Consider the following 57,671-nt stretch of genomic DNA (forward strand, 5'->3'; position numbering starts at 1 on the left):
AGCGTTTATTGTAATGAGCCGCGCACGTGCGCAAATCCGCCAACCGCTAGACAGCCGCGCTCAAGTGTCCATTTCTTTGGTGGATACGCACGGCGAAATATTGGGCATTGTCCGTTCTCCTGATGCACCGATTTTCGGCACGGATGTCTCCTTGCAAAAAGCCCGCACAGCATCATTTTTCTCCAATAGTGTGGCAGCCGCTGATCTCGCGGGCAATCCTGACGGCGACGTCGCAGCCTTTGTCGGCCGAGTGAGAAGTTTTTTAAATGACCCCAATGCGCTGACCGGAACAGTTGCGTTTGCTGACCGGTCTGGCGGCAATTTGGCGCGCCCGTTTTTTCCAGACGGTGAACTGGGTCGCCCTCATGGACCATTGTCACGGCCTATTGATCAATTTAATCCGTTCGCAACAGGGCTACAGGTGGCTCTTACAATTGGGAATATTGCCGGTCATTTGAACTTTGTATCAGGTGTCTCCGCTACCGACACGCCGATGCGATGCACCAATAGTCCAGATGCAGCCCCAGGTCAGAATCGTCTTGAAAATGGCATTCAGATTTTTCCTGGCAGCGTCCCGGTATATCGAGGCGATCAGCTTATTGGCGGCCTGGGCGTATCAGGAGACGGCATTGATCAGGATGATATGATCAGTTTTCTCGGACTTCACAATGCCGGTTTAAGAGTGGGTGGTATTGGCAATGCACCGCAGGCCATCCGGGCTGATAATGTGGTTGTCGATCTGGGAGATGCGCAAGTGCGTTTGCGTTACATAAACTGCCCCTTTGCTCCGTTCCTTGATACCGACGAGCAAAATGTTTGCGAGGGGCTATAGCCTAGTGTCCGGCGTCACTTCCTCCTTTTTGCCCTTCATGGCGGTCATGTCTGGTCAAGCAGAACAGCTTGAAACCCAGCGTGCGTCGGTTGAAGAAATGGAAGCTTCGCTCAATGCATTGTTAGCCAGCGATCAATTTGACTGGATGCGGGTTGAGAACTCAGAATTTGATCTCGCCCGCGATATTGTGCCCTCCACATTGGGAGATCTGGCGCCGGATCAGAATATGCTGGCCATTAGCGCGCCTTCTGGCGATGCGGATACGACATCCGTAGGCAGTGCAGATCCGGTTGAAGCAGAAGAACCCATTGAAACCATCGCAGCTGAACCGCAGCAATTGGAAATGGATTTTGATGGATTGGAGGCTGATGAAGCCTTGATCGATGGCCGGCGGCGCCCCGGCGTACCCAAAGAATTGCCCGATCGCATCATCCAGAACAATCCTGGAGCCATCAGCGCGCCTCCCCCGGAAGCCTTTCCTACGGATGAATTTCCGGTGCCCGATCGCTGGCGTATCCTGCAAACTTTATGCCCGCAAAAAGGCGGTGATCAGTCGATTTTCAAGGTATTTGGTGCGTTAAAAAACAATTGTAGCAATACGTCCAACCCTTACGCGCAAAACGTACTCAAAGGTGACAAGCCGATACCGGAAGATAAGAAACCGTCTTTCCTGAAAGGCGACGATTGGTTTTTTGTCGTCAACGCGATCTCGGACACTGTCATCGAACCGCGCAGTTTCCCGATACCTGTTGGCGTACAGACAACCGAACGCTCAAACAGCATCGACGTGTTTGGACGGTCTGGTTCGGAAGTTTATGCCCAAACCTTCATTACCGGCTTTGCGCTCATCAAAGGATCTACCGCCTATAAGCCGCCTGATGTCGAATATCGGCTGACGCTGGCAACGCAGATTAACCACGTGAATGTTCCCGAACGCCGCGTCTTGTTTGTAGAGCCATCAAAAACATCCAATCGGACCGATTATTTTGTTGGCGTTCAAGAAGCCTTTTTTGACTATCATATCCGCAATACATCAGCGCGTTATGACTTTGACAGTTTCCGCATCGGTATCCAGCCGATGCAGGCTGATTTCCGTGGTTTTCTTTTCCAGGACAACCAATTGGGATTTCGTCTGTTTGGAACGCGTGACAATAACCGCGTGCAATATAATCTGGGTGCCTTTCTTCAGCTTGAAAAAGACACCAATAGCGGCCTCAATGATATTTTTCAGACGCCGCGGGAGAGCTATATTTTCTTCGCTAATCTCTATCGGCAGGATTTGCCCTTTGTCGGTCTGACTAGCCAGTTCAGCGTGACCTATAATATGAATCGCGAAAAGAGCGATATCGAGATTGATGATAATGGTTTTCCGGTCCGACCCGCCTTGATTGGCGATTTGCGTGGGCGGGCTTATGATGTGGTCTATCCTGGTTATGCGGTGGATGGTCGGATTGGCCGGATCAATGTCACCGGACAACTTTATGGGGCCTTTGGCGAAGATCGCAACAGCATATTCACGAGTGAACCAGCAAAAATAGCCGCCTATTTTGCAGCTGCTGAGGCCAGCTATGATGTTGATTTCCTAAGGTTTCGAGCCTCGGGCCTGTTCGCCAGTGGCGACGGAAATCCATATAATAACACTGAAGCGGGCTTTGACTCTATTTTTGAAAATCCCATTTTTGCTGGCGCGGATACCAGCTATTGGATCCGGCAAACCATCCCCTTTGCTGGCGGTGGTCGCGCGATCAGCATCAACGGCCGCAATGGTATTCTCAATTCGCTCCGGTCATCAAAGGAACAAGGTCAAAGCAACTTCAACAATCCCGGTACGATATTAGCCGGTGTCGGAGTTGATGCGGATTTGACTCCCGATTTTCGCTTGTCGGCCAATGCCAATCATTTGTGGTTTCACAAAACCGAGAGTCTCGAAGCCTTAAGGGTGGAAGGCTCGATCCCCAAAGATATTGGTTGGGACTTGTCAGCCGCCGCTATTTACCGTCCTCGGGCAACCCAAAATCTCGTTTTCCGTCTGTCGGGAGCAGCGTTGCTCCCCGGCGATGGTTTTGAAGATTTGTTCGACCAAACGGACAAACGTGATTTCCATTATTCCATTCTTTTCAACGCAATATTGGCCTTCTGATATGCAAGTTCCTCACGCTTCTTCATCATCCATATCACATGCCATGCATATGATACGAGCGATGATCGCGCTTATTTTCGCGATAATGCTGCTGACCATGGGAATGTCCCCGGCTTTGGCCGCGGGCAAAGAGAAGCCGCAAAAAATTGACTATCGATTCACACCGCCCGCGCCGCAAAACCAGACATGGGACGCCGCCAATTCCAAAAGCAGCGGTTGCGTTTCTTGCCACACCGATAGCGATCAAAAGACCATGCACGAAACCCCCGCAGTCGTGCTTGGCTGCGTAGATTGCCACGGCGGCGATGCGAGCATTACCGGGGACAACACATGGGGTAAGAAAAGCCCGCAATATATGCACGCGCTCAAAAAAGCGCATGTTTTGCCTAAATATCCCGAAAGCTGGCATTGGCCATCTTCTGCCAATCCCAAGCGCAGCTACACATTACTGAACAAAGAATCTCCGGAATTTGTTCGCTTCGTTAATCCTTCTGACTATCGCGTCGCTCGCGAGGCCTGTGGCGCCTGTCATATGGAGATTATCGAAGCATCGGAGCGCTCGCTCATGGCCACAGGCGCCATGCTGTGGGGCGGAGCCGCTTATAATAACGGCATTGTTCCGTTTAAAAATTACATCTTCGGTGAAGCCTATACCCGCAAGGGATTGCCTGCGACGATCAAATCACCAGGCAATCCGCACGGCACGGTTACTGAAGAGCAAAAGGCCCGGGGCGCCTTGCCGATATTATATCCATTGCCCACATGGCATACCATTCCGCCAGGCGATGTTTTCCGCGTCTTTGAACGCGGCGGCAGAAATGTTAACACCCAATTTCCGGAGATCGGCTTGCCGAATATTGGCGGTATTATTCAGCGTCTGGAAGAGCCGGGCCGCCCTGACCTTAAACAATCCAATCGCGGTCCAGGCACAGGCTTGCGCGTCGCCATTCCCGCGCTCAATATTCACAAAACCCGGCTCAATGATCCGTTTACCTGGTTCATGGGAACCAATGACCAACCAGGCGATTATCGGCAATCAGGTTGTGCCAGTTGTCACGTTGTCTATGCTAATGACCGGGAACCGCGACACAGTTTGATCTGGGCCAAATATGGTCGTGATGGTCAAACCCAAACTAACGACCCTACCATTCGCAATCTGAAAGAAGGCGAACATCGCACCGGCAGCTATGGTACCTATGATGCCGCTCTGAGTAAAAAGGGCAAATATAAAAAGAAAACGGCGGATTATCATAAATCGGCCAGCGATGACAAAGAACATGACGGCAAGTATGATGGCGATATTGATCCTGCGCTAAGGGAAAAAGGCCATCCGATTCAACACGCCTTCACCCGAGCCATTCCAACCGCACAGTGCATGAACTGCCACATGCACCAGCCCAATATCTTCCTCAACAGCTTCTTGGGCTATACCATGTGGGACTATGAATCCGATGCGCCGCTGATGTGGCCGGGCCCCGACAACACCACGCCCAAGCCTGAGGGAATGAGCGAAGAAGAATATATTAAAACTTACAAGCAGCAGAAATTCCCTGATGCGGAAGAAGTCCGCAAAATCCTCGATCGCAATCCCGAAGCCGCATCTCCCAAAGGCCTGTGGGGAGACTTGGACTTCTTGCGCAATGTCTATGACCTCAACAGTGAAGCCAAAGACACGCAATTTGCGGACTATCATGGCCATGGCTGGAACTTCCGGGCCATTCTCAAACGCGATCGTGCGGGCAATTTGCTCGATGAAAAAGGCGATATTGTCGACAATGACGATCCGGAAAAATTCCGCCGAAAAGAAGAAGAAAAATTTGTCGAACCTGGCATTAATCCAGGAAAATCCGTCCATATGATGAGTATTCACGCCGAAGTGGGCATGCAATGCGCTGATTGTCATTTTGCCCAGGACAGTCACGGCAATGGTTTAATCTACGGCGAAGTGGCCAATGCCGTAGAGATTAATTGCAAAGACTGTCACGGCACAGCTGATGCCTATCCCACTTTGATGACCTCTAATCTGGCCGCGCGTCCCAAAGGCAAAAATCTCGCATTGTTGCGCAACGCTGATGGACAGCGCCGGTTTGAATGGATGCAAGATGAAAAGGGCAACCGAGTCCTGATTCAGCGCTCGATTGTCGATCCTAAAATTAGCTGGCGCGTCAGTCTGGTCAAAGATAGCGTCGATCGCGGCCATCCGGATTTCAATCAAAAATCCGCGCGCGCAAAACTCATGTCCAAGGCCGGAGCAGAGACCGGGAAATTTACCTTTGGTAGCGGCGTTCCAGCAGCAGATCGGGCTCATAAAGATGAGAATATGGTCTGCTTCACCTGCCATCTCAGTTGGACAACAAGCTGCGGCGGTTGCCATTTACCGATTGAAGCAAACTGGCAAGCTGAAAGCCATAAATATGAAGGCGGCACGACCCGCAACTATGCCACGTATAATCCTCAGGTTGCCCGCGATCAGATGTTCCAGCTCGGTCGTCACCAGACAACCAAAGGCAGCATCATTGCTCCGGTTCGGTCTACATCGGCCTTGATCTTGTCTTCGACAAATATCAACCGCGAGCGGATCTATGTCCAACAACCGCCAATCTCAGCCATTGGTTTTTCCAGCCAAGCCTTTGCGCCCCATTTTCCGCATACGGTCAGGAAAACAGAAACCAAACAATGTTCAGACTGCCACCTCAGCCAAGCCAACGACAATAATGCAATCATGTCCCAACTGCTCTTGCAAGGCACGAATTTTGTGAACTTTGTTGGTTTGCATGCCTGGGTGGGATTGGAAAAAGGTTTTGAAGCCGTACGCGTAACCGAGTGGGATGAGCCCCAAGCGGTTATCGGTTCATATCTGCAAAAATATGCCTATCCCGATTATTGGCGCATGCATGTCGAAGATAATGGACGCGAATTGATCAATTGGGTTCGCGGTGAACGGCTCGATGACAATTTCTCCGGTGAAACAAAAGCCCTCGAAGAATTTGCTAATGTTGTTCAAGGCACTGGAGACAGCGTGCGCTGCTTACAACTGCGCGGCGAATATATGTTTGTCGCGGAAGGCAAAGGCGGATTCCGCGCCTATGACGTCGCCTCCATCGGCAATAAGGGCTTTTCCGAACGCATAGTCAAAGCGCCTTTCTCTTCGATTGGCCATGACACGCATGTCGATACCAAAAACGCAACCTGTATGGCGCTGTCCACCAATCAGCCCATTGCTCCAGAACGCAACACAGCCGAATTGAGAGAAATTAACGAGGAACAGTCTTTCCATCCCATCTATAATTATGCGGTTATTACCGACAGCGAAGAAGGATTGATCCTTGTCGATGTCAACACCTTGGCCGATGGTGAGTTTCGCAATAACTTTTTCAAACGGGCGGTGACCTGGAATGCAGATGGCGTGCTTGATGGCGCCAGACATATTACGCTGGCGGGTCACTATGCTTATATTACGGCCGATAGCGGCTTGGTTGTTATCGATCTCAATGATCCGTTGAAACCCAAGCATATTGTCACGAAGCCGCTTACCGATGCCCGCGCATCAGCTCTCCAATTCCGCTATATCTGGGTGACCGATGCTGAAGGCGTGAAGCTGTTCAACATTACCGATATGGAAAACCCAATAGCGGTAGAATCTGGGAATATACCACTTAACAACGCCCGGCGCCTCTATCTCGCGCGGACCTTTGCTTATATCGCAGCCAAAGACGAAGGACTGGTCATTGCCGATATCACCAAGCCTGAAACACCGGTCATCTATCGGAAAGAGACATTTGACGGTCAGATGAACGATGCAGAAGATGTTATTGTCGGCTCAACCAATGCGACATTATTTGCTTATGTTGCGGATGGCAGAAACGGACTGAAAGTCATCCAACTGACTTCACCGGACAGCCAGCCCAATTATTACGGTTTTTCGCCCCCGCCCAAACCAGAGCTTATCGCCTTTGCGCGCACACCGAAACCGGCTTTGGCCTTATCTAAGGGATTGGATCGCGACCGGGCGGTTGATGAAACTGGCGGACAAATGGCTGTTTTCGGCCGGCTAGGCTCGCGGCCATTTAGCCGCAGTGAAATGCAGCGCTTCTATCTCAACAGCAAAGGCAATCCCTATTTCGTCTCAGATGATGTCGACCTGTCCGACTGGGTAGGCGAGGTACCACCTTTGTTGGCGCGGCGTTAGCGCAGATCTCAGATAAAAAACGGGGACCGAAGCTTGCCGCCACGGTCCCCTTTCCTCTTTACCTTACACGAGGAATGTTTGGCCCTTATGCTGCATCCATCAAGATAAGGGCGTATCATATACTGTCTTCCGGCTTGGCCTAGCAATTACCGTCAATTGCCCGACCAGCCAAAGCACCGACAGCGCCGCCAATAATCGTGCCTTCGGTCTTATTGCCGCGGCGGGAAACTTCATTGCCTAATAGACCGCCTGCGATTGCACCGATAATGGTTCCGCCGGTCCCGCGATCACATCCCCGATAACGCCGACGGTCGTTCCGATAACGGCGCTTCTCCCGATAATAACGGCGATCACGGCGATCATAATAGCGATCATCCCTGTAGTAATCACCGCGGCGATACCTGCGACGATCGTCACCAATTTTTTGATAATAGCCATCGCTATAACCTTGATGATATCCACCGCGCGCTTCAGCTGGAGTGGCGAATGCCATCGCTGAAACAGCGGCAGCGGTGACGGCGAATGTTCCTAAAACCTTGTTAATCATTTTCTCTACTCCAAATGGGATCATCTTGATCCGACTCATTTCATGCCCGACAAAAATGGTTCTAGGCGCCGGCAATTGACCAATGGCTGAATGTTGATTTTATCTGAGGTTCATGTTTATGGCCTTTTATATGAACAATCAGAGTATTTTCTATATTTTTCAGACGATTAACCGCTAATTGCTTTATCCCTAGTCTTTTGAATGATTGATCCCATGGCCGACGATCGATAGCGGTGAACGCAAGACAATTCGGGAGAGTAACATGCAACTCAAAGGTAAAACTGCAGCCATCACGGGCGGCACAGCCGGTATCGGCCGCGGAATAGCAGAGGCCTTTTTGGCAGAAGGCGCCAATGTCGCGCTAATGGCGCGCAATCCTAAAAAAGGTGCTCAGTTGCTCAAAGAATGGGATGTCGGTGAGCGCGCTACATTTTTTGCAGGTGATGTTATGAGCCAAGAATCGGTTGAAGGCTTTATCGACCAAACCATCGCAAATTTCGGTACCGTAGATATCCTCGTCAATAATGCCGGCGGCGCCGGTGCATTGGCGCCCTTGGTCGATCTTACCGATGAAGCGTTTGACGAGGCGATGAAGTGGAACATCTATGCGACATTCTGGGCAACGAGGCGCGCATTGAAACCGATGATTGCCCAAAAGTCTGGCCGCATCATTAATATAAGTTCCACCGAAGGCAAAATGGGCAAGCCGACATTTGCGCCTTATACAATTGCCAAACATGGCATTAACGGAATGACCAAGGCCGTCGCGCATGAAGTCGGCACTATGGGTATCACTGTTAATTCTATTTGCCCGGGCCTAGTGCTTACCGACCTAATACTCGACAATGGCCCCACCACCGCTGCGGGACTGGGTATGACATTTGAAGAAATGATCGACATGTTCTCTCAGGAAAGCGCATTGAAGCGCCCCAATACCGTGCAGGAAGTGGCGGCCATGGCGCTACTGCTGGCATCTGATGCCGGCGCTGGCATTACCGGTGCCATGTTAAGCGTCGATGGCGGGACCGCCCAATATTAGCACCGCTACCCGCAACAAAGACAAACGAGACCGCCGTCTCTTTTGAAATAGTCTCATAAGTTGAGAGCCGCCATTTGGGCATTTTTTGCACTCGGCCATGTGGCGGAACCCTTCGGCCATGCATGGACCAGGGACAAATCATTCATTCCGCCAATGTTGTAAAACTAATAGTTGGTTTTTTTTACCAACTTTCAGCTTAGCACAATTGGTCCTTATGTCGCAAAATTATCTATGTAATTGATATTATTGCTTTTTATAAAACTGGCACGCCCTGTGCAAAGCTAGGGACATCTTCGCAAATCAATTTGTGAAAGACCAAATTCAAACCAAGGGAATTAAAAATGACAAACGTAAATATCCAAAATCAAGTTGTTGCAGCCTTCGCCGCTCTTTTCTCAGCCGCTGTTTTAATCAGCGCAAGTGTCGGACCAGCTGTTCAAAACACCGCTTCTTTCATCGCTTAATCACAAACCCCAAATTTCAGGAAAATATCATGACCAATACATTTCAAACACAAGCCGTCGCAGCCTTTGCCGCTCTTTTCTCTGCCGCTGTTCTGATCAGCGCAAGTGTCGGACCAGCTGTTCAAAACATCGCTGCCTTCACTGTTTCATAAATTACCATCTCAACCCAAAAGGACCTATCATGCCCCGTAATATCTCAACCCAAATCTCCGCCGCCATTGCCGCCATTATCTGTTCCGCCATTTTCATCGGCGCCAGTATTGTTCCAGCGACACAAAATGCCGCATCTGCAATTATCTAATTTCAAAGACATCCCCATTGTCGAGGCTTTCAGCCCAATCCTTTGCCTAACGACAAGCTTTCAAAAAACCCTTTAGCGCTTTTCCAGATCCCGCTAGTCCGATGCTGAACTTACTGTCATCCATATCCATATAGGCCCGCCGACCGGCCGCCAGCGCTGAAAATAGCGGATGATCAATCGGCAGATGAAATTGCGGCATAAAATAACGCTCCCCCTCCAACATCACTGATCGCATTGGCGCCGCCCGTTTCAAGGCTAGGCGATCATCGACCCGGATGGTCAATTGGACATAGTCCCCTTCCCCTTTATATTCTGGAGAGGCGACGATCAGATGGGCAACAATAACACGACCATGATCAGCCCGTTCGCAAACCATAGCCCACAGCTGATTATCCGTTCGCGGAACTTCAAAAGCAAGAACCGGCGGATCGCTGGCCGAATTGAAAATCCACTGCATTCCCGATGCAGATCCGATATCGGGATAATCCTTGAGACTGGCAACCGCCACTCGGCCGCCTTTCCCTTCCGCATTATCCATCGGCGCGGATAGCGCCGCCTGTCCCGCAACAGCCAATGCCCCAACCATGAGCATAGCGCAGCAAAGATATTTTATTCCCATCAGCACCTATTCCCATTGCACAGAAATTTCATCCCGCTCAGACTGAATCAGATGCATGGAGAGAGCGGGCAAGACAAGCGTGCCACTTGCCTGTTTCGGCCAATGGGTGAAAAGAATGTTACACGCGAAAAATTTTGAGTTTACGAACCAAGACACAAGAACAGACCGAAAGACATGCTCATCTCAACAATCTTAAACGTCTGACAAATAAACAGATAATTGCATTTTTTGCTTGAGATTTAGTCCCAAATTTGCTCGATTTGAAGAACAAGTTTTTGGGGGAGTAAATTACATGTCACAAATTTCAAAACTATCCGCGACGGTCACAGCCGCGATTTTCCTAACCAGCCCGGCACTGGCGCAGGAAACGGCTGCGCCTGTCGATACCGCCGATCCACAAGCCGTTCCAGCGGCCGAACCCGAGCCGGCTGTCTTAACCTCAGAAACTGATGCGACAATAGAACCGGCAGCAGAAGTTGCGGAACCGGTCTACAAAACAGCAGCCGATGGCTCTGTATGTGAGCTGCATGTTTGGCCGACCGAAAATTATCTCGGCATCAACACCGGCCTCTTGTCGGGCTTTGGCATTGTCGGCGCCATTGCGGATCAAGCCAGCCATAAAAACCGCGTCGCGACGGTAAAGGATTTGATGAAAGATTATCTTGGTCCCGACGTGCAGATGGCCGAGCTCAACCGGATTGGCATTACCGAAACGCTGAAGCTGGATGGCTATAAAATAATTGTTCAAGAGCCAACCCCGTTTAACGAGGATGCCAAAAATGATCCGGAGTTAAAGGCCAAGATTAAGGCGATGAACAAGACCATCAAAGCCAAGAAACGGCTGACCGATTCCACCGCGCCTTGCTATGCAGAGCTGACCACCACCCATATTTTCTATCACAAAGCGATGATGTACGGCAGCAACCTGTTCACCGGTTGGGTCTATCGCGAATTTGATGGGGAAACCCAAACCAAAATTGGCAAGGGTCAGGTGAAAAACCCACTCGAATATTTCCCTCCGAAAACCGAAGAGGATATCGAAAAAGCGCAAGTAGAATTGCGCGATGCCTATTCCAAGGATTTCACCGAATATGTCGAGAAGAAAGTGTTTAAGGTAAGACGCAAGAGGCGGTGAGTTTGAACGCGTGATGGGGTAGTGGCAGATTAAACATTCCCTCCGCCCCTTTACTTTATTTTCAAATGATACTATCTGCCGCGCTTCAAACAATTGAGGTGTATGATGTTTTTTCGCACATATTTCGCACCTCCGCCCTCCTGCTAAGCAGAGCCAGACCCTTTCACTAGGGTTTGCTCTCCATAGGGGCGCGGAAGGCCCCTGACTCAGGACCCGCAGACAATGTCTGACGGTTTCTTTCCCTTTGCAATTTCTATTTTCGGTCCAGCGGAGCGCAGGGCCGGGAGGGTTTATATATGTATGTGCGATTTGTTTCGCCGCTTCATGCTGGTAACCGCACCGGCGCTTATGGCTTGTTTCGCGGGGCCATGTGGGTGGTTTATGAAGAAGACACGCCGGCTTGCTTGCGCGACGCCGTCGAGCTGGAACTGGATTGGTTCAACGAGCATTTGCCAAGGCCGCGCTATAGCGATTTCGAGATTCGGTCGCGCAAGCGCTGGTATCGGGATGGCATTTGCTGGTTTCGCGATGATGCGCGGGAGATGATTGCCCGTGCCTTTGTGCTGGCGGCTTTGCTGCGCGATTGCGGTGTGAACATTGCTAAGCTGGCAACGGATCGTCCGGGACAGATTATGTACCACGACGATTATCAGATAATCGCCAAACCAGCGGCAGAAACGCCGGTGGAATGGTTTTGATCAAGCCCCTCTCCTTCAGGGGAGGGGAAAAAAACAGGAGGATAAAATGAAAAACCATAACCAATATAACCCCGACCAATATAACCCCGACCAATATGACGAAGCCCCAAGCTTTCGAGGTCATAAGCAAACGCCGTAAAGGCTTCCCCAGCGAGACGCAGGTCAAACGAGGGCGGCGGTCGATTAAAGGCGGGGCCATAGAGCTCACCGAAAAACTCGGCCGTCGTGATCCCTGTCCCTGCGGCTCGGGGAAGAGATTTCAAACGCTGCTGCCTGCGCTCCGGTCGGTATGATGGAGCGGAGCGGGATGATTATTGGCGGTGATGGGGGTGGTGATGGTTGGTGGACCGATGCCGTGATTCTAACTTATTATTTCTACTATCTTTTGATTTAGAAATTCATCTACGGATGTCCGACGGTTCTGACCGAGCATCTCCAGAACCCTATCTATGTCGTCATCGTCCAGTGGTAGAACCGTGCCTCGTCCGGCATTTGCAGTATTTTTGCATCTTTGGATAAATCGATCTTTGTTCTGCAAATGCCGACAGCAGATTATCCCGAACCAACCCCGCTCATTCGAAAACCTACCAGCAATTTGATCTAACTCCGGATTTGCAATCTCTCGTGTATAATTCTTACATTCTACCGGTACTACATGACTTCTAGTTTGTGCTAAGGATTGAAGTCGATGGAAGACTCCGTGTACCGCCGCGTTGGTATAAAGAATGTCAATTCGTTTCCTACCATCTTCAATTTCAGCCTCCAATTCAGGATAAATGAAGTTCGGATAAAAAATGAACTCAAACAGTCCAATCATAAACCGGTGATAAGTTGTAGCATGCTCGGACCCGCCAGGAATCCTTCGTAGCTCAATTCTTAAAGCCTCAGCGAACGCTCTAGGATCGAAGTTTTCATCAAATTTTTCCAAAATCTCTTCGTCAGACAAAGACCCTGCGCCGCCGGGAAGATTCCGATAAAATTCTTTATAATTGTTCAGAACTTCGGGTGTCGCTTCGGCGAATTGGGCAAGAAAATCTTTTGAAAACTCGTATTTGGCTTTCAAATCCTTCTTGAGTACCTTTCTACGTCCCGAACTTTTTATCGTTTGAACCAGTGATGATCCTCGCCTGATTTCTTCTTTCTCTAAATAATCCAACACAAAATCCGAATAGAACTCTTGGCTATTCAAAGTCATCTGCCGACGTGCGCTATATTTGGGTACGAGAAGCAAAGGCGCATCATCCAGAATTGGGAGGGTGAAATAATCCGATCCCCATTCCCCTCTGGCTGAATTCCAAATACGGGGTACCGCTACTCCCTCTCGCATTGGTATCTTCCATAGCTCACACTGTTTCTGAGTATATTCTATCAATGGCCTTTTTATAATATTGGTAGTAATATCCGAAAGTCCATCAGGGCCGATCCCATCAATAAAGAGGTCAAATTCTCCCAAATCCGTTAGAAGTCCGGTTTGTGCTGCCCGGCTCCGAGACAAAGATGCGTATAGATCAAGAGCTTTGCCACCACTAACTCCTCTCCCACGCCTAGCGCTCTTTCCGTAACCAAGCCCAGTTTCTTTAGGTTCTTTCAGATTAGACAGAACTGCTTTTGCGGCATCCTCGTCGCCACTATGAATCAAATCGACGGATGATTGAAAAAACGAATTGATGTGATCCATGCACAGATCTGACCATACATCGCTTTTGAGCGAAATAGCATATGGATCAACAAAAAGAAGTACGTCGCGTTCGCTATGTATATCAATAAAATCGAGACTGGGCTGTGTTACGCCTAATCGAAAAAATTCTGATACTTTAGGCACTCATCACTCCGCAGCAACCCCTGCCTGCTCGAACATATCTTCGCCATCGTCATCATTATCGGTTTCTTCGATGCCGATAATTTTATTGCCTTTGCGTTGGTCAAAGCTGCTCCACACTTCGTTCCAGTCGCCTTTGGTGGCGCCTTTGCTATATTCCGTCGCGCGGGTTTCGAAGAAGTTGGCATGCTCGACACCGTTGAGCAGCGGCGTTAGCCACGGCAGCGGGTGGTCTTCGATCATGTAAATCGGTTGGAAGCCCAATTGGCCGAGACGCCAGTCCGCAATATAACGAATATAGCGCTTAATCTCTTTGGCGGTCATGCCGGTCACTGGACCATCGCTAAACGCCAGATCGATAAATGCATCTTCCAACCGCACGGTTTTCTGACAGCAGTCGATAATTTCTTCTTTGACATTCTTGGTCAGACAATCGCGTTCCTGCACAAAGGTGTGGAACATTTTGACAATGCCTTCGCAGTGCAGGCTTTCGTCGCGCACGGACCAGGACACAATTTGTCCCATGCCCTTCATCTTGTTGAAGCGCGGGAAGTTCATCAGCATGGCAAAGCTCGCAAACAGCTGCAGGCCTTCGGTAAAGCCGCCAAACATGGCTAGCGTCTTGGCAATATCTTCGTCTGTATCGACGCCGAACGTACCGAGATAATCATGCTTGTCCTTCATCTCCTCATATTCGAGGAACATGCTATATTCACTTTCCGGCATGCCGATCGTGTCGAGCAGGTGCGAATAAGCGGCGATGTGGACGGTTTCCATGTTGGAAAAGGCCGTCAGCATCATCTTGACTTCGGTCGGCTTGAACACCCGGCCATATTTGTCGTGATAGCAATCCTGCACTTCGACGTCGGCTTGGGTGAAGAATCGGAAAATTTGCGTGAGCAGGTTGCGCTCGTGATCGGTCAGCTTCTGCGCCCAGTCGCGGCAATCCTCGCCCAAAGGCACTTCTTCGGGCATCCAGTGAATCTGCTGTTGCCGCTTCCAGAAGTCATAGGCCCATGGATATTCAAAAGGCTTGTAGGTTTTCCGTGCTTCCAAAAGTGACATTTTTTCCGTTACTCCGCTTTCGTACTTTTCATCATATTATCATATGGGCGTACATCATCTGGCCACCATAGGCCACGCATCCTTTACCTTCTGAAGAAAACAGCCCCCTCCTCTAAAGGAGCAAAACAGGAGGGGGCAGTGGGCAAACGCCTAAAATTGGGCGTTTGTTATTGGCAAGCCAAACACTCATCATAGTCGGTTGTTTCCGCCGTCATCAATTCGACCGTTTTCGGATCGAGTGTATTGTCGGCTTCGACACCGCCGGATTTACTGGCATCTTCTTGTCCGGCAAATCCCGCGCGCTGAATGGATTTCGAGCGCAAATAATAGAGCGACTTAATGCCCAATTCCCAAGCACGGAAATGCAACATCAGCAAATCCCATTTATCGACATCCGCCGGGATGAACAGGTTCAGCGATTGCGCCTGATCAATATAAGGCGTGCGGTCCGCAGCCAGTTCAAGCAACCAGCGCTGATCTATTTCGAAGCTGGTTTTATACGCATCTTTTTCTTCCTGACTCAGAAAGTCGAGATGCTGGACGCTACCGCCCTGTTCGAGAATTGAATTCCAAATATTATTGCTGTCTTTGGATTTTTCCTGGAGCAATTTTTCCAGATGCGGGTTCTTGACCACGAAGCTGCCCGACAGTGTTTTATGCGTATAGATATTTGCCGGAATGGGTTCGATACAAGCAGAAGCGCCGCCACAAATGATCGAAATGGACGCGGTGGGCGCAATTGCCATTTTACAAGAGAAGCGCTCCATCACGCCTTGGTCTGCGGCATCAGGGCAAGGACCCCGTTCTTTGGCAAGCATCATGCTCGCTTCGGATGCTTTGGCTGACACATGTTTGAATATTTTCATATTCCATGATTTGGCCAGGGCACTTTCAAAGCCGAGACCACGCGCCTGCAAGAAGCTGTGAAAGCCCATGACGCCTAAACCGACGCTGCGCTCACGACTTGCGCTATATTTCGCGCGAGCCATTTCGTCCGGCGCCCGGTCAATATAATCTTGCAGCACATTATCGAGGAAACGCATAACGTCTTCGATAAATTCTTTGTCGCCGCTCCACTCATCCCATTTTTCGAGATTGAGTGAGGACAGGCAACACACTGCCGTTCTGTCCTCACCCAAATGATCGCGACCCGTCGGCAGTGTAATTTCGGAACACAGATTGGATGTCGAAACTTTGAGACCCAGATCACGGTGATGCTTGGGCATCATCCGGTTTACAGTGTCGTTAAAGATAATATAGGGCTCACCGGTGGCGAGACGCGTCTCTACCAGTTTCTGGAACAGGCTGCGTGCATCGACCGTGCCGCGCACTTCGCCTGTTTTCGGTGATTTCAGATCCATTTCGGTACCATCGCGCACCGCTTCCATAAACTCGTCCGTCAGCAACACGCCGTGGTGCAGGTTGAGAGCTTTTCGGTTAAAGTCACCAGAAGGCTTTCTAATTTCTAGAAATTCTTCAATTTCCGGGTGATCAATATCGAGATAGCAAGCCGCTGAACCGCGACGCAAGGATCCTTGTGAAATGGCCAGGGTCAAGCTGTCCATCACCCGAACAAAAGGAATAATGCCTGATGTCTTGCCATTCAGACCAACCGGTTCGCCAATGCCGCGAACACTGCCCCAATAGGTGCCAATGCCGCCACCTTTGGAAGCGAGCCATACATTTTCATTCCAGGTATTGACGATCCCGCCGAGACTATCGTCGACACTGTTAAGATAACAGGAAATCGGCAGCCCGCGGCCCGTGCCGCCATTGGACAATACCGGTGTCGCTGGCATGAACCAGAGTTTTGAAATATAATCGTAAAGACGCTGTGCATGTTCTTGGTCATCGGCATAAGCATCGGCCACGCGAGAGAAAAGATCCTGGAAGCTTTCATCCGGAAGCAAATAACGGTCCTTCAGGGTTTCCTTGCCAAATTCAGTCAGTAGATCATCGCGCGCATCATCCTGCACAATATTGAACCGGCGCTTCTCGACACTGTGGCTGTCGCGTTCCGCCTTCAGCTCTTTCTCGTCATTCTTTTGCGCCGCAGCCGCTTCCGCTTCTGCTTTCTTACTTATTTCCGGTTCTTTCACTGGTGCTGTTTTGGCAGTGCTTTCATTGGCAGTGCTTTCGGATTTATCTTTAGGCGTATCCAAGACTTCGGCTGCCATTTCACTCTCACTCATATCTTTACCATTATTTCCGGCATCATCCCGGCTATCTCTAAAATCCATTAAAGCCCCCTAATCAAACTACCAATCCATCTCGCGATCAGCTTATACTGACTGACCTTTTTTGGGCGTAATTTCGGGCTCTAATCCCGGACTATATGTTCTTGCATTGTTCGACTCGGAAACACTCCTGCAGCCGAGCCGTCTAGCATAACATTTTTTACGTCCGGACGGGCATTTATTTTTGCCCAAAAACCCGAAAAAACTCCTTGCGATTCAGGCCAAAGGGAGCCGTCCACCGAGTCGGCGTTACAGGCGAGTAATACTATACGTTGGTATGCCCCCTTGGCTTAACCACAACCTATAGTGGCTGAACTGAAATTTTATGCAAGAGGGTAAATGACATTTTAACGACTCTGTTCGTCGTATAAATGAATCGCTTCATCGACGCGTATTTTATGCTGCAATGCAGCGACGCGTGGACCTGCTAAGACTGCAAGAGATAGCAAGAGCTAGGGCGAAATTTTACAAAAAAATTATCCACAACCCATGCACAGGTGTAAATGACTCAATTGTGACACCAGATATGGTGTTGCAATGATTCAAAACCGTATAATATTATTGCGCGATTTATAAGTTCGATCAACTTCCTACCTTCTATTCAATCGCATTGGGTGATTGGATCGCGCCGCCAGCAGATTCGACTGCGCGGATTGAGACAGCATAGGTTCATTCAAGATATTGCACTCACATGCGTTAGTTCCTCCATTCCCTCCATCATCCGTTATCCAAAGATGCTCATCACCTATGCGTAATCTATTCAAACTCCAGTCGCAGGACATCGCAATTGATCTGGGGACCGCCAACACATTAGTCTATCTACGCGACCAGGGCATTGTTCTGAATGAGCCATCGGTGGTGGCGCTGGAAACGAGTGACGGGGTCACAAAGGTCCGCGCCGTTGGGGCCGATGCCAAAATGATGATGGGCAAAACCCCAGCCAATATTAAAGTTATTCGCCCTCTCAAAGACGGGGTCATTGCGGATCTTGATGTTGCAGAACAGATGATCAAACATTTCATTCGTAAAGTGCATGACAGAAAGGCAGGTCTGCTGCGGCGATTTGACATTGCGGTCTGTATTCCATCTGGCTCCACCAATGTACAAAAACGCGCTATTCGTGACGCCGCCTCCAATGCCGGCGGTTCCCGAATCTATTTTATCGAGGAACCAATGGCTGCCGCCATTGGTGCTGGCATCGCTGTGACCGAACCCGTTGGGTCGATGGTTGTCGACATTGGTGGCGGTACAACCGAAGTGGCCATCTTGTCCTTACAAGGCCTCGCATATAGCACTTCCGGACGGATGGGTGGCGACAAGATAGATGATGCAATTGCGTCTCATATTCGGCGCAAACATAATCTAGCAATTGGCGAATCCACGGCAGAACGCATCAAGCATCAAATGGCCAGTGCGGTCAGCCCCATAGATCGCGGCCAAACCATGCACATAAAAGGCCGCGATCTGGTGAGAGGCATGCCGCGCAAAATCATTGTCACCGAAACGGAGATTGCCGATGCCATTGCCGAGCCTGTCGGACAGATAACGGAAAGTGTCCGCAATGCATTGGAAAATTCAGCCCCTGAATTGGCTGCAGATATCGTAGATCAAGGCATTATTCTCACCGGCGGAGGCGCGTTGCTGGGACGCATTGACGACCATATTTCCGACGAAACTGGCCTCGCCGTGACTATAGCCGAAGATCCACTCACCTGTGTTGCCAATGGCGCTGGCCGGGCTTTTGAGGATAAAGACTATAATGGTGTCCTTATCCCTGCCTAATTTCAATCGACACAAAACTTGCCGACGTTCATCATATCCGCCAAAAGGCCCGAGGATCGCATCCTTAGATATATCCCGGAGTCCCGATGACCGTCACGATTAAAACAGCCGACTTGATTGAAAGCGTTGCCGACGCCTTGCAATTTATCTCTTACTATCATCCAATGGATTATATCCGGGCATTGGGCGAGGCCTATGAGGCTGAAAAGTCACCAGCAGCCAAGGATGCTATTGCGCAAATTCTTACAAATTCACGGATGTGCGCCGAAGGCCACCGGCCGATTTGCCAGGATACCGGTATCGTAAATGTCTTCGTTAAATGGGGCATGGATTGCCGACTTGATGAAACATCACAATCGATGCAGGAAATTGTCGACGAAGGTGTACGCCGCGCCTATCTCCATCCGGAAAATAAGCTGCGCGCCTCGATCCTGACCGATCCTGCTTTCACCCGCCGCAACACCAAAGATAATACGCCATCGGTGCTCCATGTCGAAATGGTTCCGGGAGACAAGGTGAGCGTCGACGTTGCTGCCAAAGGCGGCGGATCCGAGAATAAATCCAAATTTAAAATGATGAACCCCAGCGATAATATTGTCGACTGGGTGCTCGACATGGTTCCTCAAATGGGTGCAGGCTGGTGTCCGCCGGGCATGCTGGGCATCGGCATCGGCGGGACCGCAGAACGCGCGGTGTTGCTGGCCAAGCAATCGCTTATGGATCCGATTGATATGGGGCAACTCAAGCGACGTGGTCCCCGCAATGATATTGAAGAACTGCGCATCACCATTTTCGATAAGGTCAACGCGCTCGGCATTGGTGCGCAGGGTTTGGGTGGACTTTCGACCATTCTCGATGTTAAGATTAACGACTGGCCCTGCCATGCTGCGGGCAAACCGGTGGCGATGATCCCCAATTGTGCAGCGACCCGCCACGCGCATTTCACGCTGGATGGCAGCGGCCCAGCCTATCTCGAAGCACCGAAGCTTGATGAATGGCCGAACGTCAACTGGACGCCATCGTCAGAAGCAAAGCGCGTTCAACTCGATCAACTTGATGAAGCGGAGGTGGCCAGCTGGAAACATGGCGACCGCTTGCTGCTCAATGGCAAGATGCTCACCGGCCGCGATGCAGCGCATAAACGGATTAAGGATATGCTCGACAAGGGTGAAGAGCTCCCTGTCGAATTTAAAGGCCGCGTCATCTATTATGTCGGCCCAGTGGATCCGGTCGGCGAAGAAGTAGTCGGTCCCGCGGGGCCCACTACCGCGACGCGGATGGATAAGTTCACCGATATGATGCTGGAACAGGGCCTTCTGGCAATGGTTGGCAAAGCGGAACGCGGCCTCGATACCGTCGGTTCGATCAAGAAACATAAAAGCGCCTATTTGATGGCCGTAGGCGGCAGCGCCTATCTGGTCAGCCGCGCGATCAAAGGTTCCAAAGTCGTCGGTTTTGAAGATCTCGGCATGGAAGCGATTTACGAATTTGAGGTACAGGACATGCCCGTTACGGTCGCTGTCGATGCCGAGGGTCAAAGCGTCCATCATCTCGCGCCTTTGGTTTGGCAAGAGAAAATCAAGAAAGAAGGATTGCTGGAAGGGGTTTGATCGCCGTTCTCCATGAACGAAGAGATAAAACTCTATTCGCCGATAAAGCCAATTCCGCTCGCCAAAAAGCTGAAAGCGGAGATGAAGAAGCGAAAGAAGCGCAAGGGCTATCATGTCTTTGGCAACGGGACTGAACGCAAAATGTTTCTAACCTATCGACGCCCCGGACTGAAAGTCGGCGCGGAACCGATTTTAAAGGCGAAAATGCATGAGCATGAAGGCGGTACTTTGATCGAAGGAACAATCGGTCAGGGCAAGGCCATGCCGTTCTTCCTGTTCTGGAATGGGTTTGTTGGTTTATTCTTCCTGTTTTCGCTGGCTTTGTGGCTGGTTGATGACGTGCCGTTGTTTTTCAATCTCATCTTCTCTGGAATACCGGCAATCATGCTCATCTTTGGTCTCACCTTCGCTTATCGAACCCGCAATGATCCGCCGGAAGATCCCGGCACGCCGCAGAAGATCCTGGATTTTCTCGCCAAGACCGTAGACGCGCGGCCTCTTTGAGCTTCCCGATCTGGATACCCGCCGCCTTGCTGGCTGCTTTGTTTCTCGCCTGGCGTATGGCGGTACAGCAGCGCATTCGTGCGGAAATGTCGGTCAATGCAGCAGCGCTGTCGCGCTTCTTTTTTGGCTGGCCAATCGCTTGTGCCATGCTGGCCAGCTATATGGCCGCAACCGATCGCAGCGCCCTGCCCGTTCTAGACACATCCTTTTGGTGGTTCGCATGGGCCGCAGGCTTTGCACAAATGCTTGCGACAAACCTGATCATCATGTCCTTTGGCTTTCGCAATCTCGTCAGCGGTACCGCCTATATGAAGGTCGAAACACTTATCGTTGCCTTTCTCGGTTGGTCGATCCTGGGCGAGACGCTAGCGCCGCTGGCATGGCTAGGCATTGCAATAGCCTTTCTCGGTATCTTGTCTGTATCTGTCGATGGGGGTGCCCGCGGATTGTGGGAATGGCTGCGCGGCTTGAGTCAACCTGCGGCGCTGACGGGTTTAAGCGCCGGGTTTCTTTTTGCACTGACCGCGATCTTTATCAAACAATCCGCCAATGCTATTGACGATGTCGAGCGCACCTATGCTGGCTTGATCGTTCTCACTGCCGTGCTTGGTTTTCAGGCGCTGATGCAGGGTATTTATGTGCTCTTGCGCGAACCAGATCAATTTGTTGCAATGTTGAAGCGCTGGCGGATAACCGCCCAAGTCGGCATCCTCGCCGCCACCGCATCTGCAGGTTGGTTCATAGCTTACGCCCATGCACCGGTCGCGCTGGTCGGTATCGTCGGCCAGACCCAGATCTTATACACGCTTGGGTTCGGACGCTTTTACTTGAAAGAACCGTTGAGCGGGCATGAGCTTTCTGGAATCATTCTGGTCGGAATAGGCGTGATTATGGCGTTGGCTTCAGCTCTTTAACTGTTACCGCGCGCGGCGCGCATCCGTTCAAACCACAATTGCACATCCATTTGATCATCGCCTTCCTGACGCGGCGCGTATTTTTCAAACGCGGCATAAACCTCTGCCCAACGCTCCTGCATCCGCACAACATTATAGGGGTGGCTAACCAGATAATATTCATCGGCCTGCATCTGTTTGAATATCAGCGCTGCAAAATCATCCGTGTCCATAGCTTCACCCGCCTGGAAATCCGACAATTCGGATTTCACCCAGCCAGGAATAATCACCCCTAATTTTATCGTATCTGGAACTTCCCGGCGGAGGACATCCATCAATCCCAACAGGGCATGCTTTCCAGATACATAAGCGCCACCGGTTTTGGGCAAGGCATTGAACAAACTATTTTCTGAAGCCGTTGTGTAAATAGCCGATGCGCCGCCATCTTCACGAAACCGCTTTGCAAAAGTTGATATCCCGTTCCAGACGCCCCAGAAATTGACTTCGTAAAGGCGGCGCGCTTCATCCATATCCATATCGATGACCGAGGCGCGCCCACCTCCAATGCCAGCATTGTTCACCAAAATGTCCGCGCGCCCATTTTCTGTCCAAGCAAAATCAGCCAGCGCTTCGACATCGCCAAGCTGCGCCACATCACCGGCAAGATATTTGGCATCAATAGCCATTTCGGTCAGTATCTCCGCGGCTTCTTGCAGCCGGTTTTCACGTGGTTCAAATAATATGACTCGGGCGCCAGCTAGACCCATTTGTTTTGCCAGCGCAAATCCAATACCAGTTGCTCCGCCCGTAATAACTGCTGTCTTGCCGTTAAAATCCATCTCATTCTCCCCATGCCGTTACTGTCACATCAAAACCATATTCAGCAAAATATCGCTCACAGTCACTGACAATCACGCCTAACATCTCTATATGAATTACATGTATATTTTCATCATCTTTGTCTGCGGCGTCGCAAATTTTGCTATGCATAAAGCAATGATGGAAAGTAATCACCCGCTGATCACCGAGGCACGGGGCAGTTTTTCCAGATTGCTTGGGCCATATGGCAGCTATATATTGGAATTTCTGATGCTGGCGGCTGCACTAATCTTTGCTAATATGGGAATGTTATCTGCAGTAATATTCTACGGTGTCTATACTTTGGCCAATGGTGCTGGCGCTTATGTTCTCTTTTCAAACAAACATTAAAACAGAGTGACTTATATTTTACTGGAAGATAAAATATTATCCGGAAAGTTGTTGATCCGACTACAACCGTAGTTTGTCGAAAGACAGTATCTCCTGAAACCAACCAATCATAGCAGACGAGCAAGACCAGAACGACAATATTTCGCATCACTGCGTTAGAGGGGAATAACTTGATCAGAATGAAGGCCGCGTCGGCAGGATTTGTTGCTTGTTCTATATTGGGGCTCTGCGTTGCTCCGTCTCCGTCTTGGGCACAAGCACAAGAAACCGCTAACCTCTCTCTTGAACCACGGATCGAGAATAACCGTCAAATTTATGATGCGGCACAATTTGGCCGTTTCAACCCCCGCACGGCATTGGATATTGTCCAGCAAGTACCTGGTTTTATAATAGATACCGGCGATGACAGCGCGCGCGGACTGGGCCAAGCTGATGAAAATGTTTTGATCAATGGTGCCCGAATTGCCGGCAAGAATAATGATGCGTTCACCGTTTTGGGACGGATTTCGGCTGCCAATGTCATCCGCGTTGAAATTGTTGATGGGGCTACGCTGAGCATTTCTGGACTGTCCGGGCAGGTGCTTAACCTCATAACCAGGACCGATGATTCCGCCGGCCTTTCCGGAAATTTTGAATGGCGTCCACAATGGCGCCGGGCTGGCGATAACTGGCTTGCTGGAGAAATATCAATTAGCGGCAAGTTGGGCAAAGGTAACTTCACTTTGGCGTTCGAAAATGACGCTTTTCGCGCTGGAGCACAGGGGCCTGAACTGATCACCAACGGTTCCGGCGCCTTGCTTTTTGAGCGTGATGAAATTGCTCGGCGGCGGGGAGATTCGCCAACGATAAACGCTTCGTATAGCCGCACCAGCGAGGCAGGATCGGTGTTCAATGCGACAGCAGAATATGGCCGCAATCATTTTCGGCAGCGCGTGGATACGCAGCGTACCCAAGTTGGCGAGTCCGATATCGTTGAGCTGTTTACCGCGTCTGAGCGCGAATGGAATGCAGAATTCAGCGCGGACTATGAATTTGATTTGGCCGGGGGCCGATTGAAGCTGATCGGATTACAAAGATTAGAACATAGCCCCACGGAGGATTTTTTCAGTCGCACATTCACCGATGGCATCACGCCGCCATTGACCAATGCGTTCAACCGCACCGTTGATGAAGGGGAATCGGTATTGCGCGCCGAATATGGTTGGAAAACCGCCGGAGGAACCGACTGGGGGCTAAGTTTGGAAGGCGCTTATAATTTCCTTGAATCCGAAGCCGATCGCACCGGAGCGGATCTGGACAATAGCAATACCCGCGTTGAAGAAAAAAGGGCTGAATTTATAACAACCTATGGCCGCCCCCTTGCAAGCAACCTAACGCTCCAAGCAACTTTGGGCGGAGAATATAGCGAAATCAGCCAAAGCGATTTACGGCGTTCCTTCGTCCGCCCTAAAGGCTCAGTGGCGCTCGCCTGGAAACCTGCCGATGATCTTGATCTGAGTTTCAAATTATCGCGAGAAGTAGATCAGCTGGACTTTTTCGATTTCATTGCCTCAGTGGAGGTTTCCAATGACGTGGTCAATGCCGGCAATCCCGATCTCGTCCCGCCCCAAAAATGGCGTGCGGAGTTGGAGGCAACCAAGCAACTAGGCCGGTTTGGGTCAGCAACGGTTCGGCTTTTTGGTGAAAAAATCAGTGATATTGTAGATACAGTTCCGATTACCGACACCTCCGAAGCCCGAGGCAATCTTGATAGTGCCGACCGATATGGAATCGAACTGGTTTCTTCGCTTTTGCTCGATCCATTGGGATGGCGCGGTGCCAAAATAGATATTGAAGCCGAAGCCGTAAATAGCAGCTTACGCGATCCTTTGACGGGCGTGAATCGTCGCATTGGGCAAGATGATCGCTACAGTTATGAGATAAGTCTACGCCACGATATCCCGCAATCCGATTGGGCTTGGGGTGCAGGCATCGAGAATTTTGATGATGTCGGAAATATCCGCCTCGATCAAATTGCCGACTTTGATACGCTTGCTCCCTTTTCTTGGATTTTCATCGAGCACAAAGATGTTCTGGGCCTAACGGTTAACGCCAATCTAGGAAATTTGTTCAATCGGCGCGATCGCTTTGTGCGGACGGTTTTTGTCGATCGCCGCGATGGTCCGATTGATTTTGTGGAAAATCGCGAACGCAAATTTGGATTGATTTATAGGTTGACCATAAGCGGGAGTTTCTGAGCCCCCACGCGGCCTTGCATGGACAAGTGACGATCGCATCCCTACATCCGGTGCATGCCGCCTGATTACAGTACAAAGGGTCAAGCCGACCCGCCAATTATCCCGACGCTGAAGCGTTTCCTGCCCTATTTGTGGCCGCAGGACCAACCTGCTTTGCGTATTCGGATCATAATTGCCGGCTTTCTGGTCCTTTGCGCAAAGGCAGCAATCTTGTCGATGCCTTTTGCCTACAAGGCGGTCGTCGATGGTATGACAGCGGGCAGCGAAGCTGCGCTGACTGTGCTGCTCGCGCTCGTAGCCGCTTACGGGCTTGCGCGCTTTGGTCAGGTGCTTTTCGACAATATGCGCAATATCGTTTTTGAGAAAGTCGGTCAGGAAGCCGCCCGGCGTCTGGCAATCAATGTTTTCAGCCATTTGCACCAACTCTCGCTGCGTTTTCATTTGGGCCGGCGGACAGGCGAAATAACCAAAGTCATCGAACGCGGTACAAAAAGCATCGACATCATGCTTTATTTTCTGCTGTTTAACATCGCACCAACTTTGATCGAACTGATCGCAGTCTTGGTTATTTTTCAGGTAAAATTTGGATTTGGACTGGTTGCAGCGACTTTGGCAATGGTTGCGGTTTACATCATCTTCACCCGTAAAGTTACCGATTGGCGTAATGCGTTGCGCGCCGAAATGAACGATATGGATACCCGTGCAATTGGACGCTCTGTCGACGCATTGCTAAATTATGAGACAGTGAAATATTTCACAGCCGAAGCGCGCGAAAGTCAGCGTTATAATCGCGCCATGCAAGATTGGGCCAATGCTGCGGTCAAGTCGGAAAACTCACTCGGCATGCTCAATATTGGCCAGTCCATCATCACTAATTTCACAATGTTCGGGGCAATGAGCTATAGCGTTTATGGGTGGACTCAGGGACAATTGACGGTCGGTGATCTGGTGCTGGTCAATGGTTTGCTTATGCAGCTATTTCGCCCTCTGGATCTACTCGGTATGGTATATCGCACAATACGCCAAGGCCTGGTTGATATGGATGCAATGTTTCGACTAATCGACACTGAGCCCGAAATTATCGACAAATCCAATGCGCAAAATATCCATGTTGAAGGCGGGCAAGTGACTTTTGAAAATGTTGCATTTTCTTACGAGGAAGACCGCGCGATATTGCACACGCTGAGCTTTGATGTCCCTCCTGATGCCACGCTCGCCATCGTTGGACCTTCCGGTGCTGGTAAATCCACACTCGCGCGATTGCTCTTTCGATTTTATGATCCGCAATCTGGGCGGATATTGATTGATGGACAAGATATTTCCGCCGTCACTCAGAATAGTTTGCGGGGCGCTATTGGCATCGTCCCCCAAGACAGCGTTTTGTTTAACGACACTATTGGATATAATATCGGCTATGGCCGTGAAGGCGCCACCCAAGCAGATATTGAAGAAGCAGCGCGCGGCGCAGCGTTGGATGAGTTTATCGCCAAACTGCCTGATGGCTATGATACCCAGGTTGGCGAGCGCGGCTTAAAACTATCTGGCGGAGAAAAGCAACGCGTCGCCATTGCGCGGACCTTGTTGAAAAACCCGCCCGTGCTCATCCTGGACGAAGCCACATCGGCGCTCGACAGCCGCACCGAAGATGAAATTCAAGCCACGCTGGCCAAAATTTCAGAGCGGCGAACCACATTGATTATCGCTCATCGCCTTTCCACTATAACGCATGCGGACGAAATTATCGTTCTTCATGAGGGCCGGATTGCGGAACGCGGAAATCATCGCACCCTACTCACCCAAAAAGGCCTTTATGCTGATATGTGGCAACGGCAGGCAGAAGACAGGCAACTGGAACAAGTTTAATCAGGTCAATCACATGGAATGTAGACGGCCTACGGCTCCGCGCTATTCTGCTTCGAGATTACGCCAAGCCAGATCGGCAAATTCACAGAGCAACGGCCTTGTGTCGCGCGGATCAATAATGTCCTCCACGCTAAAATGCTCAGCGGTTCTAAACGGTGACGTGACAAGATTGAGTTTCGCTTTGATTTCTTCCAGCCGAGCCGCTGGATCGGCCGCCGCTTCAATATCGGCTTTATAGGCCACTTCCAATCCACCAGCGATCGGCAAGGATCCCCAATCACCGCTTGGCCAAGCAAATCGATATTGAAAATTTTCAGCATTGGACATCGCGCTACCGGCTATTCCATAAGCCCGTCTGACAATGATGCTAGCCCAAGGCACGGTTGCTTTATACACCGCGTTCATCGCTTGCACTCCGTAGCGGATGGTCCCAGTCCGTTCCGCATCTTCGCCGATCATGAAACCAGGATTATCAACCAAATGCACGACTGGAAGACGGAATTGATCGGCAAGCTTTGCAAAACGCTCAACTTTCTCTGACGATTTGGCATCCCAGCTGCCGCCGAGAAAACTAGGATCATTGGCCAATACAGCCACCGGATATCCATCTAGCCTGGCAAAGGCAGTAATCGCTGCTCGCCCCCACCGTTTGCCCATTTCGAACACCGAGGATTTATCAAATACGGAGTCCATAATCTTGCGCATAGAGTAGACTTGCTTGTCACCGCGCGGAACAGCCGATAGCAAATCTTGATCCCGTCGGTTGACCGGATCACCGGAAATTTTCCGCTCTGCGCGCTGATTGATATTGCTGGGAAGATAAGACAGGAACTTGCGTGCGGTAACAAAAGCCTCAGCTTCGCTGGAAACTTCTTCATCAACCACGCCATTGCGCGCATGGATTTCACTTCCACCGAGCTCCTCTTTCGTCAATGTGTCGCCAATGGCTGCTGCGACAGCAGGACCTGCGGCAAAAATTTGCGATAGTCCGCGAACCATGATCGAGTAATGGCTGGCTACGGTCCGCGCTGCGCCCATACCGGCAGTTGGTCCCAGCGCGAGCGCGACGACAGGCACAGTTTCCTGATTTTTGATGATATCTTCCCATCCGGGCACAGCAGGCACATAGGTGAACCCCATATCTTCAAGGCTTTTGACGGAACCGCCGCCGCCTGTCCCATCAATCATCCGGATCATCGGGATACCGAGCGTATGAGCCATTTTTTCGCATTGCGTGAATTTGCGGTGCAACGCTGCATCCGCAGCACCACCGCGAACGGTAAAATCATCCGCGCTAGCAACGACCGGACGTCCTTCGATATTAGCGCGGCCGAAAATCAAATTGCTCGGAGAAAAATCTTCAAATTCCGCTTGTTCACTATAGGTCCCGCGACCGGCAATCTTTCCAATTTCCCGAAAAGACCCTTCGTCAACAATCCCAGCGATCCGCGCCCGGGCATCAAGCTTGCCTCGTCCGTGCTGGCGGGACAGTTTTTCTGAACCTCCCATTTTTTCAGCAAGTCTTTGCCGCTCGTGCAGCTCTTCAATTTCCGGTTTCCATGTCATTATGCGGGTTTAACCATCTGATTAAGTAAGGGGAAGCCGGAATCTAGTCCTCGTCACCGTAAATGGCGACGCTTTGCGCTTCGGCGCTGGTGGCACGCCCCCGGTACATACCCGGCGTATTAAAGCTATAGCCAGCTTGCCCCCAAGGTGTTGCAAAGATAATTCCGCCAGTGCCGCCCAAAACGCCAAGTTCCGCAATGACATCATCGGCAATTTTTTGTACGATGCTTGGTTGCAAAGGCCCCTCACCCTCCTGACCATCTTGAGATGGAGCACGGTCCTTTTCTTTCAATTTGATCCGCGTGCAAATTTCGTGCGCTACGCCTAAGCGGATAAAATATTCGCCCGCCCCTGTCGCTGAAATCGCGCAACTACGATTATCGGCATAGGTGCCGGCCCCGATCACTGGGCTGTCACCGATACGTCCCCAGCGTTTGCCGGTCATACCACCGGTACTGGTTCCCGCCGCCATATTGCCATTTTGATCCATCGCAACCGCCCCGACTGTTCCAAGTTTATAGTCAACATCTGCAGCACTGACCTGTTTGGATAGCACATTTTCAATCTGACGGAGGCGGCGTGGGGTGGCATAATAATCTGGCGTCACTTGCTCCATCCCCTGTTCTCGGCTGAATTGGTCAGCGCCATTTCCCGACAACATGACGTGCGGACTTTTATCTTTTACCGCACGCGCCAAAAGAATTGGGTTTTTTGTGGCTGTTACTCCGGCCACCGCTCCTGCGGATAAATCGCTGCCATCCATGATGCTGCTATCCAGTTCATTGGTCTTATCCCAAGTGAATACCGCGCCCTTTCCCGCATTGAAATTCGGATCATCTTCTAGCATTATGATGGTTGCAGTTATGGCATCCATTGCGCTACCGCCTGCCTTCAAAATTTCCGTCCCCCGTGTCAGCGCGGCATTTAGAGCTGCCCGGATTTCCTTATCTTTTTCAGGTGTAATGCGACTGCGTTCAATCGTCCCAGCACCACCGTGAATAGCGATGGACCAACGCGCAGACTGATCTGTTTGCGCCATGGCCGGGATAGCGGCCGGCAAGCTGGCAAGTGCAACGGCTAAAGCGATGAGGATTGATTTTAGCATGGCAAAGCTCCTTTTGCTCGAGCTTAGCACCAATTATCAGGCCCGCAACCATTGTCATGCAACCTGTCTGTGGTTGATTTTAATCGATATTCACCAAGGGATCTCGCGCCCACTATAATCATGAAAACTACCAGTCTGGGCATGATCCAAGCTATCGATAATCGCTCGCATACCGCTGGCACTTTGTTGCGGTGTCAGATCGGCATGGGGCCCACCCATATCGGTTTGCACCCAGCCGGGATGCATCATAGTCAATGTCAATTGTTCGTCTTTCCATTGGTTAGCCAAGCTTTTCCAAGCCTGGTTTACCGCCGCTTTGCTGCTACGGTAATACATCATCTCGCCGGTTTCATTTTCCGCTATGCTGCCTACCTGACTGGAGATAACAACCATTTTCTTGTGATCTGATCGCGCAACATTATTCTTCAATCCATTTGCCAGTTTCACCGGCGCTATGACATTGATGTTCATCAATTCCAGCCAAGCATCGCCGTCCAATTGTTGCGGGCCGAAAATTCCGGCATTATTAATGAACAGATCAACAGGTTGATCACCGAGATCAGACTGAAAACGCGCGATGCTATCATCCTTGGCAACATCCAATTGCAGGATCTCTATATTGTCAATGGCATGGAGCTGCTCGGCATTTTCTGGCTGCCGAGCCGTACCCATAACCCGCCAGCCAGCTGCGGCATATTCCCGCGCCAACTCCAATCCAATCCCCCGATTGGCTCCTGTAATCAAAAGATTTGGCATATTCGTTTTCTCCATATTAGGGTTTTTCGTGGCCAAAAGAAAATCGCCCCTCGCACCAGCGTTCGGAAATGGTTATATACCATGAAACAAACAATAGTGTGACAGGTTCCCATCATGACAGCCGATAATCCTTCTTTGCGTCCGTGGCGCGACATTGAGCGCCGCAAAAGCCGTCAGATCATGGTTGGCGACGTTGCTGTCGGCGGCGATGCGCCGATTACGGTTCAAACGATGACCAACACACTCACAAGCGATGCAAAAGCCACTATTGATCAAATTCGTCGCTGTGAAGAGGCCGGGGTCGACATAATCCGCGTCTCTTGCCCTGATGTTGAGAGCACTTCTGCATTGAAACAGATTGTCCGCGCCAGCCGTGTGCCAATTGTTGCTGACATTCATTTTCATTATAAACGCGGCATTGAAGCGGCCGATGCGGGCGCCGCATGTCTCCGAATTAATCCCGGCAATATTGGCAATGCTGATCGGGTCAAGGAAGTGGTCGATGCGGCCAAGACCAATGGCTGTGCCATTCGCATCGGCGTCAATGCCGGCAGTCTTGAAAAGGACCTGCTCGAAAAATATGGTGAGCCTTGTCCCGAAGCCTTGGTCGAAAGCGCGCTCGACCATATCAAATTGCTCCAAGATCATGATTTCCATGACTATAAAGTAGCGGTTAAAGCCTCCGATGTTTTCCTTGCCGTTGCTGCTTATTCCCAACTCGCTGATGCCGTGGACTGTCCGCTGCATCTGGGCATTACCGAAGCGGGCGGCCTGATCGGGGGGACGGTGAAAAGTTCGATTGGAATGGGAAATCTACTTTGGGCTGGCATTGGCGACACGATCCGCGTCAGCCTGTCTGCTGAGCCAGAAGAAGAAGTTCGCGTCGGTTATGAGATGCTGAAGGCGCTGGGTCTTCGTACCCGCGGCGTCCGTGTCGTGAGTTGCCCCAGTTGTGCGCGGCAGGGTTTTGATGTTATTCGGACGGTGCAAACTTTGGAAGAACGTCTCCAGCATATTCGCACACCGCTTTCGCTTTCCGTCCTCGGCTGTGTTGTTAACGGACCCGGCGAAGCGCGCGAGACTGATATTGGTATAACCGGCGGCGGCGCAGGCAAACATATGGTGTACCTGTCCGGGGTGACCGACCATCATGTTGCCGACGGAGAAATGGTCGATCATATTGTCAAACTGGTCGAAGACAAAGCGGCTGAGATTGAAGCGACGACGGAACAAGTCGAAGCGGCAGAATAGAGGGTTTATCCCTTATATTCTTGTACGTTATCAGAGATTAATGCGATCTTGTCCCACTGATGAGATAAGCCATATCCCAGCCAATCGGACTGGCTTGCAAACGCTCCTCGGCAAGACGATCTGCTAGTGTATCGGGCTGCATCGTTTCCCGATCTGCAACTCCGACCTCGACCACGCGTTCCACCAGGAAATTGGCGAGATCTTCAATTCCCTGTCCGGACGCGGAGCCTAGCATAATCGCTTCGGCTCTATAATGATCAACTTCCAGTTTCGTTTTTTCAAAAACCCTTGGAAGATCAAGGCCCATAGTGGTCGTTCCTCCCTCCGCTTTAATCATACGCCACAACCAATCATGCGCCTGCCCATGTTGCGGTATAGGATGCGCGGAAAATGGCGTGCCCATCGGACTATGTTCCTGAAAGATCATCATCCCACCCGGCTTAAGGAAGTTCACCAGTCGCCGTACTGTTTCAACCGCGTCTGGTAAGTACATTAATATCCGACGACCGGTAATGGCGTCGAATGGCTCCCAGTCCGGAAGGTTTTCAGAAAGATCAACATTTTCGTAGTTGATGTCGGCTTGCTCTGGTTCTGCTGGCTGATTCTTGGCCTCCGCAAGTCGCTCTTCATTGCTGTCGACCCCAGTAAGAGACCCATTCGTCCCAACCATTCCAGCCAATTCACGAGTTAACAAACCAGTCGCGCAGCCGATGTCAAGGACCCGCATACCCGGTTGCAATCCAACGTCGTGTAAGAACCGTGATGTCGGGGCATTGCTTGGATTTATCATAGCTACCTTTCTCATTTTATTGTTATGTTATATCATAACAAATATTATTGGCGCTTCAAATATTATTTGCGGTCCATCCAAGAAATGGCCCAATCGATATAATTCGTTACATGCTTTTCTCACTCAGAGGTTCGGCCTCTGCAGTCAGCCAACCAACAATATCCAAAAGATGCTCCGGCTGAGAATCATTGACAAGCTGTCCGGCCAGATCGGCCAAAGACACAGCTGCCAAGCTATTTCGGAACGCTTGCTCCGCAGACGCGAAAGCAGAGGCGATTTGACAGGGCCGTTTGCAGTCTTGGGATTTCAAGCCACAGGGACCATTTTGACGAATTTCAGTGCACCGGAAGGCTGGGCCATTTCCATCAACCGCGGCGGTAATATCCCATAGTGAAATCTCATCCGCCGGTTTGGCGAGACGGTATCCTCCATGGGCGCCGCGTGAGGTTTTCGTAATGCCTGCCTTACTCAACGCCTGCAACTGCTTAGCCATATAGGGAGCAGGAACGCCGTGATAGCGGGCCAAAGCTTCCGCTTTCAGGCCACGGCCAGCGGGAAGGCCATTGAGTAATGCGGCCGCATGCGCCGCCCATTCAACGCCTTTAGAAATTTGCATAGTCTACCTGTCTGCTTACCATATTCCGATATCTCATATCCGAATAGCATAGGAGCAACAATTTTTCGAAGCCTGATTGACAATATTTTTATTTCGGATATCAATTGTCTGAATAATGATAAGAGCGACTGGGGAATTTGTGATGCAAACTGGAAAACCCGACATTCTCGATAGAATGGCGCAAATAGTTGTCGGAATTGTCGGAATCTTCGCGCTGATATTTGGTCTTTTCATGATCATTAGTCCGCTGGAATGGTATACCGCTATTCCCACCGTCATCACCACCGGTCCGCCCAACAAACATTTTATTCGAGATATTGGCATCGCCTATGTAAGTTGCGGCATAATATTGCTTTATGCATCTGCCAATATTCATATGCGCTGGATGGCGGCTTTGGCTGGGGGATTATGGCTGTCTTTGCATGGCATTCTCCACATCTATGAAGTATCAGTCGGGGTTTGTTCGCCAGCCGTTTTTGTTGCCGATGCCCCGGGCGTATTGGGGCCGCCAGTGCTCGTGTTAATCGCTGTAGCCAGTCTATTCGTTCGCCAACGGATCGTGCCTGCGGGCATACCCGATCGCTTGTTTTTGACCGCGGTTGACCGAATGTCACCGGACGAAAGCGCCTATCTGCATGAAATTTCCGGTGCGCCCGGCAATATGCTTGAGAAATTCAAGCATTTCATGCCCGCCAGCAATCACCGGTATGAGGCAAGCGCAGAGCTATTATCTGCTACGCGCATTGGCGCCGTTTTGATCGAAGATTGCGGACCCTGTGCCATTACCGCCGCACAAGGCGCATTGGCGGAAGGATTATCACGGGATGAAGTCAACGCCATGTTAGCAGGTAAATTGACGGGAAGTACCGAATTGGCATTTGAGTTCGGGCAGGCCATTGCGCAGCAATCTGAGGAGGCCGATGCATTGGGGATCCGCATTGAACAACAATTCGGACGACCGGTCCGGCGAGAGCTTGCCATGGCGGCCGCGATGGTGAGAGCCTATCCGGCCATGAAGCGTGGTCTTGGCCTTACAACTGCTTGCTCCCTTACACCGCTGCGAGTTTGATTGCCCTCTTGCCGTTTAGTCCCTAAGAAATTCGGAGAATCCAGCGAAGGGACTTACAAATGGCGCAGGCCGAAACAGATTATCTGATCGTGGGTAGCGGTGCGGTCGGTATGGCATTTGCTGATACATTGCTGGATGAAAGTGATGCGCATATCACCATTGTCGATCGGCACGGGAAACCCGGTGGCCATTGGAATGATGCTTATCCTTTTGTCGCCCTTCATCAGCCCTCTGCTTTTTATGGCGTAAACTCGATGGAGTTGGGCAGCGGTCAAATAGATGAAACCGGTCCCAATAAAGGCTATTATGAATTGGCGACCGGTGCCGAGGTAAACAGCTATTTTGAAAAAGTGATGGAGAAACGTTTTCTACCCAGCGGACGCGTCAGCTATCATCCCATGTCCGACTATGTCGGCGACGGAAAATTTGTCTCGTTGCTCTCCGGTTCAGAAACTAAGATCCAAGTGCGCAAGAAGATTGTTGATGCAACTTATTATGGCACGACCGTTCCTGCCACGCATAAACCGAAATTTGACGTTGCTGACACCGTCACCATGATCCCGCCCAATAGCCTGCCAAAGTTGTGGCAGTCAGAAGGTTCACGGCCTGAAAAATTTGTCATTTTGGGTGCTGGCAAAACCGCTATGGATGTTGGAATTTGGTTGCTTCGGTCCGGTGCCAGGCCAGAGGATATCGTTTGGGTATGTCCCCGCGATAGCTGGCTTATCAATCGCAACAACACGCAACCTGGCGCTGAGTTTTTTCACCAAACAATTGGAGGTCAAAAAGATTTAATGGGCGCTTTGGCCGAAGCGGAAACAGCCGAAGATCTGTTTTTGAAACTCGAAGCCTGCGGTGTGATGCTGCGAATTGATCCCAATGCCAAACCCAGCATGTTTCACTATGCTACGATATCGCAAAATGAAGTTGATCTTTTGCGTCAAATCAAAAGCGTCATCCGAATGGGGCATGTTCGTTCTCTTGATGATGAGGGAATGCAATTGGAAGAGGGAGATGTCCCAATTTCAGCAAAATCACTTTACATAGATTGCACCGCTACTGCCGTTGAGCGACGTCCGCCAATCCCGCAATTTCAAGATAATTTGATCACGTTACAAATGATCCGCGTTCCGCAGCCACCGTTTAGCGCTGCATTATCGGCATTTTTGGAAGTCACATATGACGACGACGAAACCAAGAACAACCTTGGCAGACCCGTCCCTCTTCCTGATGGAATCGAACAATATCCTGCCGCCACAATGGTCAACATGATGAATCAGTTTCAGTGGTCTCAAAATAAAACTGTCCAAAAATGGGTGACACAAAGCCGACTGGATGGTTTTGGAAAAATGTTTGCGAGCGTCGCTCCAGATGATCAGGAAAAACAAGCAGTGCTGGAACAATTTCGCGCCAATGCTATGGCAGCTATGGGTAACTTGCCCAAATTAATCGCGCAGGCAGAAGGCTGATATGTTTAAGCTTTTCGTTACATCTCTGATTTTGTGCCTGTCGGTACCTCTTGCCCCAACCGCGGATGCGGCAGCGCCAACTGGGGAGAAACATCCCGAAGCCAAACCTTATGATAAGAAAGCCAGCGCTGCAGAAAATGTCGATGCGGCACTCGCACGAGCTATGCTATCCGATAAACGAGTTTTGCTCGTCATGGGTGCAAACTGGTGCCATGATAGTCGTGGCCTAGCTGGATGGTTTGAAACGCCGCGCTTTGCAAACATGCTGAAATCCCAATATGAACTAGTCTATGTCGATGTCGGTCATCGTGACCGCAATATCGCCATCGCTCAGCGCTTTGGAATTGAAAAAATTGTTGGCACGCCGACAGTTCTCATCCTGTCTTCGAGCGGTGCTCTGCTTAACCGCGACACCGCTCCGACTTGGCGTAACGCCGCCAGCCGCGAAGAAGACGAGATATTTGAATATTTCCATAAATTTACGCCTGAATCATGACCCGTGGCAGACAGGTTCCCCGCGCTTTGACTTACCTACTCGTAATTTTGGGGTTGATCATCTTAGCGCTGGTTTTCATGCCGCTGAAATTGGCCATTAGCCTGTCTGGTTTGAACGATTCCCGTTTCTCCGCACGGGATATTAGCGGCAGTATCTGGAATGGTCATATGGAGCAGGTACAAGTTGGTCCTTTTGCGCTAGGCGATGTGGATGCCGGCCTGCAATTGGCTCCACTATTTGGCGGGAAAATAAAAATGGACTTGGAACGCCCGGCCAAAAACCGAGACGACGGACTGACAGCAACTATTGGCAAGCAAGGACAAAACTTGCTGGTTGAAAATGCCACGACAAAATTAAATGTGGGTGAAACACTGGCACCCCTGCCCGCTTCAATCATTGCGTTGGACAATGTCAGCGTGGCTTTTAGCAACGGCCGTTGTCAATCTGCCAGCGGTAAGGTTCGCTTGTCGCTGGATGCAAATATTCCCGGACTCGATCTTAAACAAGGTTTATTGGGCAATGCGCAATGCGACGATGGGGTATTGGTTCTGCCGCTCATCAGCGGATCTGGCATGGAAGAATTGACGATGAAGCTGGAAGCCAATGGTTTCTATACAGCGCGTTTGCTTCTAAACCGCAAAGCACAAGCATGGACACTTATATTACCCACTTTAGGCTTTCAAAAAGTTCCTTCTGGATATGCGATAAAAATAGCCGGCCAGCTTGGACAAAAAAGGTAGATGATGAGCAAGGCGATAAAATTTTCGATACTTGACCTTTCACCGGTTCCCCAAGGAGCCGATGTCAAAATTGCCCTCGACCGATCACTTGCTCTGGCCCAACATGGCGAAGCATTAGGCTTTGAACGATTTTGGATGGCCGAACATCATGGAATGGCCGGCATTGCAAGCGCCGCAACATCTGTTGCCTTGGCGCATATTGGCGCGGGCACAAGTTCCATTCGCATTGGTGCGGGCGGTATCATGCTGCCCAATCACGCCCCGATGGTCATTGCGGAACAGTTTGGGACTTTAGAAGCGCTCTTTCCTGATCGCATTGATTTGGGGCTTGGCCGCGCACCAGGCTCTGATCAACGAGTAGCTCAAGCGATGCGGCGAAATCTCAACACCGATCCCAATCAATTTCCCCGAGACGTGGTCGAATTACAAGCCTTGCTAGAAGGCGACGAAGCCTTAGGCATTCAAGCCACGCCCGGGGCCGGAGCGAAAATCCCGCTCTACATTTTAGGCAGCAGCCTGTTTGGTGCGCAACTGGCGGCCGCCTTGGGCCTGCCCTATGCGTTTGCCTCCCATTTTGCGCCAGATGCTTTGGATGAAGCGCTGGCTATTTACCGTCGCGACTTCAAACCGTCGGCTCAATTGTCTCAACCTTATGCCATGTGCGGTTTTAATATCTTTGCCGCCGACAGTGATGCCGAAGCCGAATTTTTGGCAACGTCGATGATGCAGAGCTTCGTGGCCCTGCGCACCGGTAATCCTGGAAAATTGCCGCCGCCAATAGAAGGCTATCGCGAGAGCCTCCCGCCTCAGGCGCAGGCAATGCTAGCGCATATCATGCAAGGCAGCACCGTTGGGTCACCGGATGCGGTCTTAAATGGTGTTCGCACATTTTTAGGCCGCACTGAGGCTGATGAGCTGATTGTTTGCGGCTCAATTTTCGATCAAGCGGCGCGCGAAAAATCCTACAGCCTAGCGGCAGAAATACGCGACCTTATCGCTGCCTAACGCTGACTTTAGAAGGCCGAAAAAGGCTTATCCTTGTCTACCCGCACATCCTGCGGGAGACCCAAGACCCGTTCTGCAATAATATTTTTCAGAATCTCATCAGTCCCGCCAGCGATACGAAGTCCAGGCGCCCACATGAAACTTTCCTGGAAAATTGCATCTGCCGGTGCATGGTCTTTGTCAGAAATAATGCCGTAATGGTCCTGCATTTCGATCGCGCTATTGCAAATATCCTGCAAATGATTAGCGTTGATGACCTTGCCAATTGAATTTTCTGGCCCAGGTGTTTCGCCCTTTGACAAGGCTGTTTGCGTCCTGAATTTCGTGAGCTTGTAACCTTGAGCGGCGACATACCAATCCGCTAGCTTAGCGCGAAATGCTGCATCACTCATGGATCCCGAAGACCGTGCATAGTCCATGATTTCAGCCCAGTCCGGTCCGGGGGAACCACCAACGGCCAGACGTTCATTCATCAAAGTAACCAAAGCGACTTTCCAGCCCATGCCAGGTTCGCCTAACCGATCGGAATCGGCAATACGAACATCGGTAAAATACACTTCGTTAAACTCACTGCCGCCCGATGCTTGATGGATCGGCCTAATCTCAACGCCTTCTTGCTTCATATCGACGATGAACATCGTCAGACCTTTATGCTTGGGTACATCCGGGTCCGTCCGCACCAGAACAATGCCATAATCTGAATAATGGGCGCCAGATGTCCAAACTTTTTGGCCGTTTATGACCCAATCATCACCGTCTTTTACGGCTTTCGTTTTGAGGCCTGCGACATCTGATCCCGCTGCCGGCTCAGAAAAGAGCTGACACCAAATCTCATCGCCAAAAAGGGCTTTTTGCACATAGCGCTGTTTGTGCTCATCCGATCCAAATGCGATGACCGTTGGAACGCACATGCCCAAGCCGATCGCAAAAGGGCCGGTTGGCGCATCAAATTTGCTCTCTTCCTGATTCCAGATGACTTGTTGCATCGGCGAACCCCCGCGCCCACCAATTTCCTTGGGCCAGGTAATTTGCGCAAAACGGTTCTCGGCTTTGACTTTTTGCCAAGCCTTTGCACGCTGGAGATAATTTCCAGTTCGTATCGCCGCCCCTTTTTTAGGCTGGAGATGTTGGCTCAAAAAGGCATTGGCTTCTGCCCGGAATGCAGCTTCTTCGGTTGAGTCGGTAAAATCCATTTTTTAGTCCTTCGCGGAGATTGATTATGCAGCGTTTTTTGCTTCTAGGGCCGAAACAAGTTTCTCTTTCCAAACCGCTGGGCTGCCAGCCTGAACAGCGAGTAACTTGGCACGGCGATAATAGAGATGACAATCCACTTCCCAGGTAAAGCCCATGCCGCCGTGCGTTTGAATATTTTCCTTACTGGCAAACCAAAATGCTTCAGAAGCGGCAACCCGAGCGGCAGCTGCAGCTTCTGGCAATTCAGCTGCATCGGTCGACAGCGCCCAAGCGCCGTAATAGGCATTGGACCGCGCCACTTCATTTTTCACATAAATATCCGCCAACTTATGCTTTATAGCCTGATTTCCACCAATGGGTCGTCCAAAAGCCTGGCGCTCTTTGGCATAATCAGTAGCCATTTCCAGACAGCGTGAAGCGCCGCCCAATTGTTCAAACGCCAATAACACGGCGCCGCGGTTCATGATTTGATCAAGCGCAACCATCCCATTGCCAACCTCATCTCCCAATCGTTCGGCTTTTGCACCAGAAAAGACTATCTCAGCGTGGCTCCGGGTCGGTTCTATCGTTTTGAGCGATTTGCGTTTCACATTCTCTTGATTGAGATCAACAATATATAAGCCTGTACCGCTGCCTTCTTTTGCCAATACCGCCGCGTGTGTTGCAATATCACCGTCGGTCACCGGAACTTTGGTGCCATTGACTTGACCATCTTTTGCAGTCGCTTGTACCGAAGATGCGGAAAGCGCGCCTGGTCCTTCAGTTGTGGCAAGGCAACCCACAATCGAGCCATCGGCAATTTTGGGGAGCCATTTCGCTTTTTGCTCCTCAGTGCCTGCCAGTTTAATGGTTTCGGCAAAAAAGAAGGCGGAAGATCCGAACGGCACCGGAGCCAAAACGCGCCCCAATTCTTCCGCAATCACACACAATTCGAGCATTCCTAATCCCAGGCCGCCAAATTCTTCGGGAATTGCAGCACCAAGCCAGCCCATTTCAACAATTTTTTGCCACAGCTCATCATTGTGGCTGATTGAATCATCATCAAGCACGGCACGGACATGTGCACTCGTGCATTGTGCTTCTAGAAATTTACGCGCTTCATCACGCAAGAATTTCTGATCGTCAGAAAAATCAAAGTTCAACCTATCCGCTCCCAATTTTAGCTCAACGTTCCTGGATCGCTTTCGAATCGTGATCCTGTTCTGGCACAGAATAGGCAACATTGAGATTAATCAGTCAATTAAATTCCAATGAAACGGTGGGCTCTTTCCTACATATAACCAAATAGGTTATTTCTGAGTCTCTCTGCTCACAAGTAAAAGGCCAGAATAATGATTATAGAAAAACTGATTGGCGACGTTATCGCCAAAGAAGGGGGTTATTCCCATCATTCCGCGGACCGGGGCGGTCCAACACGTTGGGGCGTAACTCAAGCCGTTGCCCAACGTCACGGCTACCGAGGTGATATGCGACATTTCCCCTATCGTGATGCTGTCGCAATCTATCGTATTCAATATTGGTTGCGGCCTGGCTTTGATAAGATTGCCGAACATGCGCCTTCACTGGCCGCCGAATTATTTGATACCGGCGTCAACATGGGGCCTGCTGTCGCCACCGGATTTTTACAACGCGCCCTAAACGCCTTGAATCGCAATGGTGCCGATTTTCACGACCTTGCGACCGACCGGAAAATCGGGACTCAGACTATCGCCGCGTTACAGCAATTTCTTCGCAAGCGCGGCACCAATGGCGAAGCCGTTTTGCGAAAGGCGGTCGATGCATTGCAAGGCGAGCGATATATCACCCTAACCGAAACACGACCACGCAACGAAGCCTTTCTCTATGGCTGGCTCGCCAACCGCATTGCGTAATGGTGCCAATTTAAATCTCCAACTTCCAGAACAAGGATGAATGATGTCACTACTTGCCAATCTAATCGCGCCTATTTCCCAGATAATAGACAAAATAATCCCGGACAAACACGCAAGAGATCAAGCCAAGCTCGAACTCTTGAAACTGGAAAGCAATCAGGATTTGGAAATGGTCCAGATTCAATTGTCTGCGATCATCGCCGAGGCAGCCTCCAAAGATCCGTGGACATCGCGTGCTCGTCCAAGCTTTTTATACGTCATGTATATCTTGTTGCTTTGGTCGCTGCCCATGGGATTAATCCCCGCGATCCGGCCTGAAGCAGCCGTCAATATCGCGCATGGGATGAATGCTTATTTGGCGGGGATTCCGGAGCCACTTTACGCCTTATTTGGCACCGGATATCTGGGATATACGGTAGCCCGACAATGGGGTAAAATCCGTGGGGTCGAAAAATAGGCAGAGAATCGGAGCGAATCAGCGCTTGAAAATTGGGCAATTAACTATTTCACTGCCTAATAAATGTACAATTTCAGCCATTTTTCAGGATATCGTAGAAATAGACTTGCCATGCCCATATCTTTGCAGATAGAGGGGAAAGTCTAGTTCATTCCAAAGGGGATATTTAAATGTCTAACGAAACAAGTTTCCGCAAAATGCTGGCAGTAGCCGGCGGCCTTGCTCTTGCAGTTCCTGCTCTTTCAGCATGTGCTGAGCAAGCTGAAGATGCTGCTGCTGCTGCAGAAGATGCCGCATGTGCCGCTGGTTGTGCCGCATGTGCTGCTGCATGTGCCGCTGGTTGTGCTGCATGCGCCGCTGGTTGTGCTGCATGTGCCGCTGGTTGTGCTGCTGGTTGTGCTGCAGAAGCTGCTGCATGCGCCGCTGGTTGTGCTGCTGAAGCCGCTGGTTGTGCCGCATGTGCCGCTGCATGTGCTGCATGTGCCGCTACTGAGTAATATCAGTACAGCGCATTGACAAATGCATTAGAAAGGCTGTTTGAGCTTACGGGCCAGATAGCTAAAGAGGGCGTCTCGCTAGTACCCAGAGTGGTACCGGCAGACGCCCCTTTCGTTCAGTATCAACACTATCCTAAGGGCGACTGCGTTGCTCCCGGCAACAAGTCTCGCTGGTTTTACCATGCGCATAAACCCGAGGAGCGTGAAGAAGGCGAGCATGGCCATTTTCACATGTTCCTGCCGCTGGACGTGTTTAAGGGTGTCCAGGCGCTCCATGAACCACCCAAAAAATTGCCAAATGGCAAACCCACCCAAGGCGTTGTGCATTTCGGCGCACTCAGTTTCGGACTGGATGGTATGCCGCTCAGTTGGTTCACAACCAACTATTGGGTCACATATGAATATTTCATGCCCGCGGAAGCGATTGCTTCTCGGCTCAAACTATTCTCCATGAACAAGGCACCAGGGGATTCGCTGGTCAATGATTGGCTGACCGCTGCGGTTGGCGTGTTTCACGACCCAATCATAGAAATGCTACAGCAGCGCGACAAAATACTGGCGGAAAAAAAAGCAGAATTGGGCGACGGTGTGTTTGAAAACAAGACCGTTGAAATCATGTCGCGCATGGATTTCGATCTATAGCTCAGCCGGATCATAAAAGATCCTCAATCCCGAAGATTATAATAGTGGTGCGCCCGACAGGATTCGAACCTGTGGCCCCCAGATTAGGAATCTGATGCTCTATCCACCTGAGCTACGGGCGCCTCGAATTTCTGTAACCACTACCGATCAGACTAACCAGCTTCAATTTTGAGCATCAGGCGGCGTTACAGGAAGTGGAAGCGGCATGACATCAATCCCTTCATCCTCCAGTTCCGCGACATCATCTTCCGATGCCGTCCCATGTATCGGTGTATCGTTTTCTTCTCCATAATGGATAGCACGCGCTTTCTCAGGAAAATTACCGCCCACCCATTCTGATTTTTCCAGCATTTTCGCTTGCGCTTTGGCAAGTTTGGTCACCAATTCTTGATATTCAGCAGGAACCGCGACGGCTTTTGCTGCCGGCTTTACCTTTTCAGCGGGAGCAGACAAGCCATCGTTTGCTTCACCCGAAACCACTGGCGTTTGATTGCGTTGGTTGGCTTTCATCGCAACATTTGGAGCCATCACCGCCTTGTCGACAGCCGTGCAGCCACATGTTGGGCAATCGATCAGCCCGGCGGCTTGCTGGCTTTCATAATCGGACGAGGATCCAAACCATCCTTCAAATTGATGCCCACCATCGCGGCAAATAAGATCAAAAACTATCACCCGAAATCCTTTGGTAATGCGAATGTTCGCCGGTTGGCAATCGCAGGAATACGGCGACGGGTCTTTGCGACCTCCTGCAGATTAATGTCGCAAACTGCTACGCCAATTTCTGTATCCATGTCCAGCAACACTTGCCCCCATGGATCCACAATCAAGGAATGGCCGTATGTTTTACGCCCATCTTCATGGGCGCCACATTGGGCAGCAGCAACAACAAAAACACCCGCCTCAATTGCGCGTGCGCGTAACAAAATCTCCCAATGGGCTTTGCCTGTTGGCACCGTAAATGCAGCTGGTATCGCCAGTATCTCGGCGCCCGCATTGGTCAATCCGGCATATAGGGCAGGAAACCGAAGATCATAGCAAACTGACAAGCCCAAAACAGTTTCGCCAAATCGAGCAGTCACAGCTTGAGTGCCGCCTTGATAGGCTGACGATTCTCTCCAACTTTCTCCTGAATCGAGATCGACATCAAAAAGATGGATTTTGTCATAGCGGGCAACGATATCGCCCACAGGATTGATCAGAAAGGACCGATTAACGGACTTTTCTGACCCCGATTCTATCGGTTGAATCGCCAAAGAACCTAATGCCACCCAGATTTGAGCGTGTTTCGCCGCAGCACAAGCCGCCGCCAGAACCGGGTCTTCGGATTCAGGATAAATATGGGCCATCGCCCGTGCGCGATCCCGATCGACGAGTCCCGTCATTTCCGGAGTGAATAAAATTTCGGCCTTTTGCGCCGCAGCATCGCCAATATAGTTCTGCAACACGCGCGCGTTATCTATGGGCGAAATGCCACTGCACATCTGCGCGACGGCGATCCGCATTAGGACTCAGCCTGCCAGCAAGCCGTCCAATTTCCCGGCATCTTCCAAAGATGCAAGGTCATCGGAGCCACCAATATGCTGACCATTGATAAAAATCTGTGGAACCGTTGTGCGTCCGCCAGCGCGTTCAATCATTTCAGCGCGTTTGGGGCCACCCATGGAAATATCTGTTTCTTCAAACTCGACATTCTTGCTCTTCAGCAAACCCTTGGCTCGGAAACAAAATCCGCAGGTGAACTTCGTATAAATTTCAACTTTTGCCATAAGAGCTTTCCAATCACTTTGTATCAAATCGAAGATGGTACTTTTACGCTTGTATTTCAACTGTCTGCCTGCCCCTTCAATACGCGCGCCCAACAGAAAATTAATATCCTATCGGCACCACACTCTCTTAAAAGGCGGCTACAAGCACCGGCAGTCGCTCCTGTTGTATAGACATCATCAACCAGAATTACCGTTCTTCCCTCAATTGTAGAGCGACGATCTGCAGCAATTGCAAATACATTTTTTACGACCTTCTCACGCTGCTTTGCGGACATAGAGCGCAACACAGGAGTCGCATGACGGCGCAGTAACGAAGCGCAATCCATGTCAAAACCCGACTGTTTCTCCAAAGACCGAGCAATTAATACCGATTGATTAAACCCGCGCGACCACAACCGCCAACGGTGAAGCGGCACAGGCATGATAAGAGTATTATCTGGTAGCCCGGGAACAAAACGCATCAAATGCGCTGCTATAAGGTCAGCCAATCCCAATCTGCCGCCATATTTGAGCCGCATTGGCAGAATGCTGCTGTGCTCATCATACGCAACCACAGCACGAACGCCGTCATGTATCTGACGTTCCTGTAAACAAGAGATGCACAAGGCATCATCCTCCTGTTCAAAGGCAAAGGGTCGTCCGCAACCGGCGCACCATGGCTCCGTTAAGAAATCCAGATCATCCCAACAGGACAAACAAAATCGATGATCCGATTCGACAATAATCCCGCAAATCGGACATCTCGGAGGGAGCGCAAAATCAATAATTGGTCGGATCATATCCGAGAAAAAGCCCATTAGTTCTTGTCGCTCCCTCACCGGATGGGCACAAGGCCCTATGGATGACAATAACGGCCCATCGGATATATTTGATCGCGACAGACGGCGCCATTTCCGTGATCGTGCTTTTCAGCGATCCCAGGGTCAGGATTTTGTCGGACATATTATGGCCGAAGAAATTCTCGATCGCCTTTCCCTGGTAAAGCGCGAATTCAAAACATGCCTTTTGATCGGTCAAGCAGCCCATAGTCTGCGGCCAGCGCTCGATACATTAGGTATTAACAGCTTTTGTGCCGAAGCTGGCTATCGCTCCAATCATACCCAAGGCGGTGTGCAATGTGATGAAGACCGCTTACCCTTTGCCGATGGCAGTTTTGATCTCATTATCAATATTGGAACCTTAGATAGTGTGAACGATCTTCCAGGCGCTCTTGCGTTAATGCGGCGGATTCTCATACCGGATGGCTTGTTTCTCGCTGGTTTTATGGGCGCAGAGAGTTTGACCATGCTGAAAGCGAATTTGATGATGGCGGAAGGCGATCGCATCGCATCTCACATTCACCCACAAATCGATATTCGAACCGCAGGCGATCTTATGTCGCGCACAGGATTTGCACTTCCGGTAATTGACAGTGACACATTGCGCTTGCGTTATGGGGAATTTGACAAGCTCATCAGCGATTTGCGGGATATAGGCAGCGGAAATGTGCTCAAAGCTCAAATTCAACCCATTTCTCGCAACATATATAATGAGGCGAAAAATCAATTTAAGGCCCATGCAACACCGGATGGCAAGACTACCGAAATAATCGAACTCATCTATCTGTGCGGCTGGGCACCGCATCCTGATCAACCCGCACCGGCTCGCCGCGGAAGCGGTCAAATGTCTTTGAAAGATGCATTAAACAAACCAGAATAGTTCCTGGTCCTTTCATCCAGCAGCTATGAGCTGAGCCACCAAGGGAACATCAGCTGGCGGCATTTCGAGATGCTGCAATGCTGACAGCGGCAACCACTTCATGTCCGCCGATTCGAGATTCTGGGCCTCGCCTGTCCAATCGCGACACGTATACAATAGCAACAAGAGATGTTTTTCGCCCAGCGGCTCGCTGGCAAATGCCGCTGGACGCAGTTTCGAGGGCTCCACCTTCACGCCCAACTCCTCTTCGAGTTCACGAACAAGGGCTTCTTCCGGCGATTCTCCAGCTTCAACCTTTCCACCCGGAAATTCCCAAAGACCGGCCATGGGCTTCCCCGAAGGCCGCTGTTGTACAAGGATTTTCTCGCTTTGATTGCGCAATGCCGCAGCGACGACAAACAGATATGTCGGTTTATTTTCCACTTTTTTTTGTGATGTAAGGATTTTGTTAATCCCTTTCTGTGAAACACGGCTCGTTCGCAACTTAGCAGAACTTCAAATGTGTTGAGAGGGATATAATGCATTTATTGAAAAAATTATATCGCTCGGAACAGGGGGCGACGGCTGTTGAATATGGTTTGATTTTGGCACTTATCGCAATCACCGCAATTGTGGCGATTAGTGGCGTGGCAAATTCAACCGTGAACATGTGGAATACGGTTGCTGATGAAGTAACCGAAAGTTCATAAAAAGCCGTAAGTCATTAAACATTTATAAAGTTTTCTGAATTACTGTGAATATTATCGGCCCGCTTCATGCGGATTGATTGGGTAAGTGAAGTTTGTCAAATATAGGAGACCAGACATGAAACTCGTACGTAAAATGTTTAAGAATGAAGAAGGCGCAACGGCTATTGAATATGGTTTGATTGCTGCTTTGATCGCTGTTGCAGCTATCGTTGCTATGGGTCAGCTGGGTAACACCCTCAGCAACACCTTCAACGAAGTTGAAAGCGAAATGGCTGGTTAATCTTCGGATTAATTTAGAAATTTGGGACGGCAGCCTGAAAAGGCTGCCGTCTTTTTTTGTGTCTGCCAAAAATCGGAAAGACTAATAGGTTACGATCTTGACTTTTTGTCCCGCTCGCAGACCATCATTGGCACGCAAACGGTTCAACACCAGGAACCTGTCTCTTTGGTAACTTGTATATGCCATTTTTTTCGAAATGCTATCAATCGTGTCGCCGCTGCGAACAGTCACAACATCTATTTTTCGAGGCTTGATCGCAGCCGCTTCGTTGCGCGAGAGCCTTTCTATGCTCTGATACATCGCGCTAAACACACCGCCTCGACCAGCCGGCGCCAGCGTGGCAAAATGAAAAGCACTGCTTTTTGAAAATTCATAGGCAAATATCGTCACATCAACGCGCTGATTGCCACTGGTAACTCGGCCCGATGCATAGGATGCTGGAATTCCATTAACAGTGGTGCGCTGGATCTCTCCATAAGAAATTTCCTGCCCTTTACCCGATAACGCCTTGAACGCAGACGCGATGTAAGTGGTCATATTTCCATTATAGGAACCCGTCGTAAACTGACCTTGCCCACTTGATCCATTAATCGAGACCGCTCTGGCTCCATTTTGCATGGAAAAGCCATTCGGAACGGTGAATTTCAACTTCAAATCTGGGTGTAAAAAGCTATTTCCTTCGATAACACCCTGTTTGGGATCGTCACCATAAAGCACTCCGTCCAGATTTTGCAAAAAGGCACTGCGATTGCGTTTACCGCTTGTCACCCCTAATTTTCCAGCATTTTTGGCCGCTCGAGATACACGTTGCACTGGGTTGGGATGAGTACTCGCCCACTCTGGAACTCCGCGCGCATCACGGCCAGCCACACGGGCATCAATAGCCGATTGTGCAGCTAAAGACTCCAGCATTGTCGACAATGCATCCGGAGCATATCCTGCAGAAGCGAGATATTGGATACCCAAATCATCGGCTTCATATTCCTGTTTTCTTGAATATCGCAAAGTCAGTAACTGACTGCCTGTCCCAAACACCTCCTGCCCTAGCTTACCTAGCGCAGAATCTCCCAGAAGTACGGCGGCACCAATTTGTCCCAATACCCCTAAAATACTATTCCGCTTGGCGGCTTTTTGTCTTTTTTCGCCGTGGCGGGCAGCGACATGACCAACTTCATGACCTAGCACACCAGCCATTTCGGCTTCATCGTTCATCAAGGCCATAAGTTGACGAGTCAAATAGACATAACCACCAGGAATCGCGAAAGCATTGTTGACCGGGCTGTTCAATAGCGTGACAGTAAAGTCGCTTCGGGCATTACCCAGACCTGATTGCACTGCGATATCTTGTCCAATTCGCACCACATATGCGCTTTGCGGTCCTGTGTAAGCGCCGCCAAATTCGTTGAGCAACTGTGGATGCGCTTCAGCTCCTTTGCGTTTATCGCTCGCGGATATCGACCGCACTTCACCTTTTTGATCGGAAGCTTTGCTGCCCGCGGATTCAACTGCTCCCGCATCGGCATCAGAGCCGCCACAAGCCGCCAAAGTCAAAATTCCGACCGTGGATAGTAATTTTTTGGATATGGTTCTCATCAGACTCTCCTTGAGCCATAATCTATAGAAGAGGAGAGACCAACGAAAGGGTCGGGATTGTAAAATAGCGTAGCTTAGCCTCGGTTAGACAGAGAAAAGCTAGGGTTTTGCATATTGAAAGTCCTAAATCTCACCTATTTTCAGGAATTTCTCCCGTCGTAGGGAGCGCAGTTCTTGCCGTTCCATTTTTTGCAATGTTTCAAATTCTTCAGCAATCGCCTTGCCTAATGTTGCAATGGACAGATTGCGGTCGCGATGGGCGCCGCCGATCGGTTCTTTGACAATACGGTCTATAACACCAAGTTTTTTTAGATTTTGCGCGGTGATCTTCATAGCATCAGCGGCCATATCTGCCTTGTCTCCCGTACGCCATAAAATCGACGCGCAGCCTTCCGGCGAAATCACAGAATAAACGGCGTGCTCTAGCATCAAAACCCGCTCAGCCGCCGCCAGGGCTACAGCACCGCCAGATCCACCTTCACCAACGATAACCGCTACCATTGGAACGCCCAATGACAGGCATTTTTCCGTTGAACGGGCAATGGCCTCTGCTTGCCCTCGTTCTTCCGCAGACACTCCTGGAAAGGCGCCGGAAGTATCTACCAACGTCAATACCGGGAGCGAAAACCGATCCGCCAAATCCATTAGACGTATGGCTTTACGATAGCCCTCGGGTTTGCCCATGCCAAAATTATGACGCAAGCGGCTTTCAGTATCATCGCCTTTTTCATGACCGATCACCACCAATCGCATATCGCCAATTTTGGCAAATCCGCCCAATATCGCTTGATCATCGCCAAAATTACGGTCACCGCCCAACGGCATAAACTCGTCAAATAGTCCCGCGATGAAATCCTTGAAATGGGGACGTTCCGGATGGCGGGCAACTTGCGTTTTTTGCCATGGAGTCAGATTGGAATAGGTATCTCGCAGCAGTTTAGCGGATTTCGCCTGCAATTTGGCAATTTCGGATTCAATGTCTAACGACCCTTCATCGGCGGTTTCTCTAAGCTCGATAATCCGCGATTCCAGGGCTGCGATGGGTTTTTCAAAGTCTAGAAAGGATGTCATGCTATTCGGTTAGAACCACCAGACAAAAACGTCAACGCGTCAGATCATGTCGACTAAGCGGATGACGGCTGTTGACCAACTCAACCAATCTAGCGCTGTCGACATGGGTGTAAATTTGGGTAGTGCTAATGTCGCTATGTCCCAATAAAGTCTGTAGCGCACGCAGATCCGCTCCGCCTTCCAACAAATGGGTCGCAAAAGCATGCCGCAGAACATGCGGGCTGATTTTCGTTGGATTGATATCCGCTTTTATCGCCAATTCCTTGATGATTTGAAACAAGCGAATGCGACTAAGGTGCCCGGTGCGCGATGGAAAAAGATATTTTTGTTCGCCATCAAGACATGAAATCCAACGCTTGATCGCTTGGCGCGCGCGTTCGGAAATCGGGACCAATCGTTCTTTCCCACCTTTACCGCGAACGATCAAAAAAGGGCGATCGATCATCGCAGATTTTCGCGGTAAGGAAACCAGTTCGCTCGCTCTTAGCCCGGAACCATAGAGCAGCTCGATCAAAGCGGATAACCGAACATCATTTGCCTTTGGCTTTGGCGTGGTTAATTTACCCTCTATTGTTTCAAATAATCGAGCGATTTCATCATGAGACAAAATCTTTGGTAAGGTGCGCTGTCCCGCTGGTCGCGGCAATGCATCTGACGGATCATCCCGGCAAAAGCCTTCTTCGACCAAAAATCCAAAAAACCGTCGCAGCGATGAGGATTTTCTCGACACGCTGCTATTTTTTAAATCATTCCACCCTCGAATGATTTTTTGCAAATCAGCCCGATCACTATTCCAAAGCGAACCCTTTGCACTATCCGAGGCCTGTTCAAGGTCGGATCGATATGCTGATAATGTATTGTGAGAAGCACCACTTTCAGCCGCCATCATCTCCAAAAACCGGTCAATATAGATGGCATCTGTGCTCATAATTGTCCGACGATAACGCGAGCAAGAGAAATTGGAAAGCCCTGGGCGCCTGCTGTTACAAGCGGCGGCTAAGTTCGTGTAAGCGCCTCTGCCGCAATCATCCGCGCTTCAGCCTCCATGCCCACTCTTGCCAAGGATCGGGTAACATAAAACAAATGCAATGGAGACATTGCATTCCAATCACGCCCCTGCATACCCACCGCCGCCAGGAGCGCGACCGTGCCACCCTGCCCGCGTTGCGCCGCGGACCTTATGGCACCGGTCCACTGGCTGGTCTTGTTAAGATCCAACTCCAGATCTTGGGAAAAATTTTGGAGTGCTTCTGCGTCAACCCGGCCCAAACCAGCCAATGCAGCCAATAGAAATTGGCTTTTCAATTGGTCTGCACTGTCGTCATTATCAGTAAATTCATCCAAGGTAGACGCATCAACAACGACCACTGGATTGGGCGCGCCGACCGCCAATAATGCCCAGCCATCACTGCCGGCTTCGACTTGGTTGGCCCAGCGGGCAGCATTGCGATCCAATCCCGCAGAAAGCATCGAACCAATTAAATCGCCACTCCGGTCCTGCAATTCCGCTGACGCTGGAATTCTAGCTGCCGCACGAGCGGTTAAAATTTTAGCAGAATAAGAGGATAATGAACCGGCTGACCGATTCCACAATGTCTGCATGGCTTCTATTCGACGCGAAGCAGTCGATCCCGTATAGGCTTGTCGCAATGTCGAAGCCTGTGCTTTGAGATCATCACTGGCTTCGGGATCATCATAAGTTGCCGCGTAGAGATCTACCAATGCCTTGTTCGATAAGACACCAATAGCCGCTGCGGTATTGGACGCCTTCATACGTGATGCCCTTGGCAACATCGGCGCCCGTGCGCGCCAACCTTGGACATGGCGTCCGGCCTGCTCATATAATCGGTCCGGCGGCTCAACCCCCGTCGCAGCCCCAAGGCCAAACCGCCAATTGTTGAAATATTGAATATCATCCCACTTGATCGAAACGGCGCGTCTTCCTTCAAATCCGGCTCCGACGGTTTTCTCGGTGAGGAGATAGTCGATACCGGTTGCTGTTTTCGATCGTCTCGCTTGGCGCAGCAAGGATGTTGCCCGGCTTTGCTCGCCTGAAAAAGAAGCACAAATCGGACGAAACATCACCCAAGTTGGTGAATCACTGGCCCTTACACCACCCTCGACATAAGCGCAGATTCCTGCCGGATCAGCGGTCGCCAAATGAGCCTGCATGGCGACAGTATACAATCGTGGAGTAAAGTTTCCGGCGTCGACTTTCAAAACAAGCGCACGGGCAGCATCCGCCTCACCCATCAGCAAAAGACGCCAGGCACGTTCCGCCGTCCAATCGGCGGGATTGACATTATCAGGACTATCCACTTTGCTCAGCAAGGTTCGGCGCAAAAGGATAGAACCCCATCGCGAAATAATCGGACCACGCAGATTTTTTATTAGATTGGTTAAATATTGCCCGCCTTCTTGACCAAATCCATCGGTCGCAATTCCCCCAGAATTTTCCGTCAACACGCCGATTTGCGCCATCGAACGGCGTACACCGGGCGCCAGATAATATTGCGGTTGCAGCGCATCATCCAATTCACTCAGATCGCTATCTTCATCCAAATTCAACAATGACGAAGATGGTCCAGTTGAAACCTCGCTACCCGCACTGGAACTTCCTGTAGTGGAGTCACTGGAGGATATCGATGGGCGGCTGGGCGCTGGCCCGGCAACCGGAGCAGGCGTCGGACTTGGCGAGGGTGTAGCCGCTGGAGCCGGTGTTGGAGCCGGAGCCGGAGCTGGTGTCGGCGTCGGTGTAGGAGCCTCGCCAAATCCTGGCGGCAACAAGGATTCCGGTGCGCTTTGACCCAATACCGGCAAGGACATCGCGAGCGCCGCGATACCTACAGTTCCTAGCGAAATATGTTTCCAACGCGTGCGCATCGCTTAACTTAATCCCTCTCCCAAAACCGGCTTTTCAACCGGTTGCAAATTTTGCTCGACATCCAGAGAGGCCAAAAGAAACATTGCTCCAACAATCGCGACCAGAAAGAGTATGAGAAAAACCAATTTACGCGGCATTTTTGTTCTACTTACTTTCTTTGTTCAATTTCATGGTCGCCAACGCATTGAGTTTTGCACTCGCTACCATCCTATGTATAGCCTTTGCCTCAATGGACAAAAACATGAAAGACTCTTTTGACCGATCCACCGAAGAATCCGGTGAGAAGTGTGGCTTATTGATCGAGAAACCATTGGTTTTAATCGGTCTAATGGGTGTTGGTAAGACTACAGTTGGTCGAAGACTCGCAAAAAAACTGGATATGCCCTTTGTCGATGCGGATGAAGAGATCGAGAAAGCCGCGGATCTGAAAATTTCCGAAATATTTGATCGTTTCGGAGAAGATTATTTCCGCGATGGAGAAAGGCGCGTTATCGCGCGCTTGATGGAAGATGGCCATAATGTCATCGCCACCGGTGGCGGCGCCTTTATGAATTCAGAAACCCGCGCGCTTATTTTATCAAAATCTACTGCGATCTGGTTGGATGCTGATATTGATATATTGGTTAAGCGGGTCGCCCGGCGGGACACTAGACCTTTGCTGAGAAATGGCGATCCTGAAACCATATTGCGCGACTTAGCTCGCAAGAGAAATCCGATCTATGCAACGGCCCATTTGCACGTTACCGGCAATGATGCACCCCATGATCTGACGGTCGACAACATTATTAAGGCCCTAAAAAATGAGTAAAATTTCGGTCGACCTTGCCGGCAATGGCTATGATATTTTGGTAGAAGCCGGCGCGCTGGAACATGTGGCCACACATATTATGCCTTTTGTCAGCAACAAGCGGGTCTTTATCATAACCGATAAGAATGTCGCCGATAGATGGTTGCTCCCGATCACGGCCAAATTGAAAAAATCGGGCTTGGCTATTAGCAGCCATATCGTGGCCGCCGGTGAGCGAAGCAAAAGCTGGGCCGGTCTCGAACAACTGACCGATTGGCTTTTGGACCAAGGCGCAGAGCGCTCCGATATATTGATTGCGCTTGGCGGCGGTGTCATTGGCGATCTCACTGGATTCGCTGCTTCTATCTTGAAACGCGGTTGCCAGTTCATCCAGATTCCAACGAGCCTTTTGGCACAAGTCGATAGCAGTGTCGGCGGCAAAACGGCGATTAATAGCCGCGCTGGAAAAAACTTGATTGGCCGTTTCAATCAACCAAAATATGTGCTGATCGATCCTCTCGTCCTAAACAGTCTACCAGATCGGGAATTGCGCGCGGGCTATGCTGAAGTCGTGAAATATGGATTGATCAACAACCCTTTATTTTTTGAATGGTGCGAGCAACATGGCGCCAATTTGTTGCGACGCGATCCCGACGCGCTATCCTACGCCATCACGCAGAGCGTGCAAACAAAAGCCTCTATCGTTGCCGAAGATGAAAAAGAGTTGAGTGGACGCCGGGCCTTGTTGAACCTGGGACATACTTTCGGCCATGCACTGGAAGCGGAAACCGGATATTCAAGCGCGTTGGTACACGGTGAAGCCGTCGCTGCGGGCATGGCACTGGCTTATCATTATTCCGTCCGGCGGGGCCATTGCACTGATGCAGAAGCTCAGCGTGTGACCGCGCATTTAGACAGCGTGAATTTGCCCCATGGTCTGGAAAGTGCCGGTGTAAAGGCGTCGGGCGAAACATTGATTCAACATATGCTGCATGACAAGAAAATGACCGGTGGCAATTTGCCCTTTTTGCTTGCCAACGGAATTGGACAGACTTTTCTCGCACCAGATGTCGATTTAAACGATATCGCAGCCTTCCTAGATATCGCCGCCTGAAGCGGCATTTTAGTCTCCTTTATTTGCGCCGCTCATTCCGAAACCAAGATGTTTCCCGGCAAGCATGTCTCCAGAGGCGCGTTGTGCTTCGAGACGATCACAATCCAGCTGGCGAAATTCGCGGTCCACTTCTTCGATCATCGTTTCATCAATATCAATTGCGGCCATGGTTTGACGCGCCAAATGGATCGCGGATTCAAAAACCTCTCGCTTAACACCAGAAAGACCGGCCTTTTTCACTTCCAACAAATGAACCCGATCATAAGCGCGCACAAACAGCTTGGCATCCGGGAAAGATGTTGAAATGACCTCCAAGGATTCTGCGGTTAGCTTGGTTCCGTCCATACAAAATACAATCGCCGCACAATCTTCTGCTCCCGCACCGCGCAAAAGGTCAACTCGCATCCCGTCACCATAAAAGACCTTGCGACCAAATTTTTGGCTAACGCCGATTTGTTGGGGCTTGATATCGATAATTGTCACCGGGATATTTGCGCCGCTCAGCATTTGCGCAACAGTTTGACCAAAACGGCCATGACCGACCACGAGCACCGATGCCTTGCCTGCCAAAGACGGATCATCGAGATCAATATCGCCTTCTGTCCGCGCCACATTAAACCTTTCCACAACCAACATCAGAAGCGGCGTCATCGCCATGGAAACCGTGATCACGGCGCCGAAAAGGCTACTGGCCTCGGGCTGGATCAACAGCGCTTTTTCTGCTTCAGCGAATAATACAAAGCCAAATTCACCACCCTGGCTCAACAGCATTCCCATGCCCAAAGCCGGCAATGTCGGCATTCCGAACAATTTGCCTAAACCAAAAATAATCAATGTCTTGGTGATCACCAGGGCGATAGCTGCTCCAAATACAAATGCCGTATTTTCCGCAATAACATTGATATCCAACATCATCCCGACGGCGAGGAAGAACAGGCCCAAAAGAAGCGATCGAAACGGATCAATATCCGCCTCCAGTTCGTGACGATAAGGCGAGTTTGCAAGCATCACGCCCGCAATGAAAGCACCCAGAGCAGGCGACAGCCCGATAACTTCCATCAAAGCAGCGCTACCGAAAACGGCTACCAACCCGGCGACAATGAACAATTCGCGTTCCGCAATTTTCCCGATCAGTTCAAGCGCCGGTTGCAGAATATAGCGTCCAGCGAGAATGAGGCCACCAATAGCGGCGACACCCAAAATAGCTGTCATCCAGCCCGATAATGCCCCGGGCTCCGCAGGCGCTCGCGACAATACAGCGACAATGGTCAAAAGTGGGATAAGCGACAGATCTTGAAACAGCAGGATTGAAAAAGCTTTTTCGCCCGCCGGCGTATTCAACCGTCCAGAAGACTGCAACATCGGCAGAACCTGCGCAGTGGACGACAGAGCCAATGGCAAACCCAGCGCAATGGCAGCGCCAAAGGTGAAATTTGTGGTGGCCATGATCAGCAAGAAAAGCGCAACGCCGCAAACAGCAACTTGACCCAATCCGAGTCCGAATATTGCTTTGCGCAATCGCATCAAACGCGCTGGCGCGAGTTCAAGTCCAACGAGAAACAAGAGTAAGATTATCCCGATTTCGGAAAATTCGAGAATTGTCTCCCCTTCCCTAATCAGACCGAAGCCCTGCGGACCAATTAATATGCCTGCAATTAAATATCCAAGGACTGCGCCAATACCGAATTTACGGAACAAGAGCACCAAGATAAGAGCGGCGCCCAACATCGTGAATCCACCCAAAAGCAGATCACTCATGTGCGTTTCAGTGCCTTCCATATTCAAGCAACCTCTTGTTTTTGCATGGCTATTTCCAATGCCTTCAAAAGGGCATCATAAGGCAATAAGATAGCAGCGTGGCGACCGGCATGTTCTTTCGCTGACGATAAATGATTCATATTTTCCCAAAACCCTGGCATAGTCTCTGATCCCGCAAAAAACCGAGCGAGATGATCGCGAGCGGCCTGAATTTTGGAATAGTTTTTTCCCATTGCTTCAGCGGTCAAAATGGCAGCGGATGCTTGGCCCAACGCGCAAGCATTCACTTCTATTCCAATGTCCGAAATCAGTTGATCCTTCGAAAGATGAACATCTGCAGAAACGACACTGCCACAGGTTCGTGAGCGGATCTCGGCCGTACCATGCGGTGATTGCAATCTGCCTTGATGGGGTATGGAAACCGCTAGACGCAAAATATCCCGGGTATAAAGCGTCGCACTCATTCTGGGGCCTCGGCCAATTGGCGCCGTTCTTCTACAAATTTTACCAGTGCATCTCCACTGGCGTTGAGCAAAGGATAGGTGCGCGAGTCCGCGATCCAATCGGGCCGCGGTTCAGTTGCGCTATATATGCTGTCATAAACAAGTACGACCAGAAGATAGGCCAAAGTGGCGCCAATTAACCCTTTGATCATACCAAAACCGAAGCCGAGCACCCGGTCAATCGGGCCAAGCAAAGATTTGCGAGATTTGCGGCCAATAGATTTTGCGATCCAGCGCCCAAGAGCATAAGTTACGATGATAATGCTTCCAAAGGATAATATTGCGGCACCGCCGTCATTTCCGATCGGTGCGATGAGAAAATCGGTTACCGGCGCGTGCAGGAAACGCACGGCAAATATAACCAAAAGCCAAGCAATAAGAGAAAGGGCTTCTTGAACAAAACCACGCAAAAAACCAAAAATGGCGCCGCCGCCCATGAGCAGCAAAACGAAAATATCTAAACCAGTCATAAAGACTAGCTAATCGCGGCTAAGCATATGGTCAACGAGATTGGCTAGCTTTCCAAAGTTCACAACATTAACACCATCTGTTGTCTTGCCTTTGGAAGCAGGAACCAAGGCTTTGCCAAAGCCCAATTTCGAAGCTTCCTTGAGCCGGAGCGCTGTGTTTGAGACTGGTCTAATTTCTCCCGAAAGAGAAATTTCACCAAATATCACTGCGTCACTGGGCATGGGTTTTTCCGCATGCGCTGAAATAAGGGCAGCCGCAACGGCCAGATCAGCTGCTGGATCGGTCAATCGATATCCACCCGCTATATTCAGATAGACTTCAGCGCCAGAAAAACTCAGGCCGCAACGCGC

The 57,671-nt window shown here is 50.4% G+C and carries 56 protein-coding genes and 1 tRNA gene (2 of these 57 running past the window's edge); 29 read left to right on the forward strand and 28 right to left on the reverse strand.

The genetic code is table 11. The features are described 5' to 3' along the window. The 3 genes from ABJU74_RS15290 to ABJU74_RS15300 all read left to right on the forward strand — a co-directional run. On the forward strand, nt 1-832 hold the final stretch of the coding sequence (locus ABJU74_RS15290) for a heme-binding protein (protein WP_348385299.1). The gene continues 1,169 nt to the left of window position 1, outside the view; only the last 832 of its 2,001 coding nucleotides appear in the window; the start codon falls outside the window, past its left edge; it ends in the stop codon at nt 830-832. A gap of 4 nt (nt 833-836) precedes the next feature. Beyond that, nucleotides 837-2,972 (forward strand): hypothetical protein, encoded by a 2,136-nt coding sequence (locus ABJU74_RS15295; RefSeq protein ID WP_348385298.1) that lies wholly within the window; start codon nt 837-839, stop codon nt 2,970-2,972. Nucleotides 2,973-3,075: 103 nt separating this feature from the next. Beyond that, complete coding sequence (locus ABJU74_RS15300) at nt 3,076-7,161, forward strand: hypothetical protein (protein WP_348385613.1); 4,086 nt, start codon at nt 3,076-3,078, stop codon at nt 7,159-7,161. 139 nt (nt 7,162-7,300) lie between these two features. Here ABJU74_RS15300 and ABJU74_RS15305 read toward each other — a convergent pair whose 3' ends face one another. After that, the gene (locus ABJU74_RS15305; protein ID WP_348422858.1) at nt 7,301-7,708 is read right to left on the reverse strand and encodes a glycine zipper 2TM domain-containing protein; all 408 of its coding nucleotides are present in this window, start codon (nt 7,706-7,708) and stop codon (nt 7,301-7,303) included. A 262-nt stretch (nt 7,709-7,970) separates the two neighbouring features. Here ABJU74_RS15305 and ABJU74_RS15310 point away from each other — a divergent pair, with 262 nt between their 5' ends. Both ABJU74_RS15310 and ABJU74_RS15315 read left to right on the forward strand, forming a co-directional pair. Next, a complete protein-coding gene (locus ABJU74_RS15310) occupies nt 7,971-8,747 on the forward strand; it encodes an SDR family oxidoreductase (protein ID WP_348385296.1) in 777 nt (258 codons plus the stop codon). Nucleotides 8,748-9,240: 493 nt separating this feature from the next. After that, nucleotides 9,241-9,363 carry a hypothetical protein gene (locus tag ABJU74_RS15315; protein ID WP_348385295.1) on the forward strand — a complete coding sequence of 41 codons (123 nt, stop codon included), beginning with the start codon at nt 9,241-9,243 and terminating at the stop codon, nt 9,361-9,363. A 195-nt stretch (nt 9,364-9,558) separates the two neighbouring features. On the opposite strand, the gene ABJU74_RS15320 is transcribed toward ABJU74_RS15315, so the two are convergent. Next, nucleotides 9,559-10,131, reverse strand: coding sequence for a hypothetical protein (locus tag ABJU74_RS15320; protein WP_348385294.1), 573 nt, complete (start codon nt 10,129-10,131; stop codon nt 9,559-9,561). 292 nt (nt 10,132-10,423) lie between these two features. On the opposite strand from ABJU74_RS15320, the gene ABJU74_RS15325 reads away from it, so the two are divergent. Together ABJU74_RS15325 and ABJU74_RS15330 are read left to right on the forward strand one after the other, a co-directional pair. Beyond that, a complete protein-coding gene (locus ABJU74_RS15325) occupies nt 10,424-11,266 on the forward strand; it encodes a hypothetical protein (RefSeq protein ID WP_348385293.1) in 843 nt (280 codons plus the stop codon). Between the two features lie 296 nt (nt 11,267-11,562). Then, entirely contained in the window at nt 11,563-11,964 is a 402-nt protein-coding gene (locus ABJU74_RS15330) for a hypothetical protein (RefSeq protein ID WP_348385292.1), read from the forward strand. Nucleotides 11,965-12,325: 361 nt separating this feature from the next. Here the strand turns inward: ABJU74_RS15330 and ABJU74_RS15335 are convergent, their stop codons facing one another. The 3 genes from ABJU74_RS15335 to ABJU74_RS15345 form a co-directional block, all read right to left on the reverse strand. Next, a complete protein-coding gene (locus ABJU74_RS15335; RefSeq protein ID WP_348385291.1) occupies nt 12,326-13,786 on the reverse strand; it encodes a hypothetical protein in 1,461 nt (486 codons plus the stop codon). A 3-nt stretch (nt 13,787-13,789) separates the two neighbouring features. Next, nucleotides 13,790-14,848 (reverse strand): ribonucleotide-diphosphate reductase subunit beta, encoded by a 1,059-nt coding sequence (locus tag ABJU74_RS15340; protein ID WP_348385290.1) that lies wholly within the window; start codon nt 14,846-14,848, stop codon nt 13,790-13,792. A gap of 167 nt (nt 14,849-15,015) precedes the next feature. Then, on the reverse strand, nt 15,016-17,088 hold the full coding sequence (locus tag ABJU74_RS15345) for a ribonucleoside-diphosphate reductase subunit alpha (RefSeq protein WP_348385289.1): 2,073 nt from the start codon (nt 17,086-17,088) through the stop codon (nt 15,016-15,018). A gap of 744 nt (nt 17,089-17,832) precedes the next feature. On the opposite strand from ABJU74_RS15345, the gene ABJU74_RS15350 reads away from it, so the two are divergent. The 4 genes from ABJU74_RS15350 (at nt 17,833) to ABJU74_RS15365 (ending at nt 21,895) form a co-directional block, all read left to right on the forward strand. Next, nucleotides 17,833-18,867, forward strand: coding sequence for a rod shape-determining protein (locus ABJU74_RS15350; protein ID WP_348385288.1), 1,035 nt, complete (start codon nt 17,833-17,835; stop codon nt 18,865-18,867). 86 nt (nt 18,868-18,953) lie between these two features. After that, nucleotides 18,954-20,477: a fumarate hydratase gene (locus ABJU74_RS15355; RefSeq protein ID WP_348385287.1), complete on the forward strand. Its 1,524-nt coding sequence runs from the start codon at nt 18,954-18,956 to the stop codon at nt 20,475-20,477. Nucleotides 20,478-20,489: 12 nt separating this feature from the next. Beyond that, nucleotides 20,490-20,981 carry a hypothetical protein gene (locus ABJU74_RS15360; protein ID WP_348385286.1) on the forward strand — a complete coding sequence of 164 codons (492 nt, stop codon included), beginning with the start codon at nt 20,490-20,492 and terminating at the stop codon, nt 20,979-20,981. After that, a complete protein-coding gene (locus ABJU74_RS15365; protein ID WP_348385285.1) occupies nt 20,978-21,895 on the forward strand; it encodes a DMT family transporter in 918 nt (305 codons plus the stop codon). The genes ABJU74_RS15360 and ABJU74_RS15365 overlap by 4 nt, the downstream gene beginning before the upstream one ends. On the opposite strand, the gene ABJU74_RS15370 is transcribed toward ABJU74_RS15365, so the two are convergent. Continuing rightward, nucleotides 21,892-22,713, reverse strand: a complete 822-nt coding sequence (locus ABJU74_RS15370) for an SDR family NAD(P)-dependent oxidoreductase (protein WP_348385284.1) — start codon at nt 22,711-22,713, stop codon at nt 21,892-21,894. The genes ABJU74_RS15365 and ABJU74_RS15370 overlap by 4 nt on opposite strands. Before the next feature lie 157 nt (nt 22,714-22,870). Between ABJU74_RS15370 and ABJU74_RS15375 the strand changes: the two genes are divergently transcribed. The 3 genes from ABJU74_RS15375 (at nt 22,871) to ABJU74_RS15385 (ending at nt 27,183) form a co-directional block, all read left to right on the forward strand. After that, nucleotides 22,871-23,083 carry a hypothetical protein gene (locus ABJU74_RS15375; RefSeq protein ID WP_348385283.1) on the forward strand — a complete coding sequence of 71 codons (213 nt, stop codon included), beginning with the start codon at nt 22,871-22,873 and terminating at the stop codon, nt 23,081-23,083. 179 nt (nt 23,084-23,262) lie between these two features. Further along, nucleotides 23,263-25,320, forward strand: a complete 2,058-nt coding sequence (locus ABJU74_RS15380; RefSeq protein ID WP_348385612.1) for a TonB-dependent receptor — start codon at nt 23,263-23,265, stop codon at nt 25,318-25,320. A gap of 54 nt (nt 25,321-25,374) precedes the next feature. Next, nucleotides 25,375-27,183, forward strand: coding sequence for an ABC transporter ATP-binding protein/permease (locus tag ABJU74_RS15385; RefSeq protein WP_348385282.1), 1,809 nt, complete (start codon nt 25,375-25,377; stop codon nt 27,181-27,183). 42 nt (nt 27,184-27,225) lie between these two features. On the opposite strand, the gene ABJU74_RS15390 is transcribed toward ABJU74_RS15385, so the two are convergent. From ABJU74_RS15390 to ABJU74_RS15400, 3 genes are all read right to left on the reverse strand, one after another. Beyond that, nucleotides 27,226-28,749, reverse strand: coding sequence for a carboxyl transferase domain-containing protein (locus ABJU74_RS15390; protein WP_348385281.1), 1,524 nt, complete (start codon nt 28,747-28,749; stop codon nt 27,226-27,228). Between the two features lie 43 nt (nt 28,750-28,792). Then, nucleotides 28,793-29,854 (reverse strand): isoaspartyl peptidase/L-asparaginase, encoded by a 1,062-nt coding sequence (locus tag ABJU74_RS15395; protein WP_348385280.1) that lies wholly within the window; start codon nt 29,852-29,854, stop codon nt 28,793-28,795. A gap of 90 nt (nt 29,855-29,944) precedes the next feature. Further along, nucleotides 29,945-30,610: an SDR family oxidoreductase gene (locus tag ABJU74_RS15400; protein ID WP_348385279.1), complete on the reverse strand. Its 666-nt coding sequence runs from the start codon at nt 30,608-30,610 to the stop codon at nt 29,945-29,947. Nucleotides 30,611-30,724: 114 nt separating this feature from the next. Between ABJU74_RS15400 and ispG the strand changes: the two genes are divergently transcribed. Further along, nucleotides 30,725-31,861, forward strand: coding sequence for a flavodoxin-dependent (E)-4-hydroxy-3-methylbut-2-enyl-diphosphate synthase (gene ispG, locus ABJU74_RS15405; RefSeq protein WP_348385278.1), 1,137 nt, complete (start codon nt 30,725-30,727; stop codon nt 31,859-31,861). 37 nt (nt 31,862-31,898) lie between these two features. Here the strand turns inward: ispG and ABJU74_RS15410 are convergent, their stop codons facing one another. Together ABJU74_RS15410 and ABJU74_RS15415 are read right to left on the reverse strand one after the other, a co-directional pair. Continuing rightward, nucleotides 31,899-32,651, reverse strand: a complete 753-nt coding sequence (locus tag ABJU74_RS15410; protein ID WP_348385277.1) for a class I SAM-dependent methyltransferase — start codon at nt 32,649-32,651, stop codon at nt 31,899-31,901. A 106-nt stretch (nt 32,652-32,757) separates the two neighbouring features. After that, a complete protein-coding gene (locus tag ABJU74_RS15415; RefSeq protein WP_348385276.1) occupies nt 32,758-33,267 on the reverse strand; it encodes an Rrf2 family transcriptional regulator in 510 nt (169 codons plus the stop codon). Nucleotides 33,268-33,409: 142 nt separating this feature from the next. Here ABJU74_RS15415 and ABJU74_RS15420 point away from each other — a divergent pair, with 142 nt between their 5' ends. From ABJU74_RS15420 to ABJU74_RS15440, 5 genes are read left to right on the forward strand one after another with little or no spacing between them, the layout of a single operon-like run. Continuing rightward, nucleotides 33,410-34,336: a hypothetical protein gene (locus ABJU74_RS15420; protein ID WP_348385275.1), complete on the forward strand. Its 927-nt coding sequence runs from the start codon at nt 33,410-33,412 to the stop codon at nt 34,334-34,336. A gap of 59 nt (nt 34,337-34,395) precedes the next feature. Next, complete coding sequence (locus ABJU74_RS15425) at nt 34,396-35,805, forward strand: NAD(P)-binding protein (RefSeq protein ID WP_348385274.1); 1,410 nt, start codon at nt 34,396-34,398, stop codon at nt 35,803-35,805. Nucleotide 35,806: 1 nt separating this feature from the next. Further along, a complete protein-coding gene (locus tag ABJU74_RS15430) occupies nt 35,807-36,301 on the forward strand; it encodes a thioredoxin family protein (RefSeq protein WP_348385273.1) in 495 nt (164 codons plus the stop codon). Beyond that, complete coding sequence (gene gspN / locus ABJU74_RS15435; protein ID WP_348385272.1) at nt 36,298-37,041, forward strand: type II secretion system protein N; 744 nt, start codon at nt 36,298-36,300, stop codon at nt 37,039-37,041. The genes ABJU74_RS15430 and gspN overlap by 4 nt, the downstream gene beginning before the upstream one ends. Nucleotides 37,042-37,044: 3 nt before the next feature. Then, a complete protein-coding gene (locus ABJU74_RS15440; RefSeq protein ID WP_348385611.1) occupies nt 37,045-38,046 on the forward strand; it encodes an LLM class flavin-dependent oxidoreductase in 1,002 nt (333 codons plus the stop codon). A gap of 8 nt (nt 38,047-38,054) precedes the next feature. Here the strand turns inward: ABJU74_RS15440 and ABJU74_RS15445 are convergent, their stop codons facing one another. Further along, nucleotides 38,055-39,239, reverse strand: a complete 1,185-nt coding sequence (locus tag ABJU74_RS15445; protein WP_348385271.1) for an acyl-CoA dehydrogenase family protein — start codon at nt 39,237-39,239, stop codon at nt 38,055-38,057. A gap of 24 nt (nt 39,240-39,263) precedes the next feature. Then, nucleotides 39,264-40,382, reverse strand: a complete 1,119-nt coding sequence (locus ABJU74_RS15450; RefSeq protein ID WP_348385270.1) for an acyl-CoA dehydrogenase family protein — start codon at nt 40,380-40,382, stop codon at nt 39,264-39,266. A gap of 189 nt (nt 40,383-40,571) precedes the next feature. Between ABJU74_RS15450 and ABJU74_RS15455 the strand changes: the two genes are divergently transcribed. From ABJU74_RS15455 to ABJU74_RS15470, 4 genes are all read left to right on the forward strand, one after another. Next, nucleotides 40,572-41,111, forward strand: coding sequence for a glycosyl hydrolase 108 family protein (locus ABJU74_RS15455; protein WP_348385269.1), 540 nt, complete (start codon nt 40,572-40,574; stop codon nt 41,109-41,111). 43 nt (nt 41,112-41,154) lie between these two features. Continuing rightward, complete coding sequence (locus ABJU74_RS15460) at nt 41,155-41,568, forward strand: holin family protein (protein ID WP_348385610.1); 414 nt, start codon at nt 41,155-41,157, stop codon at nt 41,566-41,568. Nucleotides 41,569-41,793: 225 nt separating this feature from the next. Continuing rightward, nucleotides 41,794-42,084 carry a hypothetical protein gene (locus ABJU74_RS15465; protein ID WP_348385268.1) on the forward strand — a complete coding sequence of 97 codons (291 nt, stop codon included), beginning with the start codon at nt 41,794-41,796 and terminating at the stop codon, nt 42,082-42,084. After that, on the forward strand, nt 42,081-42,707 hold the full coding sequence (locus ABJU74_RS15470; protein ID WP_348385267.1) for a hypothetical protein: 627 nt from the start codon (nt 42,081-42,083) through the stop codon (nt 42,705-42,707). The genes ABJU74_RS15465 and ABJU74_RS15470 overlap by 4 nt, the downstream gene beginning before the upstream one ends. Nucleotides 42,708-42,752: 45 nt before the next feature. Here ABJU74_RS15470 and ABJU74_RS15475 read toward each other — a convergent pair. From ABJU74_RS15475 to ABJU74_RS15495, 5 genes are all read right to left on the reverse strand, one after another. Beyond that, a tRNA-Arg gene (locus ABJU74_RS15475) sits at nt 42,753-42,829 on the reverse strand. 40 nt (nt 42,830-42,869) lie between these two features. Next, nucleotides 42,870-43,379 carry a DUF1178 family protein gene (locus ABJU74_RS15480; protein ID WP_348385266.1) on the reverse strand — a complete coding sequence of 170 codons (510 nt, stop codon included), beginning with the start codon at nt 43,377-43,379 and terminating at the stop codon, nt 42,870-42,872. Continuing rightward, a complete protein-coding gene (locus ABJU74_RS15485) occupies nt 43,376-44,209 on the reverse strand; it encodes a carbon-nitrogen hydrolase family protein (RefSeq protein WP_348385265.1) in 834 nt (277 codons plus the stop codon). Before ABJU74_RS15485 ends, ABJU74_RS15480 begins: the two co-directional genes overlap by 4 nt. Nucleotides 44,210-44,215: 6 nt before the next feature. Continuing rightward, nucleotides 44,216-44,473, reverse strand: a complete 258-nt coding sequence (grxC, locus tag ABJU74_RS15490) for a glutaredoxin 3 (protein ID WP_348385264.1) — start codon at nt 44,471-44,473, stop codon at nt 44,216-44,218. Nucleotides 44,474-44,529: 56 nt separating this feature from the next. Beyond that, nucleotides 44,530-45,270 (reverse strand): ComF family protein, encoded by a 741-nt coding sequence (locus ABJU74_RS15495; protein WP_348385263.1) that lies wholly within the window; start codon nt 45,268-45,270, stop codon nt 44,530-44,532. 40 nt (nt 45,271-45,310) lie between these two features. On the opposite strand from ABJU74_RS15495, the gene ABJU74_RS15500 reads away from it, so the two are divergent. Then, entirely contained in the window at nt 45,311-46,171 is an 861-nt protein-coding gene (locus tag ABJU74_RS15500) for a class I SAM-dependent methyltransferase (RefSeq protein ID WP_348385262.1), read from the forward strand. A gap of 12 nt (nt 46,172-46,183) precedes the next feature. Here the strand turns inward: ABJU74_RS15500 and ABJU74_RS15505 are convergent, their stop codons facing one another. Continuing rightward, nucleotides 46,184-46,594, reverse strand: a complete 411-nt coding sequence (locus ABJU74_RS15505; protein ID WP_348385261.1) for a (deoxy)nucleoside triphosphate pyrophosphohydrolase — start codon at nt 46,592-46,594, stop codon at nt 46,184-46,186. Nucleotides 46,595-46,689: 95 nt separating this feature from the next. Between ABJU74_RS15505 and ABJU74_RS15510 the strand changes: the two genes are divergently transcribed. Both ABJU74_RS15510 and ABJU74_RS15515 read left to right on the forward strand, forming a co-directional pair. After that, complete coding sequence (locus tag ABJU74_RS15510) at nt 46,690-46,860, forward strand: Flp family type IVb pilin (protein ID WP_348385260.1); 171 nt, start codon at nt 46,690-46,692, stop codon at nt 46,858-46,860. A gap of 115 nt (nt 46,861-46,975) precedes the next feature. Further along, the gene (locus ABJU74_RS15515) at nt 46,976-47,140 is read left to right on the forward strand and encodes a Flp family type IVb pilin (protein WP_108810835.1); all 165 of its coding nucleotides are present in this window, start codon (nt 46,976-46,978) and stop codon (nt 47,138-47,140) included. A gap of 81 nt (nt 47,141-47,221) precedes the next feature. On the opposite strand, the gene ABJU74_RS15520 is transcribed toward ABJU74_RS15515, so the two are convergent. From ABJU74_RS15520 to ABJU74_RS15540, 5 genes are all read right to left on the reverse strand, one after another. Beyond that, entirely contained in the window at nt 47,222-48,733 is a 1,512-nt protein-coding gene (locus tag ABJU74_RS15520; protein WP_348385259.1) for a M48 family metalloprotease, read from the reverse strand. A gap of 123 nt (nt 48,734-48,856) precedes the next feature. Continuing rightward, complete coding sequence (locus tag ABJU74_RS15525) at nt 48,857-49,804, reverse strand: acetyl-CoA carboxylase carboxyltransferase subunit alpha (RefSeq protein ID WP_348385258.1); 948 nt, start codon at nt 49,802-49,804, stop codon at nt 48,857-48,859. Between the two features lie 31 nt (nt 49,805-49,835). Then, entirely contained in the window at nt 49,836-50,732 is an 897-nt protein-coding gene (locus tag ABJU74_RS15530) for a tyrosine recombinase (protein ID WP_348385257.1), read from the reverse strand. Between the two features lie 68 nt (nt 50,733-50,800). Next, nucleotides 50,801-52,687, reverse strand: a complete 1,887-nt coding sequence (locus tag ABJU74_RS15535; RefSeq protein WP_348385256.1) for a hypothetical protein — start codon at nt 52,685-52,687, stop codon at nt 50,801-50,803. 3 nt (nt 52,688-52,690) lie between these two features. After that, complete coding sequence (locus ABJU74_RS15540) at nt 52,691-52,825, reverse strand: hypothetical protein (protein WP_348385255.1); 135 nt, start codon at nt 52,823-52,825, stop codon at nt 52,691-52,693. A gap of 104 nt (nt 52,826-52,929) precedes the next feature. Between ABJU74_RS15540 and ABJU74_RS15545 the strand changes: the two genes are divergently transcribed. Continuing rightward, nucleotides 52,930-53,496, forward strand: coding sequence for a shikimate kinase (locus tag ABJU74_RS15545; RefSeq protein WP_348385254.1), 567 nt, complete (start codon nt 52,930-52,932; stop codon nt 53,494-53,496). Continuing rightward, nucleotides 53,489-54,589, forward strand: coding sequence for a 3-dehydroquinate synthase (aroB, locus tag ABJU74_RS15550; protein WP_348385253.1), 1,101 nt, complete (start codon nt 53,489-53,491; stop codon nt 54,587-54,589). Before ABJU74_RS15545 ends, aroB begins: the two co-directional genes overlap by 8 nt. 9 nt (nt 54,590-54,598) lie before the next feature. Here aroB and ABJU74_RS15555 read toward each other — a convergent pair whose 3' ends face one another. The 4 genes in view from ABJU74_RS15555 to radA are tightly spaced (at most 23 nt apart) and all read right to left on the reverse strand, a layout consistent with a single transcriptional unit that may run on beyond the window. Beyond that, nucleotides 54,599-56,347: a monovalent cation:proton antiporter-2 (CPA2) family protein gene (locus ABJU74_RS15555; RefSeq protein ID WP_348385252.1), complete on the reverse strand. Its 1,749-nt coding sequence runs from the start codon at nt 56,345-56,347 to the stop codon at nt 54,599-54,601. A gap of 23 nt (nt 56,348-56,370) precedes the next feature. Next, on the reverse strand, nt 56,371-56,811 hold the full coding sequence (locus tag ABJU74_RS15560; RefSeq protein WP_348385251.1) for an iron-sulfur cluster assembly scaffold protein: 441 nt from the start codon (nt 56,809-56,811) through the stop codon (nt 56,371-56,373). Beyond that, nucleotides 56,808-57,320 (reverse strand): CvpA family protein, encoded by a 513-nt coding sequence (locus ABJU74_RS15565; RefSeq protein ID WP_348385250.1) that lies wholly within the window; start codon nt 57,318-57,320, stop codon nt 56,808-56,810. The genes ABJU74_RS15560 and ABJU74_RS15565 overlap by 4 nt, the downstream gene beginning before the upstream one ends. Nucleotides 57,321-57,329: 9 nt before the next feature. Next, a protein-coding gene (gene radA, locus ABJU74_RS15570; RefSeq protein ID WP_348385249.1) for a DNA repair protein RadA crosses the window boundary here: on the reverse strand, nt 57,330-57,671 show its 3' end. The gene runs 1,023 nt beyond the window's last position; only the last 342 of its 1,365 coding nucleotides appear in the window; the start codon falls outside the window, past its right edge; its stop codon occupies nt 57,330-57,332.

The organism is Parasphingorhabdus sp. (genome assembly GCF_039982415.1).
Classification (GTDB): Bacteria; Pseudomonadota; Alphaproteobacteria; order Sphingomonadales; family Sphingomonadaceae; genus Parasphingorhabdus.

Excerpts from the sequence above, each read along its gene's own strand:
- ABJU74_RS15310 (WP_348385296.1), top strand. The coding sequence starts at position 7,971 with ATGCAACTCAAAGGTAAAACTGCAGCCATCACGGGCGGCACAGCCGGT.
- ABJU74_RS15485 (WP_348385265.1), bottom strand. The coding sequence starts at position 44,209 with ATGCGGATCGCCGTCGCGCAGATGTGCAGTGGCATTTCGCCCATAGAT.
- ABJU74_RS15410 (WP_348385277.1), bottom strand. The coding sequence starts at position 32,651 with ATGATAAATCCAAGCAATGCCCCGACATCACGGTTCTTACACGACGTT.
- ABJU74_RS15370 (WP_348385284.1), bottom strand. The coding sequence starts at position 22,713 with ATGGATTTTAACGGCAAGACAGCAGTTATTACGGGCGGAGCAACTGGT.
- ABJU74_RS15350 (WP_348385288.1), top strand. The coding sequence starts at position 17,833 with ATGCGTAATCTATTCAAACTCCAGTCGCAGGACATCGCAATTGATCTG.
- ABJU74_RS15445 (WP_348385271.1), bottom strand. The coding sequence starts at position 39,239 with ATGGATTTTACCGACTCAACCGAAGAAGCTGCATTCCGGGCAGAAGCC.
- aroB (WP_348385253.1), top strand. The coding sequence starts at position 53,489 with ATGAGTAAAATTTCGGTCGACCTTGCCGGCAATGGCTATGATATTTTG.
- ABJU74_RS15320 (WP_348385294.1), bottom strand. The coding sequence starts at position 10,131 with ATGGGAATAAAATATCTTTGCTGCGCTATGCTCATGGTTGGGGCATTG.
- ABJU74_RS15415 (WP_348385276.1), bottom strand. The coding sequence starts at position 33,267 with ATGCAAATTTCTAAAGGCGTTGAATGGGCGGCGCATGCGGCCGCATTA.
- ABJU74_RS15525 (WP_348385258.1), bottom strand. The coding sequence starts at position 49,804 with ATGACATCCTTTCTAGACTTTGAAAAACCCATCGCAGCCCTGGAATCG.
- ABJU74_RS15330 (WP_348385292.1), top strand. The coding sequence starts at position 11,563 with ATGTATGTGCGATTTGTTTCGCCGCTTCATGCTGGTAACCGCACCGGC.
- ABJU74_RS15495 (WP_348385263.1), bottom strand. The coding sequence starts at position 45,270 with ATGGGCTTTTTCTCGGATATGATCCGACCAATTATTGATTTTGCGCTC.
- ABJU74_RS15380 (WP_348385612.1), top strand. The coding sequence starts at position 23,263 with ATGAAGGCCGCGTCGGCAGGATTTGTTGCTTGTTCTATATTGGGGCTC.
- ABJU74_RS15325 (WP_348385293.1), top strand. The coding sequence starts at position 10,424 with ATGTCACAAATTTCAAAACTATCCGCGACGGTCACAGCCGCGATTTTC.
- grxC (WP_348385264.1), bottom strand. The coding sequence starts at position 44,473 with ATGGCAAAAGTTGAAATTTATACGAAGTTCACCTGCGGATTTTGTTTC.
- ABJU74_RS15425 (WP_348385274.1), top strand. The coding sequence starts at position 34,396 with ATGGCGCAGGCCGAAACAGATTATCTGATCGTGGGTAGCGGTGCGGTC.
- ABJU74_RS15560 (WP_348385251.1), bottom strand. The coding sequence starts at position 56,811 with ATGAGTGCGACGCTTTATACCCGGGATATTTTGCGTCTAGCGGTTTCC.
- ABJU74_RS15315 (WP_348385295.1), top strand. The coding sequence starts at position 9,241 with ATGACCAATACATTTCAAACACAAGCCGTCGCAGCCTTTGCCGCTCTT.
- ABJU74_RS15555 (WP_348385252.1), bottom strand. The coding sequence starts at position 56,347 with ATGAGTGATCTGCTTTTGGGTGGATTCACGATGTTGGGCGCCGCTCTT.
- ABJU74_RS15340 (WP_348385290.1), bottom strand. The coding sequence starts at position 14,848 with ATGTCACTTTTGGAAGCACGGAAAACCTACAAGCCTTTTGAATATCCA.
- ABJU74_RS15455 (WP_348385269.1), top strand. The coding sequence starts at position 40,572 with ATGATTATAGAAAAACTGATTGGCGACGTTATCGCCAAAGAAGGGGGT.
- gspN (WP_348385272.1), top strand. The coding sequence starts at position 36,298 with ATGACCCGTGGCAGACAGGTTCCCCGCGCTTTGACTTACCTACTCGTA.
- ABJU74_RS15510 (WP_348385260.1), top strand. The coding sequence starts at position 46,690 with ATGCATTTATTGAAAAAATTATATCGCTCGGAACAGGGGGCGACGGCT.
- ABJU74_RS15565 (WP_348385250.1), bottom strand. The coding sequence starts at position 57,320 with ATGACTGGTTTAGATATTTTCGTTTTGCTGCTCATGGGCGGCGGCGCC.
- ABJU74_RS15360 (WP_348385286.1), top strand. The coding sequence starts at position 20,490 with ATGAACGAAGAGATAAAACTCTATTCGCCGATAAAGCCAATTCCGCTC.
- ABJU74_RS15300 (WP_348385613.1), top strand. The coding sequence starts at position 3,076 with ATGTCCCCGGCTTTGGCCGCGGGCAAAGAGAAGCCGCAAAAAATTGAC.
- ABJU74_RS15345 (WP_348385289.1), bottom strand. The coding sequence starts at position 17,088 with ATGGATTTTAGAGATAGCCGGGATGATGCCGGAAATAATGGTAAAGAT.
- ABJU74_RS15385 (WP_348385282.1), top strand. The coding sequence starts at position 25,375 with ATGCCGCCTGATTACAGTACAAAGGGTCAAGCCGACCCGCCAATTATC.
- ABJU74_RS15530 (WP_348385257.1), bottom strand. The coding sequence starts at position 50,732 with ATGAGCACAGATGCCATCTATATTGACCGGTTTTTGGAGATGATGGCG.
- ABJU74_RS15420 (WP_348385275.1), top strand. The coding sequence starts at position 33,410 with ATGCAAACTGGAAAACCCGACATTCTCGATAGAATGGCGCAAATAGTT.
- ispG (WP_348385278.1), top strand. The coding sequence starts at position 30,725 with ATGACAGCCGATAATCCTTCTTTGCGTCCGTGGCGCGACATTGAGCGC.
- ABJU74_RS15400 (WP_348385279.1), bottom strand. The coding sequence starts at position 30,610 with ATGCCAAATCTTTTGATTACAGGAGCCAATCGGGGGATTGGATTGGAG.
- ABJU74_RS15535 (WP_348385256.1), bottom strand. The coding sequence starts at position 52,687 with ATGCGCACGCGTTGGAAACATATTTCGCTAGGAACTGTAGGTATCGCG.
- ABJU74_RS15395 (WP_348385280.1), bottom strand. The coding sequence starts at position 29,854 with ATGCTAAAATCAATCCTCATCGCTTTAGCCGTTGCACTTGCCAGCTTG.
- ABJU74_RS15460 (WP_348385610.1), top strand. The coding sequence starts at position 41,155 with ATGTCACTACTTGCCAATCTAATCGCGCCTATTTCCCAGATAATAGAC.
- ABJU74_RS15355 (WP_348385287.1), top strand. The coding sequence starts at position 18,954 with ATGACCGTCACGATTAAAACAGCCGACTTGATTGAAAGCGTTGCCGAC.
- ABJU74_RS15375 (WP_348385283.1), top strand. The coding sequence starts at position 22,871 with ATGATGGAAAGTAATCACCCGCTGATCACCGAGGCACGGGGCAGTTTT.
- ABJU74_RS15540 (WP_348385255.1), bottom strand. The coding sequence starts at position 52,825 with ATGCCGCGTAAATTGGTTTTTCTCATACTCTTTCTGGTCGCGATTGTT.
- ABJU74_RS15305 (WP_348422858.1), bottom strand. The coding sequence starts at position 7,708 with ATGATTAACAAGGTTTTAGGAACATTCGCCGTCACCGCTGCCGCTGTT.
- ABJU74_RS15430 (WP_348385273.1), top strand. The coding sequence starts at position 35,807 with ATGTTTAAGCTTTTCGTTACATCTCTGATTTTGTGCCTGTCGGTACCT.
- ABJU74_RS15440 (WP_348385611.1), top strand. The coding sequence starts at position 37,045 with ATGAGCAAGGCGATAAAATTTTCGATACTTGACCTTTCACCGGTTCCC.
- ABJU74_RS15390 (WP_348385281.1), bottom strand. The coding sequence starts at position 28,749 with ATGACATGGAAACCGGAAATTGAAGAGCTGCACGAGCGGCAAAGACTT.
- ABJU74_RS15520 (WP_348385259.1), bottom strand. The coding sequence starts at position 48,733 with ATGAGAACCATATCCAAAAAATTACTATCCACGGTCGGAATTTTGACT.
- ABJU74_RS15515 (WP_108810835.1), top strand. The coding sequence starts at position 46,976 with ATGAAACTCGTACGTAAAATGTTTAAGAATGAAGAAGGCGCAACGGCT.
- ABJU74_RS15545 (WP_348385254.1), top strand. The coding sequence starts at position 52,930 with ATGAAAGACTCTTTTGACCGATCCACCGAAGAATCCGGTGAGAAGTGT.
- ABJU74_RS15500 (WP_348385262.1), top strand. The coding sequence starts at position 45,311 with ATGGATGACAATAACGGCCCATCGGATATATTTGATCGCGACAGACGG.